Genomic DNA, 55,367 nt, shown 5'->3' with positions numbered 1-55,367 from the left:
CTGCACACTTACCCTAAACCGCTGATCTGCTGGGGGCATGGCTATGTGCTCGGCGGCGGCATGGGGCTGCTGCAAGGAGCGGGCATCCGGATTGTCACGCCGAGCAGCCGCCTGGCGATGCCGGAGATCAGTATCGGTTTGTACCCGGATGTCGGGGCCAGTTGGTTTCTGTCACGTCTGCCCGGCAAGCTCGGACTGTTTCTCGGCCTGACCGGCGCCCATATAAACGGTCGCGATGCGATCGATCTCGACCTGGCCGACCGTTTCCTGCTCGATGAACAGCAGGAAAAGCTGATGGAAGGCCTGCTGCAGTTGAACTGGCAGGAACAGACGCCGATGCAGCTCAACAGCCTGCTCAAGGCCTTGCAGCAGGAAGCGCTCGCGCAAATGCCCGAAGCCCAGTGGCTACCACGACGCCAGCAGATCGATGAGCTGCTGGATGTCAGTGACGTGCGCTGCGCCTGGAAGGCCATCAGCCAGCTGCGTGACAGCACGGATCTGCTGCTCAGCCGTGCGGCGAAAACCATGAGCGAAGGCTCGCCCCTGACCGCTCATCTGGTGTGGGAACAGATCGCCCGCGCCCGGCACATGTCGCTGGCTCAAGTCTTTCAGATGGAATACACCATGAGCCTCAACTGTTGCCGTCATCCTGAGTTCAGCGAAGGCGTGCGCGCACGGTTGATCGACAAGGATCAAAAACCGCATTGGCATTGGCCAGACATCAATAATCTGCCGGATGCGGTGGTAGAAGCGCACTTCCACAAGGCCTGGGAAGGCCGGCACCCGCTGGCCGATCTGTAGGAATACTGAAATCCGGGCATAAAAAAGCGGCGCTTCATGCGCCGCTTTTTTTACGAGTGTTTAACGGTGGCCGCCTCGGCCATCGTGATCACCGCGACCGTAGTGGTCGCCCCTTCCGCCACGGTTGTCGCGTCCACCATGGCCGCGGCGATAGTCGTTGTTTCCACCGCGGTTACGGCCGTCCCAGCCGCCACGGTTATGGCCATCCCAGCCGCGATTCTGATGAGCCCGGTAATCGGCTCGTGGCGACGACTGGTAATAGCGTGGTGCCGGTTGATAAACCCGCGGCTGATGGTAATACCGCGGTGCCGGTTGATAAACCCGCGGCTGATGGTAATACCGCGGTGCCGGTTGATAAACCCGCGGCTGATGGTAATACCGCGGTGTTGGCTGGTAATACCGCGCTGGCGGGGCGTAGTACCGGCGTGGTTGCGTGTAGTAACCGCCGCCACCTGAGTAGTAAGGCCCGCCACCGGAATAATAGGCTGGCGAGGTGTAGACCTCGGAACGGTAGTAACTGGCTCCTCCATCGGAATAGGGCACGCATGCACCAAGTGACAATCCCAATACAGCAATCAGAAGAATTCGCAGATACATAGCGGCCTCCTGGACCGCGAGTGAGCCACACCAGCGACGCTGGCAGGCGACAGTCAATTATTCGGTGACTGTCGAAAGATCAGACATCGTTTTCCAAATCTGGTGCGTTCATGAAACAGATTGAAACAAGTCGCCGATGAAAGGTTTTTCATCAATTCATCTGCTGATTAGTGGTGGCCACCGCGATATCGACCACCGTAATGACGTGGCCCGTGCCCGCCCCAATAGAAGTAGCGATAGCCACCATAAAAACGCGGGCTGTGGTAATAACGCGGTCCGTAATAGTAGGGATAGGGTGAGTAGCCGGGGTAGTAATAAGGCACGGAGTACACATCGTAACCACCGGAGTAGTAATAGCAGCCGGACAGCCCCAGACCGAGAACCATACCGAACAACAGTCGACGAAACATGGCGGCCTCCTGAAAGACCCACAACCGGAACAGGCCGGCTGACACCTGTTTTGACTGGCAATGCTGCGCCGAGTGCCGAGCCGCCTGGACCTTCAGATCAGCGGCCGACCTGATCCATTGCGGTGCACCCCTGCACCATCACAAGGCAACACCACCACCTCTTCCCAGCGCGCCAACTGCGTAATCGCCCACGCTAGAGCGCTCAAGCCGACTTGGCACGGCTCTCGCTTTAGCAAAGACGTGCAGGAGTCATCACAGGTTCGCGGCACCACAATTTGCAATGGCTGACTAGGGTTCCGGCTCGCTAAGGCGAGTGGCTGGTCCGAGAGTTGGCGACCTCCAGTTGAGGTTACACGGCGGGATAAAAGCCCGGGAGACAAGCCACCGTTCACGGTGCCGCGTTGACTCCTGCCCGCCCTTGATCAACTGGAGAACCACCATGCTCAAGCTTCGTTTACCCGCCCTGCTCGCCACTGCATTCGCAGCCTTCGTGAGCGTCTCGTCCCAGGCCGCACAGAAAGATCACTTCAGCGTCTGCTGGACCATCTACGCCGGTTGGATGCCCTGGGAATACGCGAGCAGCCAAGGCATCGTCGACAAATGGGCGAAGAAGTACGGCATCACGATCGATGTGGTGCAGCTCAATGACTACGTCGAATCCATCAACCAATACACCGCTGGCCAGTTTGATGGCTGCACCATGACCAACATGGATGCGCTGACCATTCCGGCGGCTGGCGGCGTCGACAGCACCGCGCTGATCGTCAGCGATTTCTCCAACGGCAACGACGGCATCGTGCTCAAGGGCGACGGCAAGAAAGTCACCGACCTCAAAGGCATGAACGTCAATCTGGTGGAGCTTTCTGTCTCCCACTACCTGCTGGCCCGGGCGCTGGATTCGGTCGATCTCACCGAGAAAGACCTGAAAGTGGTCAACACCTCCGACGCCGACATCTCGGCTGCCTTCAACACCGATCAGGTCAACGCTGTCACCACCTGGAACCCGATGCTTTCGGACATCAAGGCCAAGCCTGCGGTGACCGAAGTGTTCAACTCCAGTCAGATCCCCGGCGAAATCATGGACATGATGGTGGTCAACTCATCGACCCTCAAAGACAACCCGGCGCTGGGCAAAGCGCTGACCGGCGCCTGGTTTGAGGTGGTCGAGTTGATGAACGCGAAAAACGCCGCCAGCAAAGCCGCCCTCGAACACATGGCCAAAGCCTCGGGCACCGATCTGGCCGGTTTTCAGTCGCAACTGGACACCACCAAATTGTTCGCCACCCCCAAAGAAGCCCTGGCGTTCTCCATCAGCAAGCAACTGCCGGAAACCATGCGCAAAGTCGCCGAGTTCTCCTTCCAGCACGGCTTGCTGGGTGAAGGCGCCAAGGACACCAGCGCGGTCGGCATGGCGTTCGCCAACGGCGTGACCAGCGGCGACAAGACCAACCTCAAGCTGCGCTTCGACCCGACCTACGTGCAGATGGCCGCCGACGCCAAGCTGTAATCAGGAGGACCTGGCCATGCGCCTGATCAATCGCCACCCGGATCGTCCGAGTCGCCTGCTGTTGGTGATCCTGCCGTTCGCCCTGGTGCTGTTCGCCTACTTCATGGGCTCGGCCGAGCGGCTGATGGACAACCCCAATGACAAGCTGCTGCCGAGCGCCGTGCAGATGACTGACGCGGTGAAACGCCTGGCGTTCACCGCCGACAGCCGCACCGGTGAATACCTGTTGTGGCAAGACACCGCGTCCAGCCTTCGACGCCTGGCCATCGGCCTCGGCATCAGCGCGTTGGCCGGGCTGTGCCTGGGCATCGCCGCCGGTACGCTGCCGCTGTTTGGCGCGCCGTTGTCGCCGTTACTGACGGTGCTGTCGATGGTGCCGCCGCTGGCGATTCTGCCGATTCTGTTCATCGTGTTCGGCTTGGGGGAATTGTCGAAAGTGATGCTGATCGTCATCGGCATCACTCCGTGCCTGGCTCGCGATCTGGAGCAACGCGCCCGGGAAATTCCCGTCGAGTTGCTGATCAAGGCCCAGACCCTCGGCGCTTCGACCTGGACGCTGATGCTGCGCGTGGTGCTGCCGCAACTGTTGCCACGCTTGTTGATTTCGCTTCGGCTGATGCTCGGCTCGGCGTGGTTGTTCCTGATCGCCGCCGAAGCCATTGCGTCCACCGACGGACTCGGTTACCGGATTTTCCTGGTGCGCCGCTACCTGGCGATGGACGTGATTCTGCCGTACGTGGTCTGGATCACCCTGCTTGCCTGGTTGATGGATTGGGGCCTGAAACGCCTGACCCAACGAGCGTTCCCTTGGTATGAGGGGGCCCGCGCATGAGCTTCATCACCGTAAAAAACGTCTGGCAGCAATACGCCGATCAGGTGGTGCTCGAAGGGCTGAACCTGAACGTCAACGAGGGTGAGTTCTGCACCTTGGTCGGTGCGTCGGGTTGCGGCAAGTCGACCTTCCTGCGGCTATTGCTCGGCCAGGAACGTGCCAGTCGCGGCGAGATTCTGCTCGACGGACAAGCCCTGGCCGGTGAACCGGATGCCAGCCGTGGCGTGGTGTTCCAGCGCTACTCGGTGTTCCCGCATTTAACGGTGCTGGACAACGTCGCCCTCGGCCTCGAACTGCCACGTTCGCCTCTGCTCGGACGCTTGTTCGGCAGCGCTAAAAAAGACGCACGCGAACAAGCCTCAGTGCTGCTGCACAAAGTTGGCCTCGGCCACTCGCTGGACAAGTACCCGGCGCAACTCTCCGGCGGCATGCAACAACGACTGGCGATTGCCCAGGCGCTGATCATGAAACCGCGCGTGTTGCTGCTCGACGAACCGTTCGGCGCCCTCGATCCGGGCATCCGCAAAGACATGCACGGCCTGCTGCTGGAGCTGTGGCGCGAGACGCAACTGACGGTGTTCATGGTCACCCACGACCTGTCCGAAGGCTTCAGCCTCGGCACTCGCCTGCTGGTGTTCGACAAGGTCCGCGTTGATCCGCACGCCCCTGGTGCCTATGGCGCGCGTATCACTTACGACATCCCTTTGAACAGCGACCGCCGCGCCAACCGTGCCGCCGTCGACGCCTTGCCGGCTGAGCTGGCAGGCACGCTTCGTACCGCTTAGAGGATTTTTGAAATGACTGATTCGACCCAACTGTTCCCGCCCTTCGCCGAAGAAATGCTTCCCGGCGGCGGCCATCGTTCCTTCGTTCTGAAACGCGGCCAGTTGCTGCGCCTGACCGACCTGCGCGGTGGCGCCAACGTCAGCCTGACGCTGCTCAACGCCAACGAGAAAACCGAACGCCTGAACCTGCCCGACAGCCTCAAATGCCAACACACGGCCAAGCTCACCACCGGCCATTGCCTGTATTCGGACATGGGTCGCGTGCTGGCCGCCATCACTGCTGACACCTGCGGCTGGAGCGACAGCCTTGGCGGCGTGCTGTGCGCAGAAGAAGTCGCGGAAAAATACGGCGCCGGCCGCTATCAGGAACTGCGCAACGGCTTCTTCCGCAACGGCACCGACAACCTGCTGGTGGAGTTGGGCAAGTGGGGGCTGGGCCTGTCCGATTTGCTGATGACGCTCAATTTGTTTAGCCGGGTGAACGTCGATGAGGCCGGGCATTTCCACTTCGTCGAAGGCAATTCCAAGGCCGGCGACTACATCGAGTTGTATGCGCCGATGGACACGCTGGTGGTGCTCACCGCGCTGCAACATCCGATGGACCCTTCGCCTGAATACGCACCGAAACCATTGAAGTTGAGCTGGATGAACGCCGATGCCAGCGTCGCCGAACACTGCCGCACCTCGCGCCCGGAAAACGAGCGCGGCTTCATCAACACCGACCGTTTGTTCGCCTGAGGATCGCTGCCATGTCACTTGCATTCGCTACTGCTCAACAGTTGCCCGAAACCGCGATCTACCGCGCCACCATCCCGGCCGGTGAACCGTGGCTGATGGAGGTCAAGGCCGGCCAGACCTTGCGCATCCTCGACCTGGAAGGCAATCAGGCCGTCGACACCTTGTTCTTCAGCGTCGCCAATCCCAAGGAACGCTACGACGTACAACGCACGTTGCGCCGGCAGAACAGCGTCTACCTGAGCACCGGCAGCGTGCTCTATTCCAACCTCGGCAAGCCGATGCTGACCATCGTTGCCGACACCTGCGGTCGCCACGACACCCTCGGCGGCGCTTGCGCGCAAGAGAGCAACACCGTGCGTTACGCGTTGGAGAAACGCTACATGCACAGCTGCCGCGATAACTACCTGCGCGCCTGCGTCCACGATGGGCGACTGGGCAAGGGCGACATCGGGCCGAACATCAACTTCTTCATGAACGTGCCGGTCACGGCGGATGGCGGGCTGACGTTTGAGGACGGGATTTCGGCGCCGGGCAAATACGTTGATTTGCGGGCCGAGATGGACGTGATCGTGCTGATCTCCAATTGCCCGCAACTGAACAACCCGTGCAACGCCTACAACCCCACCCCTGCGGAGCTGCTGGTATGGAACTGAAATTTGTGCGATTGCGTAAATGGTTGTTTGCCCTGTGCCAGGCCCGTTCAGGCCAGTGCCTAAAAAAGTAAAACCACCCTAAATCCAATGTAGGAGTGAGCCTGCTCGCGATGGCGTCAGCAAAGTCACCTTTGATGTCGACTGACCCACCGCTATCGCGAGCAGGCTCACTCCTACAGGGGAACAGCGGCGTTTGAGAAATCTGATTTTTCATCCGGGACGGCCCGGATGCATCAAGAAAAACTGCGGGACGGCCCGCATCCCAGGTCGAGGCTGATGCGTTATCGCCTCCGGGGGTTATGCCATGTTCGAAAAAGTCCTGATTGCCAACCGTGGCGCCATTGCCTGTCGCATCCTGCGCACCCTGCGTGAGTTACAGGTCCAGGGCGTTGCCGTGTATTCCGAAGCTGATGCCGCCAGCCTGCACATCCTGCAAGCCGATGAAGCCCACAGCCTCGGTGAAGGCGCAGCCGCCGGCACCTATCTGGCCGTAGAAAAAATCCTCGCCATCGCCAAAGCCACCGGCGCTACCGCAATTCATCCCGGCTACGGTTTTCTCTCGGAAAACGCCGCGTTCGCCGAAGCGTGCGAAGCCGCCAACATCGCCTTCATCGGCCCGACGCCAGAGCAGCTGCGAGTGTTTGGCCTCAAGCACACCGCCCGCGCCTTGGCCAAGCGATACGGCGTGCCGATGCTCGAAGGCACCGAGTTGCTCGACAGCCTCGACGCGGCGCTGAGTGCCGGCGAACAGGTCGGCTACCCGGTGATGCTCAAAAGCACCGCCGGCGGTGGCGGTATCGGCATGCGCGTGTGCCGCAGCGCTGCCGAATTGAGCGAGTTTTTTGAGGCCGTCAAACGCCTCGGCCAGAACAACTTCAGCGACGCCGGGGTGTTCATCGAGAAGTACATTCAGCGCGCCCGTCATCTGGAAGTGCAGGTGTTCGGCGACGGCCTGGGCGAAGTGATTGCCCTCGGCGTGCGCGACTGCTCGGTGCAGCGCCGCAATCAGAAAGTCCTCGAAGAAACCCCGGCGCCGAACCTGCCCGAGGGCATGGCTGAGGCGCTGTGTGCGGCGGCGATCAAACTGGCGAAAGCGGTGAATTACCGAAGCGCCGGCACCGTTGAATTCGTCTTCGACAGCGAGGCTCAGCGTTTTTACTTTCTCGAAGTGAACACCCGTTTGCAGGTGGAGCACGGCGTCACCGAGCAAGTCTGGGGCGTGGATCTGGTGCGCTGGATGGTCGAACTGGCGGCCGGGGATTTGCCGCCGTTGAGCGAGTTGAGCCGAGACTTGAAAGCCTGCGGCCACGCGATTCAGGCACGGCTTTACGCCGAAGATCCGGGCCGGGATTTTCAGCCGAGCCCAGGGTTGCTGACCGCTGTGAACTTCCCTGCCGCCGATGGCAAACAGCTACGTATCGACACGTGGGTCGAGGCCGGTTGCGAGATTCCACCGTACTTCGATCCGATGATCGCCAAGGTCATCAGCTGGGCGCCGACCCGCGAAAAAGCCGCTGCCGATTTGCATCAAGCGTTGGGCGACAGCCTGCTCTACGGAGTGGAAACCAACCGCGATTATTTGCGGCAGATTTTGCTCGATATGCCCTTCGCCAGTGGCCAGCCGTGGACGCGTTGCCTGGAAGGTTTGGTCTATCAAGCCAACACGTTTGAAGTGCTCAGCGCCGGGACTCAGACCAGCGTTCAGGACTCTCCGGGTCGCCTTGGGTATTGGGCCGTGGGTGTGCCGCCGTCAGGGCCGATGGACAGTCGCGCGTTGCGTTTGGGCAACCTTTTGCTGGGTAACGATGAAGGTGCCGCGGCGCTGGAAATCACCATGAGCGGGCCGTTGCTGCGCTTCAATTGCGACGCGGTGGTGGCGGTGATCGGGGCAGTTATTCCATTGACGCTGAACGGTGAACCCGTGCCGATGAACACCGCACTGCTGGTTCCGACGGGGGCGACGTTGAGCCTCGGCACAATTGCTGGAGCAGGCGCCCGCAGCTATTTGTGCCTGCGTGGTGGCCTGCAAGTGCCAGATTATCTGGGCAGCAAAAGCACCTTCACCCTCGGCCAGTTTGGTGGGCATGGCGGGCGTGCATTGCGGGCGGGCGACGTGTTGCATCTCCCTGCTTTGAACGACCGCAGCACCGGTCAACAACTGGCTGAAGAACAGGTCACCGAGTTGCCCGATCTGCGGCAGATCCGGGTGATCTACGGCCCTCATGGCGCACCGGAATACTTCACCGAAAACTACATTGGCACCTTCTTCGCCACCCAGTGGGAAGTACATTTCAACTCAAGCCGAACCGGTGTGCGGTTGATCGGGCCAAAGCCTGAATGGGTGCGTGCCGATGGTGGCGAGGCGGGTCTGCATCCGTCGAATATCCATGACAATCCGTATGCCATTGGGGCGGTGGATTTTACCGGTGACATGCCGGTAATCCTCGGTCCCGACGGCCCTAGTCTCGGCGGGTTTGTCTGCCCGGTGACGGTGATCGAGGCGGATCTTTGGCAGCTGGGCCAGCTCAAGGCTGGGGACAAAGTTCAGTTCCTCCCGGTCGATCTCAAGACCGCCCGCAACCTCGCCCTGAAATGGAATCCCTCCTGTAGGAGTGAGCCTGCTCGCGATGACGGCATCACATCCGATATCTCTGTGGCTGAAACACCGCAATCGCGAGCAGGCTCACTCCTACAGGGACTTGTGTCGCCGGTGGTATTGGAATTGGGTCAGGACGATACGCGGCTGGTGGCGAGATTGTCTGGGGACACTCATCTGCTGCTGGAAATCGGCGCGCCCGAACTTGACCTGGTCCTGCGCTTCCGCGCCCACGCCTTGATGCAGGCCCTGGAAAGCCAAAACCTGCACGGCGTCATCGACCTGACACCCGGCATCCGCTCGCTCCAAGTGCACTACCAACCCGAACAACTGCCGCTGGCCGATCTGCTCGGCATCGTCGCTGGCGAATGGGACGCCGTGTGCGCCGCCAAGGACCTGCAAGTGCCCTCGCGCATCGTCCACCTGCCGTTGTCCTGGGACGACCCGGCCTGCCAGTTGGCGATCGAAAAATACATGACCACCGTGCGCAAGGACGCCCCGTGGTGCCCGAGCAATCTGGAATTCATCCGCCGCATCAACGACCTGCCAAACCTCGACGAAGTGCAGCGCACGGTGTTCGACGCCAGCTACCTGGTGATGGGCCTGGGCGACGTCTACCTCGGTGCACCGGTCGCCACGCCGCTCGATCCGCGTCATCGCCTGGTGACCACCAAGTACAACCCAGCCCGCACCTGGACCGCGGAAAACTCGGTGGGTATCGGCGGTGCTTACATGTGCGTGTACGGCATGGAAGGCCCTGGCGGTTATCAGTTCGTCGGCCGCACTTTGCAGATGTGGAATCGCTATCGCGAGGTCGCCGCATTCGATGGCAAACCGTGGCTGCTGCGCTTCTTCGATCAGATCCGGTTCTACCCGGTCAGTGCCGATGAACTGCTGCGCATTCGACGGGATTTCCCCCTCGGGCGCTTCGATCTGCACATCGAGCACAGTCAGCTGAATCTGGCGGACTACCAAGCCTTCCTGACGAAGGAAGCCGAGAGCATTGCCGCGTTTCGCGATCAGCAAAAAGGTGCGTTCAATGCCGAACGCGAACGCTGGATCGCCAGTGGCCAGGCGCATTTCGACAGCGAAGAACTTGTCCCGGAAGTGACCGAGGACGCACCGCTGGCCAGCGGTCAACAGAGCGTCGACAGCCACATCGCCGGCAACCTTTGGCAGGTTCAGGTTGAAACCGGTAGCCGGGTTGCCGCGGGTGATGTGCTGGTGATTCTGGAGTCGATGAAGATGGAAATCCCATTGCTCGCCCCCATGGCCGGGGTGGTCCGCGAGATTCGCGTGCAACCGGGTTCGGCGGTGCGCGCCGGGCAGCGTGTCGTGGTGCTGGAACTTGAGTGAACCCATTTTGAAAAGGATTAACGCCATGAACATCAATCTGCAACTCGACGCCCTGCGCGGCGCTTATCGCGTCGGCAACATCACGCCCCGTCAATTGCTGCTGGGCTTGCGCGATAAAGCCGCGGCGCTGAACCCGGATTATCACCTGTTCATCCATTTGCTCAGTGTTGAAGAACTGGAACCGTACCTCGCCGCACTCGACGGTCGCGATATCGAAAGCCTGCCGCTATACGGCGTGCCGTTTGCGATCAAGGACAACATCGACCTGGCGGGCATTCCGACGACCGCGGCGTGCCCTGCATTTGCCTACGTGCCGGAGCGTTCGGCGACCATCGTCGAGCAGTTGCTGGCGCTGGGGGCGATTCCGTTGGGCAAGACCAATCTTGATCAATTCGCCACCGGGCTTAACGGCAGTCGCTCGCCGTATGGTGCGTGCCCGAACAGCGTGTTGCCGGAGTATCCGTCGGGCGGTTCCAGCGCCGGGTCTTCACTGGCGGTGGCGCTCGGCGTGGCGAGTTTTTCCCTGGGCACGGACACGGCGGGTTCCGGGCGCGTGCCGGCGGCGCTGAACAATCTGGTGGGGTTGAAAGGCACCAAAGGGCTGATCTCCACGGCCGGTGTGGTTCCGGCCTGTCGCACCCTCGATTGCGTGACCACGTTCACCGCGACTGCCCGGGAAGCCAGTCAGTTGCTCGCGCTCACTGCGCACCTTGATCCCCGCGATGAATACAGCCGCCGTAATCCGTTGTGGAATGACGGCTCCGCGTTTGGTGCGCCTCGCCCCTTCCGCTTCGGCGTGCCGCGTGCTCAGGATCTGCAGTTCTTCGGCTGCCCTGAAAGCCCGCTGTTGTTTGGTGATGCCATCGATCAGCTCAAGGCTTTGGGCGGTGAAGCGGTTGAGCTGGATTTGTCGCCGTTCCTTGAAGCGGCGCGATTGCTTTATGAAGGGCCGTGGGTGGCCGAGCGCTACAGCGTCGCCGGCGAATTGATGGAGCAAAATCCAGAAGCGGTGCTGCCGGTGATTCGCGCTGTGCTGGCCAAGGCGCCGGCGGTAAGCGGCGTGCAAACCTTCCGCGCCCAGTACCGCCTGCAAGCGCTGAAAGCCCTGTGCGACCAAGCGCTGGACGGCCTCGACTGCGTGCTCACACCCACCATCGGCCGCCCCTTCACGCTGGCGGAACTGGACGCCGAACCGGTGCTGCGCAATTCAGAACTGGGCTACTACACCAACTTCATGAACCTGCTCGATTACGCCGCCGTCGCCGTGCCCAGCGGTTTCATGGGCAATGGCTTGCCTTGGGGCGTGACGTTGTTCGGACGGGCGTTTACTGATCAGTATTTATTGGGTGTGGCGGATGCCTTGCAGCGTCAGCAAGGTTCGGCAACACCCGCTCCGTCGGCTGTCGCACGCAATGATCGTGCGCGGTTGCTGGTGTGTGGGGCGCACCTGGATGGGTTGGCGCTGAATTGGCAGCTCAAGCAGCGCGGGGCTCGACTGGTCGAGACGACGTTCAGCTCGCCGGACTATCAACTGTATGCCCTGGCCGGTGGTCCGCCGTTTCGCCCCGGGATGGTTCGCGTGAAGGACGGGGGGGTGGCGATTGCGGTGGAGGTTTGGGAATTGCCGAGTTGTGAGCTGGGTTCGTTTTTGACCGGGATACCGGCACCGCTGGGATTGGGCAAGGTGCAATTGGCGGATGGGCGTTGGGAGAGTGGGTTTATTTGTGAGGCGTATGGGTTGGAGGGGGCGGTGGATATCAGTCATTTGGGTGGATGGCGTGCGTATCTGGAGACTCGTGTCTGATCTGGAATCCGCCCCTCACCCTAACCCTCCCGAAACGTCGGACCGCCCTGAGGGAGAGGGGACTGACCGAGGTGTTTGTTTGAGCTACAGCGACTTGAAATATCGAGCCGAACTCTGGTTCTGAACAACATACAAATCTGCCCCCTTTCCCCCGTGGGAAGAGGGCTGGGGTGGGTAAAAACCGGGTACATCCTTTACGCTTGAGACCGGGGACATGGTTTACAGGTATTAATCATGGTCAGGAGGTACTGACCACCCTGAAAACCGATGACACCTTGCACACGCTGCTCTCGAGAGCGGATCATGCGATGTACCGGGCCAAGCAAGCCGGCCGTAACCGCACCTGCGTGGAAATGCCTCACTCCAGTTATGAATAACCCTACATGAATAAGCCAGATTTCTGCCCGGCCTGCGGCGCCTCCAACGACTGCACTCTGGCCGACCCGCGAACTGCCGATCGGGCCTGCTGGTGCTACGGCGTCAGCATCGACCCGGCGGTGCTCGAAGCACTGCCGCCCGAACTGCGCGACACATCCTGTTTGTGCCCACGCTGCGCGCAAGTCGAGGCGCAGTTGTAAGCACCCGCACGACCGATCACGTAAGATACGCGCCCCTTTCCTACCGATCCCTTGTCATGCGCATTGACCGTTTCCTCAGCAACCTGCCGCGCTTCAACCGTAAGCAGGTGCGTCTGTTGCTGGTGGAAAAGCGCGTCAGGGTCGACGGAAAAATCGTCAGCGACCCTCACGCCGACGTACTGGAATTCAGCCGCGTGGAAGTCGACGATGAGTTGCTGCAAGTCGGCAAGCCTGCACGCTACTTCATGCTGCATAAACCGTCTGGCTGCGTCAGTGCCACCCGCGATCCGCAACACCCGACCGTGCTCGACCTGATCCATGAGCCGGACAAGGAGGACCTGCACATCGCCGGGCGCCTGGACTTCAACACCACCGGCCTGATGCTGATCACCAATGATGGCAGCTGGTCGCGACGCCTGACCCAGCCGCAAACCAAACTGCCCAAGGTCTACTACGTAGAAACCGAGCAAGAGATTGGCCCGGAATACGCATTGAAATTCACCGAAGGCCTGTACTTCGCCTTCGAAGACCTCACCACCCAACCCGCCGAGCTGGCCGTACTCGGACCAACGTCCGCACGACTGAGCATCGTCGAGGGCCGTTATCATCAGGTGAAGCGGATGTTCGGCCATTTCGACAACAAGGTGCTGCGCCTGCACCGCGAAAGCATGGGCCCGCTGATGCTCGACAGCGCCCTGAAACCGGGCGAGTACCGCGCATTACGCACCGAAGAGATTCAATTGATCTAAGCAGGCGACCGCTCAGCAGAAGTTGTCGAACAATTTGCCAAAGATACTTGCGCGATGACGTGACCCCTGCTTGAATCAGGACGTCGGCCGAAATGTGACCGACGAGTCACAACATACTTCTAAGAAACTTTTTGCCGGTAGAGAACCCTCAGGTTCCGCCTTCCCCCGGCAGACTGCCCGCCAATAACAATACCCGTCGACCGGACTGCAATGGATCGACATGGGCCTCTCAAATTCCAGGCGCATGCCTACCTGTCACAAAGCTCGTGCAATCTGATTTGCACGCATACCCGCTTGCCAGGAGTCTTATGACATGAGGCCAGAAATCGCTGTGCTGGATATACAGGGTCAGTATCGGGTTTACACGGAGTTCTATCGCGCAGACGCCGCTGAGAAGACCATTATTTTGGTCAACGGCTCGATGGCCACGACTGCGTCGTTTGCACAAACCGTGAAAAACCTTCATCCGCAGTTCAATGTGGTCTGCTACGACCAGCCTTACGCGGGCAAGTCGAAAGCCCACAACCGGCACGAGAAATTGCTGACCAAGGAAGTCGAAGGGCAGATTCTCCTGGAGCTGATCGACCACTTCGCCGCCGAACACGTGCTGTCGTTTTCCTGGGGTGGCGCCGCGACCCTGGTCGCCCTGGCCCACCAGCCACGGCGCATCGAAAAAGCCGTGGTCAGCTCGTTCTCTCCGGAGATCAACGCGCACATGCTCGACTACCTCGAGCGCGGCATCGATTACCTTGGCAGCCGGGACGGTGACCGGGTCGGCAACCTGGTGAACAGCACCATCGGCAAACACCTGCCGACACTGTTCAAGCGCTTCAACTATCGGCACGTCAGCTCTTTGGCCGAGCATGAATACGGGCAGATGCACTTCCACATCAGCGATCTGCTGCAGAGTGATCGCCAATGCTTTTTCAAAGCAGCGGAGAAAATCAACGTGCCGGTGCTGTTCATGAACGGCGAATGGGACGAGTACACCGCTGCCGACGGCGCTCAACTGTTCGCCAACCATGTGCAACACGCTACTTTCACCACCCTGCAGGCCACCGGCCACTTTCTCGACATGGAACACAAAGCCGCTTGCCGAGACAGCCGTAACGCATTGCTGGGCTTTCTGAAACCTTCGCAACACGAAAGTCGACCGCGTTATCACTACGTCCAGGACCAACATGCATTGGCCATCTGAAACAGCGTCATCGCGAGCAAGCTTCGCCCTGTAGGAGCAAGGCTTGCCCGCGATAGACCATCATGCGGTCTCTGTTTTTGTTTCAGTTGCGCTAAAGCCGTCCCACGCAAAGAAAAACTTCATTTCCACGCCCACATCTGGTACAAAGTCAGCCGCTCTGAGCGGGTGTCGTATAATGGCATTACTCCAGCTTCCCAAGCTGATAACGAGGGTTCGATTCCCTTCACCCGCTCCATCGAATTTTGATCTCACGTCAGGAGGGTTTTGACGGGAGATGCAGGAACACAAAAACCGGTCCGTTGTGGCCGGTTTTTTTGTGCCCGGAATTTGAGGTGCCGGGGAAGCTGCCGGGAGCATCAGACCGCATGCATCCCCTCCCCATGCCCGAATGATATGCAGTGCTATACTTTTTTATGGTTTGAATGAAGCGTACAGCGTTCCCCACGGGTACTGATACCGACTGCAAATCTCGACTGGCAGCTGCACGACAAAGGAGGTCTACGGCAAGCACGAGATGGGAGGTGTGGCATGAATCGACACTATTACATCAGCAACAATCTCGACGATCTTGAAGCCGTTGAAAATGAGCTGGAAGCCAGCGGTATCAATTCCGAACAAATTCATGTGCTCAGTCAACACGTTGCCGATGTTGAACAACATCACCTCCACGAGATTAACTCGTTAATGGAACAGGACGTTGTCCACTCTGGCGAAATTGGTGCAGTGGTCGGTGTGCCCCTCGCGGCGCTGGTTCTTGGCGGCGCCTATTGGCTGGGATGGACCGAATCCGCCGCAGGCTGGATGCCTTTTATCTTTCTTGCCATTGTTGTATTTGGCTTTTGCATCTGGGAAGGCGGTTTTTTTGGTATTCAAGTGCCGAATACTCACTTCCGCAGTTTTAAACAGGTGGTAGCAGAGGGAAAACATATTTTCTTCGTAGATGTCGAGCCGGATCAGGAGTCGATATTGGACGAGGTTATCGAACATCACCCAACGCTGGAGATTGCCGGCACGGGAACGGCCGCCCCCCACTGGACAGTAGCCTGGCAGCACAAATGGCATCAGTTCAAGCGGGTGATATCGGGTTAGCCCTGGAGACTCAAGGCCACCGAAAGCCGCTTATTGACCGAAGGAAATGACGCGGCTGAGGAAAACATAGTCCGCCTCGGTGGCCATCAGTCCGACGAGTACCAGCAAACACAACGGTGGCATGAGTATGGCGTAGACCAAGGCCAGCCGTTCCCAGGCCATGTGCATGAAGATGGAGACAATTAAACCGGCCTTCAACAACATGAACGTGAGAATCAGGGACCACCGAAGGTAGCCATGGAAGTGGAAATAGTCGACAAGGTACGACAGCGTGCTGAGGACGAATAACAGCCCCCAGATTTTAAGGTACAAGCTGATTGGATGTTGCTGACCCTGAGCATGTGCCATCACCGGTGCTCCTCTACCATAAATAGAAGAAAGCAAAAATAAACACCCACACCAAATCCACGAAGTGCCAGTAAAGCCCGGCTATCTCTACGTTCTGATAGTTTCCGGAGCGCTCATAGTCTCCCCGCATTACTTTCAGCGCCACGATGGTGAGGTAGATGACGCCGATTGACACATGCAGTCCGTGGAAACCGGTAATCATGAAAAAGCTGGCACCAAACTGCGCTGCCCCCATAGGGTTCCCCCAAGGACGCACCCCTTCTGCGATGAGCTTGCTCCATTCGAATGCCTGCATGCCGACGAAGGCCACACCCAAGGCAGCGGTGGCCAGCATCAGGGCAGAGGTTTTCGCACGATCACGGCGATAGGCGAAATTGACTGCCATGGCCATGGTGCCGCTGCTACTGATCAGCACAAAGGTCATGATGGCGATCAAAATAAGTGGGATCGCCTGACCGCCGATCGTCAGTGCGAATACTTCACTGGGGTTCGGCCAGGCGGTGGTGATGGTCATGCGTACCGACATGTAGCCGGTCAAAAAGCAGGTAAATACAAAAGTATCGCTGAGCAGGAATATCCACATCATCGACTTGCCCCAGGGGACCTGCTTGAAAGCCTCCTTATCCGAGGACCAGTCGCTGGCGATGCCCTGCCATCCTGCTGCAGGCGGCAAGCTTGGGGGGGTGGATGAACTGGACTCGCCTGGGGCGAGTGGGTGCGATGCCATGGCTTTTCACCTCAGGCCGCAGAATCTGGCGATCGCTTCATAGGTTTCCGGTGTGCTGGTCAGCAGAGCGAATAGCACGAACCAAAGACCTAGTAAGTAATGCCAATAGATGGCACACAGCTCTACGCTGGCGCTAAGTTGCGGCAACGGCACGCGCTGCAGGAATTTAGCAACGATTATGCCCCAGGCTATCAGCCCGCCCAGCAGGTGGAGCGCATGCAGGCCGGTCAACAGGTAGAAGAAGCTGTTGGCCGGGTTGCTGGCGAGAAAGTAGCCCCAGGCGACAAACTGCTGCCAGACCCAGAGCTGCCCCGCCAGAAAAGCAATGGTGAATACGCCCGCCAATGCAAAACCAATCACAGTTGCACTCAGTCGCGCCTTTCGGGCCGCCATACGCGACCCCTGCAGTGCGACGCAGCTGAATACCAGAAAAGCCGAATTCAGCCATAGCTGCCAGAGATTGGCTAACGGCGCCAAGGGCTCTGTCAGGGGTAGCCAGTCGGTCATTTGTGAACGGGCGATAAAGGCGAGCAAGAAGAGAAAGAATAACGAACTCACCACGACCAGAAATAAGCGCAGGCCTGTTCTTGCGATTTGGTTTCGATCGGCACCTTCGCCGGTCTGAATACCCTCCGGATCGCGATTCCAGCTGCCGCCGGGGTCAGCGCCGTCGGCGTTTCTCAATAGCAATCGGCTCATGTTTTTACGTCCGCTATCTTGGTGCCGGCACTCAGTTGCCGCATCTGCTCCAACTCCTCGGCGGAGACCGTTTGCGGAACGAAATCCTGTTCTATCCCCGGCACGCTGTAGTCATAGGCCCAGCGATGCACGACCGGCAGCTTCGCTCCCCAGTTACCGTGTATCGGCGGGGTGTTCGGCGTTTGCCATTCCAGACTGGCCGCGCCCCAGGGATTACTGCCTGCGGGTTTGCCTTTAAACGCACTCCAGACCAGGTTAAACAGAAACAGCAACTGGGAAACGCCGACGGCCAATGCGACCACCGTAATAAAGGCATTCAAATCTTGCGCCGACTGCGGGATGAACGCGTAGTTTTCATAGGCGTAGTAACGGCGCGGCATACCCTGGAATCCCAGGTAGTGCATGGGGAAGAAGATGGCGTAGGTGCCCAGAAAGGTAATCCAGAAATGCAGCTTGCCCAGAGTGTCGTTCAACATGCGCCCGGTGACTTTCGGGAACCAATGATAAATGCCGCCGAACACCACCAGTACCGGTGCGACACCCATCACCATATGAAAATGGGCGACGACGAAATAGGTGTCCGAGAGCGGAATATCCACGATCACATTGCCGAGAAACAACCCGGTCAGACCGCCGACCAGGAAGGTGACGATAAAGGCCAGGGCAAACAGCATCGGCACGGTCAGATGGATGTCGCCGCGCCACAGGGTCAGCACCCAGTTGTAGACTTTCAGGGCAGTCGGCACCGCGATGATCAAAGTGGTGACGGCGAAGAAAAAGCCAAAGTACGGGTTCATTCCGCTGACATACATATGGTGCGCCCAGACCACAAAGCTGAGTACGCCAATCGCAATAATGGCCCACACCATCATTCGGTAGCCGAAGATATTTTTACGCGCATGGGTGCTGATCAAGTCGGAGACCAGACCGAACGCCGGGAGAGCAACGATGTAAACCTCCGGGTGGCCGAAGAACCAGAACAGGTGCTGGAATAATATTGGGCTGCCACCCTGGTGATCGATCTGCTGCCCCAGCGAGATCATCGCCGGCATAAAGAAGCTGGTGCCCAACAGCTTGTCAAACAGCATCATGACCGCACTGACAAATAACGCCGGGAAAGCCAACAAGGCCATGATCGAGGCCATGAAGATTCCCCATACGGAAAGTGGCATGCGAAACAATGTCATGCCGTGCGTGCGCGCCTGCAATACCGTGGTGACGTAGTTCAACCCGCCCATGGTGGCTGCGACAATAAAAATCGCCAATGAAACGAGCATCAGGACGATGCCCCACTCAACCCCCGGTGTCCCCTGAGAAATGGACTGTGGCGGATAGAGCGTCCAGCCCGCACCGGTGGGGCCGCCCGGTACAAAGAAACTGGCGAGCAACACCACTACCGCCAGCAGGTAGAACCAGTAACTCAGCATGTTGACGTAAGGGAACACCATGTCGCGGGCGCCTACCATCAGCGGGATCAGGTAGTTACCGAAGCCACCCAGAAACAAGGCCGTCAGCAAGTAAATGACCATGATCATGCCGTGCATGGTCATCGCCTGATAGTACGCACTGGCGTCCATGAACTCCAAAGTGCCGGGGAAGCCAAGCTGGATGCGCATCAGGCCGGACAACACTACGGCGATAACGCCCACGAACAGAGCCGTCACGGAATATTGAATGGCTATGATCTTGTGGTCCTGACTCCAGATGTATTTGGTCAGGAAGCTTTTAGGTTCGTGTAGTGCTTCTGTTTCGGCTTGCTCCGCATAGGCCATCACGTCATCCTCCGGTTCGAAGTTTCGGTGCATTCCTGGCTGCTTTACGGCTACTTCCCTGGCTCCGCCTTGCTCGCCTCAGCGTCGGCATTCGCTTTGGATTTGATAAAAGCGATCAGTGCGTTCAGCTCCTGATCACTCGGGGTAAAGGCCGGCATGACAGGTGCGTAGCCTTTGACGATTTTGGCGCCGGGATTAAGAATCGAATCCTTTATATAGCCCTCATCGGCCTTTATCGTCGAACCGTCGGCAAAGGTTACGGTCTCGCCATACAGGCCCTGCCAGCTGGGGCCGACGCCCTTGCTGCCATCGACACTGTGGCAGGCCAGACAACCGAGCGACTCGGCCAGCCGCTGCCCTTGCGTCGCCAGGTCGTCACCTCTGTCCAGTTTTTCGCTGGCAGAAGGTTCTTGCTGCCCGGCACCGAGTGATTTGATCAGGGCGACGACAGCACCCAGTTCATCTTCAGTGAGAGTATAGGCCACCATGACTGGCGGGTAGCCCTGTACCAGCCGGGCCTTCGGATCGAGGATCGACTCTTTCAGGTAGGCCTCATCGACCAGCGCACTGGTGCCATCGGCAAACTGTTCCGTGCGGCCGTACAACCCCTTCCATCCCGGGCCGAGACGGCTACTGCCATCCTCGCTATGGCAGGCACCGCAGCCGTATTGTTCGACCAGCAGTCGACCTTTTTCCAGCACGCTGTCCTGACTGGGTTTGGCAGCTGTCGTTAGTGTCTGCGCAAAAGTCGGTTGGCTGTTCCGCCATTGAACGAAGGCGGCCTGCTCTTCCACGATCATGTAACCGCGCATATTGTAATGACCTACGCCACAATACTCGGCACACAGAACTTCATACTTTCCGATTACTGTGGGTGTAAACCAAAAGTACGACACCATCCCAGGCACCATGTCCATCTTGCTGCGAATCTGCGGTATATAGAAATTATGCAATACATCTTTGGAACGCAATAAGACCTTCACAGGTTGATCGAGTGGAAGGTGAACTTCATTGCTTTTTATAAGCACATCGTCCTGCCCAACAGGATCTTTGGGATCAAGGCCGAGAGGATTGACCGCATCAACAAACTTAATATCCGATTTGCCCAGCTTCCCGTCCTGGCCGGGAAAACGAAAGGCCCACTGCCACTGTTGGGCGACCACTTCAAGTTCATAAGCATTTTTCGGCACCCGGACGAAATCGTTGTAAACCACCAGGCCTGGCGCCAACATCGCGGCAATACCTACCGAGGTCACGACAATCAACCATGTTTCCAGTTTTTTATTTTCTGGCTGATAGTGCGCCCTGGAGCCTTCCTTGTGACGATATCGCATCACGGCCACTGCCATGAATACGGTGATGGCCATGAAAAATATCCCGCTGATGATCAGGGTGATGAACAGGGTAGTGTCTATTGAACCCCAGTTGGACGCTGGCGGTGCCGCATGCCAAGGCGCCAGTATATGAAACAGCACAGATGCAATAACGATTAGTACAAGAATAATTGCCATTGCCATTTTGCTTTCATCCTATTCCTGTTACTCATCGGTATGCCTAGGCATCGCCACAGAACAACATCGTCAAATCAATACTGATCTGACGCCAAAAACAGGCTGGACAAATACCGCATATCTTCGTGGCAAAGTCCGCAGGAAGTATAGTTCATGGCCGGAACAAGCGCTTTTCCAGAAAAGCCTTATTGCCTGGATATTCCAACTTCAGCGTCAACTTGAGCACTTGAAACCTATTCGCTATATATAACTGTAACTATTAAGCAACACATCTCGCCTGAACGACACGTCGAGCAAGCGAGGTCCGGTTGCCAGCTATAATCAGGTCTGATTACGGAAGGCAAAGATCGGCTAAAAACGCTCGCAAAGATCCTCGCCTATGCATAGCGGTCAGACAAGTGACGGCCAAGAGCGATAGCGTCCAACCGTCCGCAACGGAGATTTCGTCATGAGTGCCTTGACGATCGAAGGCTGGTGCAAAATCAACGGACAACAAAAGTCGACCCCGGTGGGTGAAATCCATTTTTACGTCGATGGCCCCCTCCATAAGAGTCTGGAGGACGCTGAAGAACGCCTGCAGAAGACCCATGAGCGTGAAGCCATGGTCGATGTCGACATGGACACACTGGAGTTGAAATTGCCAGAGGGATACGACCCTTTGTCCGACTGCCAGATGCGCGTCTATATACACAACGAGCGTGGTCAGTTCCATCTGGTCGGGCATCGCGCGAGTGATGGAAGCTTGATCTATAGCAACGCGGTGTTGATTGATCAGTTGATTGATTAGCTACGACGGGATTCTCGGCCATCAGTACGCGAAAGGGACAGACGAAAAGAGCGGGATCTGTCCCTTTTTCATTAATGCATCAACGCGTCGCAACGATAAACAACCGTGGGAACGGCAGCAGCACTGAACCATCGGCCAACGGCGGATAGGCCAGCTCGATCGCCGCCTGATACTGCTTGAGATACTGCGCCCGCTCCGCCTCATCCAGCGGATCAAGAAACGGCCGCAATCCGCTGCCCTTGAACCACTCGACCACACCAGACGCGCCGCCAGCAAGCGGATGATGGTAAGTCGTGCGCCACACATCGACACGGGAACAGTGGGCTCGCAGCATCGAGTAGTAACCACTGGCATCTGCCATCTCCGTCCGCTGCCCGGCGGCGCCCGCCAGTTTGCCAGCCCATGGACCATCGGCTGCAACTTCGCGCATCAAGCGATGCGAAGGTTCGTTGAGATTGTCCGGCATCTGGATCGCCAGGCTGCCACCGGGCGCCAGTTTGCTCGCCAGTGCAGGCAGCAACTTCGCGTGATCAGGTAGCCACTGCAACACCGCGTTGGCGAAAATCACATCGAACGGGCCGTTTTCGTTCCAGGTATCAATATCAGCCGTATCGAATTGCACCTGCGGCAAGCGCTTGCGGGCGGCCTCGATCATATCGGTCGAACTGTCCAAGCCACGCACGGCGGCATTGGCGAAGCGCTCAACCAGCAACTCGGTCGAATTGCCGGGGCCGCAACCGATGTCGATTGCCGAGCGCGCGTCCACAGCCGGGATCGCGGCCAGCAGGTCACGGGCGGGACGTGTGCGTTCATCTTCAAAAGCGAGGTATTGTTTGGCGGACCAACTCATTGCGTTCTCCTGTCGGTGCGTTGCTGTAGCAAGAAGCGGAAAACCGGTTCGCTACGATACCTCGACCGGTGCGCTCTGCCCTATCCGACTATGGCGAAAGCGGTCAGTTGACCCGCCAATACCCACGGGACCGAACGTATACAGAGGTAATGAGCATTTTTTATCGCAAAATCTTCTGAAGTCATAACCAGACAGACCGTTCGTCGAACTAGAAGCCAAGCAATTTTGACAGCCTAAAATTCACATCTATAGTCCTATCGCGGCCCGTCGGAAGGAACCCGAACCCGTTAGTTTGCATGCAAGGAGCAAGGCCGGCTCATGCCCGTGACAGGTGGGTTCCGCCCGTAGTGTGTTCGCAACGGCCGTAAGGCAAGCAAGCGTTGTTGTGCCTGAAAAGTAACTGGGCATTCACTATGAACAAGGAGCTTTACTATGTCTCGAGTCACGGATGTACTTGTTTCAATCGACACTGAAACCATTCTGAAAAACTACCCGAACATCAGCAAAAACCCTGCCTCGCCGACGTTGATCGACGTCAATCATGTGTACATGGTGACCAACCAGAACAACGTGGTCAGCGGCCAGGCCGGTGGCGAACTTAATTTGAAAGCCCAGGTAGGCGACTTGATTCGCTGGCGTGAAACCAGTCTGTCGCAGAGCTTCGAGACCGCAGTAATTTTCTACAAGTTCATTGGCAATGTCGGCAACGAGTTGATCTCCACACCCACGCCCCGCAAGGCTACAGCGTGCGTTGCCGTTCCCAACACCAGCAACCCGTCGGTGCCGAGCTGCCAGAAAGTCGATAACCATTACTGGTCTTCGGAAACACTTTCGTGCGGTAGCGTGACCTATCACTTCCATTTCCTGATCGTTGATCGCGACTGCAAGATCGTAGGCTGCTGCTCGTGGGATCCGTTCATTACCATTCGTAACTGACGATGACCAGGCCCCTTGGCGACGAGGGGCCTACCGAGTTCGTTGCCGCTTCGGCCGGGACGGGATGTCTTGCTTGAAACGATGCGGCCGCCGTCTTGAATCAACATCATGAAAGGAATCCATGATGACTTCCGAACCGATTGCCTCCCCCTCGACGAGTATCGCGCCAGCCAATAACGTGCTGCTGATCGTCGATGCCGAATCGCTACTTTTACGTTATCCGCAACCCAGTCTTGAGCCGCTAAACCCGACCGAAATTGAGGAAGGTTTCATCTTTGCCATAAGCGCCACCAAAACAACACAAATTGCAATAAGTGACAGCTCTATGACGCTTACCGCCAGTAACGGCGAGAACTTCCATTTCCGTGGCAAGACCGTCAGCTTGCTCGCCGAACACAGCGTGGTGTTCTACGAGATGTCTGTAGGTGATGCCGGGGTACTTTCACCACCTGAACTGGTCGTCCACGCAAACCTGACAGTCCCCGCACCCGATCCCGAAAACCCGACCCAACCGGGCAGCCACCCGGCCGATGATCATTACTGGCATTGCACGCAATTGGCGGCCGGGGTGGCGGCGTGCGAACTGAAATTCATGTTGATCAATAAAAGCTGCGAGGCATTGGGGTACTTCAGTTGGGCGGTGGACGTGAAGTTGGCGGAGTGAACAGAAATCCACAAAAAACCGGCCTCCAAGGCCGGTTTCTTCTGCCAATCGATCATCGTAGTTAGTCGTAATATCCAACAGTCTTCTTCAAGTGATCCGAGTATTCGTAGATATCGTCTATCGAGTTGATTGCGTGCCGGGTTTCATTTTTCTCTTCGTCAAAAATCCCGATGTATTTTTGTGAACGATTGAAGTGCAGACGACAGATCGGTTTGCGGTTGTTGTCGTCGAGCAGAATGCCGAAGTAACTCTGGGTGTCGCGCTGAACAATCCGCTTCGCATCGACAACAGACCGAACGACGGCACGGACGATGTGATACCCCTCCAGTTCTTCCAGCGTTGTCAGAACCTTGTCCTCAGACTCGTCCCGCACATCCGGCTGCTCGGCACCACCGGAAGAAACCGGCAAAGAAGCCAACGCTGGTTGAATAGCACCGCTCATGGCCGACTTGAGCCTGTCGTTGATTTGGTCGTTGAGAAACTGCACCACGGCCTTTCTCGTTAGCTCATGGAACTGCTCACGGACCTTCTGAGTAATCACCCCGTCGTATACACGCGACGCGAACACCTTCACAAAGTCGTCATCAGGCTTGCTGACCTGCGAAGCAATGACCTTTTTGATTTGGCTGACGTACTTCAGCTCACCTGCGGCGCTAATGATCGAATCCACGTCGAAGGCTGACTTGGTGAGCTTGACCAGTTCGGGGACGGAATACTCGTCGATATCCAAAAGGTCGAGTTCAAGAAACGGCTTCTCATCCATCTTGTTGGGCGCGTCCAGATCGGTGAAAAACTTGTAGACCTGACCGTTGGTAAGGATAGAGATTCGGGCGCTAGTGACGTGGAAGTAGCGAAACAACTGAGAGGCGTGATTGATGTGCAACGGCTCGCCTATTTTTTTGCACTCGATGAGGATTTGAACCTCTCCTCCCTTCATGATTGCGTAATCAATTTTTTCTCCCTTTTTCGTTCCGATATCGCAAACGAATTCGGGAGTCACTTCCGTCGGATCGAAGACATCGTAGCCCAGCACCGTGCTGATAAATGGCATGACAAACGCGTTCTTGGTCGCTTCTTCCGTCTTAATGGCAGCGCCTTGCAAACGAACTTTAGCGGCTAAGCTTGCTAACTTTTCGAAGAATTCCATGAGTGGCCTCTTATCTGGTTCGATCCATGTGTTTGCATGCTGGCAAATTGATTGCCTTTGATACTAGACACAAACCGCCACAAAGAAAGAATCCAACCGAGAATTGGAACCCAGAATTTAATCAGAATTTTCATCATGCCCGTGCTGTCTGAAAATCAGGCGCATCCCTATAAGGATCACGGCAATGAAATTCGCAAAAATCGCTCAGAAACTTGCCCTGTGGGCCGGCAGTCCCAAGACGTTCATAGGGGCGATCATTCTGATTTTTCTGTGGGGTCTGAGTGGGCCGATTTTTCACTTCGACGACACCTGGCAGCTGATCATTAATACGTCGACCACCATCATCACGTTCCTGATGGTGTTCCTGATCCAGAACACCCAGAACCGCGATACGGACATTTTGCACTTGAAGGTCGATGAGTTGCTGCGAGTGACGAAGGAGGCGCAGAACGCGATGCTGGGACTCGAGGCGCTGGACCTCAAGCAGTTGGAAGCGCTGAGAAAGCAGTATCGGCAACTTGGCGAGGGCGAAACGATTTCCCTGGACGGCACCGTTGTCCAGGAAAAAGGTAAGCAGGATTTGGATGAATGCTGATCGGGACATCGCGGGTGGCCCGAGGTCACCCGCGTATTTCGTGGGTTAGCGACTGGCTTGTAGCGCCTTGGCCATTTCCAGGTGGTTCTGCAGTTTGGGCAACGTTTCTTCGGCGAAGGCTTTGATTTCAGGCACGTCGGTGGTCTGCGCTGCCTGTTGAAGCTGTTCGATGGCTTCCTGGGTGGTTTTCACCTGACTGGCCGCGTAGGCCTGGTCGAAGCTCGCGCCGTCCTGCACTTGCGGCATCAAGGCTTTGGCTTTATCGGCTACCTCTTCGCGCGGAGCCACCGGCAAATCCAGTTGCTTGGCGATTTTCGCCAGGTGCTGGTTGGCGGTGGTGCGGTCGTTGATGACGACGATGGTGTAGTCCTTGACCTGTTGGGATTCGGTTTTCTGGTGCGCCAGGCGGCTGGCTTCGATGTCGGCCATGCCTTTGGCCGATGCATCGTTGATGAATTCGGCGGCGGACTGGGCAAAGGCACTGCTGGCGCACAGGCCCAGTAACATGGCAAAACTGGCATTGCGTAATCGGGTGGCCATCCGGCTCATGGTCGCGCCCTCCTCGTAAAAAATTCAAACGGGAGCTTACGCTCCCGCCTCTCGATCAAAACTACCTTCACCGCTACTTCGACTTCTGACCACCTTTGCGGCCCATATCGGGTTTCGCAGAGTCTTTATCGACGGTCGTGGTGGTAGTTTTCCCACCTTTGCGACCGGATTCAGACGCCTTCGTTCGATCATTGGCGAAGTTTCCCGAGTTCGAGTTTCTTGAATTAGGCATAATTCTCTACCTCTTGATGATGATCGCAGCGAGCAGGAGCCCGCATAGAATCAGAATTTCGATCACCGCAAAGGTTTAGAAAAGTTGAAATCGCCGCGACGAACGGTGGCAGGTTTTTCAGGCTCCGAGCCGCTGGTGATGTTGGCGCTTGGCGGCGTACATGGCCTCATCGGCATGCCGGAACAACTGCTTTTCTTCAGTGCCGTGGTCGGGGTATCGCGCAACGCCGATGCTCGTCTGGATGGTCAGGCTGTGGCCGTCCACCCGCAGGGGTTGAGCCAGAACCTGTCGGATTTTTCCCGCCACGCTGTCGGCGTCTTCCGAGGCGTGGATGCTGTGCAACAACACCACAAACTCGTCGCCGCCGATGCGCGCCACCGTGTCGGTTTCGCGCACGCAGCCCTTGAGCCGGTTGGCGACCGCTTGCAACAGCATGTCGCCGACCGCATGGCCGTGGGTGTCGTTGACTTCCTTGAAACGGTCGAGGTCGACGTACAGCAATGCCATACGCCCGGAGTCCGCCCGCGCTAGCGTCAGTGAATCTTTAAGCCGGTCACGCAGCAACTCTCGGTTGGGCAGTTGAGTCAGTTGGTCGTACTGGGCCATGCGCTGCAGCCTGGCATGCAATTGCTTGCGCTCTATCGCGGTGGCGACCTGGGCACAAACGTATTGCAGCAGCTCCTTGTCCTGTTCGGTGTAGCGCTCACCACCGGGCACGCTCTTGACAATCAACGCACCGATGGTGCCGTTTTGTGAACTCAACGGCACGCCCAGCCAGCAAGGTGAATGTTGGGCCGCGACCAGCGCCTCAAACCCTTCCGGCAAATTGTCCTGGTCCGGGGTCAGCAGAATCGGCTGGCCGCTGCGAATCACCTCGGCGCAGAGACGTCCGGTGATCGTTCCGGGCTGCTCGGGTTGCAGCTCCAGGTCGTCCACGTGATAAGGGAAATTCAGCTGCGCGCAGTGTTCGTCATACAGCGCCACGGAGAAATTCAGCGCCGGCAGCCATTCACCGATGATCAAATGGATGCGTTTGAACAGCGCCAGTAAATCTTCCGCCGCGTGGGCCGCTTCGGAGATCGCATACAACGCCGCTTGCCGGGATTCGGCCTGCTTGCGCTCGGTGATGTCGCGCGCCACGGCGATGCGCAGTTGGTCGACCTCCGACCAGCGCGCCGACCAGAGGATGTGCGCCACGCGGCCATCCTTGCGCAGGTAGCGGTTTTCGAAATTGAGCTTGGGCTCGCCGCCCATGATCTCCTTTGCGGCATCGAGGGTGCGCTGACGATCGGCGGGATGCACCAGGTCGATCATCGGCTGGCCGATCAGCTCGTCGGGGGTATACCCGAAAATACGCTCGCAGGCCGCGCTGACAAATACGAAGCGACCTTGTTTGTCGACCGCACAGACGGCGTCCAGCAAGAGATCGATGAAGCTCGCCAACGGCGCGGAATTTCTGGTTGCCATAGTGCGGTGAGCGTGTCCGGACAATGCAGCAAAAAAGAACCCTCCCTGCCCCCTCAGTACGTCTGACGCTTCCTTGCAATCAGCCTCACGCCTTGTTCGTCACCAACCCCGGCAATGCATGCACCAAGGCGTTGATGGCGAAACCGATAAACATCACCCCACACAACCGGGTGATCAACAGCTCATGGCGCTGGTACAGGCTGCGCACCTGCCGCGCGCCGACAATGCCAATGAGGATAGCGTAGGCCATGAGGCCGCCAACGAAGCTCAGGACAATCAGCCACGGCAGCATCGACCAGTGCAGCAATTCGGCACGGCTGGACAGCAGCGCTGTAAAAGTCGCCACCGCCACCGGGTAAGCCTTCGGATTGGTCAGGCCAAACAGAATGCCGTGCCAGAACGGCTGCCGCGCCGGGCCCTGAGGTGCTTCGTCACTGCTGCGACGCGCGCGAACCGCGCGCAAACCGAGCCAGAACAGGTACAGCCCGCTGAGCACGCCCAGCACATCGAATGCGGTACTGCCGATTTCCCGCGCACCGACAATCGCGATCAGCGCAGTGCTGCACCAGACCACATCCCCCAGCAAATGCCCGCAGAGAAACCCCGCCCCAGCTCTCCGACCACGCGCCGCACCGATGCCGAACACCGCCAACACACCCGGCCCCGGCGTGATGCCGTAGATAAAGCCAGAGGCGAGAACAGCCATTAGCAGCGACGGGGTCATTGGAAGTCCTGTTGAGCCGGGTTGAATGCACGCAAGTCTATCTCAGGTCCCCGGGACTCGACTTACAGATCGTCGAAGAACTTCATTCCGGCATAAGGCCGCTGCCGACAGGCCGTCAGTCGTGACGCCAGGTCGCCAACATGGGCTTCGAGCTTGTGCCCGTCCGGGTCGAGGAAATAGAAGGATGCGCCTTCGCTGCGGTTGTCGCGCCATTCCTGCACGTCGGCGGATCGCAGCCGTTCGACGAAGAGCGGGAAGTCTATTGCGTTAATGCTAAAGGCGAAATGGGTGTAATCGGCGGCGGATTCGGAGTTGCGCAGTGGATCGAGGGAAAGGCACAACCACAGACCCGGTAGCGAGAGATAGGCGCCGGTGTCCCACGTGGCTTCAAGTTTAAGTTGCAGCAGATCGTGGTAGAACGCCACGCTGCGGTTCAAGTCGGTGACGGCGAGGGTCAGGTGGTTGAGGCCAGTGAGCAATTTTTTTACCTCAATCGTTAATTAATGAGCCAGTGGTTTGGTCGCCACGCACTATCCCCTCCCCAATTCGCCCATTCAACCAGTTCAACGCCTGATCCCCGCCCCGCCGTTTATGCCAAACCAACACAAACGTAAACGACGGAATATGAAACGGCGGCGGGACCACGATCAACGACTGCTCATCAATATTGAGCAACCCTCGGGAAGCGACGGTGAGGATCAGGTCGGTGCCACTGATGAACTCCGGGGCGACGCTCCAGTGCGGCAGGCTGATCGCCACGCGACGGCGTTCACGCAGGGCTGTCAGGGCCCGTTCGATTTCCGGGGTGCCGCTGCCGCGCATTTCCAGCAGGACGTGGGGTCGGGCGAGGTAGGTCGGCAGGTCGAGCACGCCATCGGCGGGCAGGCTGTTGCGGTCGACCAGACAGGCGTAGTGCTCTTCAAACAGCGGCGTGCTGCGCAACTCGTTCGGCAACTCTGGAAAGACGCCTGCCGCCACGTCGATGTCGCCGTTGAGCACAGCATCGAGCATGCCTTCGCGGCTGGCATGGCTGATTTGCAGATCGATGCCCGGCGCTTCCCGGCGCAAGGTGCGTATCAAACTCGGTAGGACGATTGCCGCGCCATAGTCGGACATCGCCAGTCGAAACGTGCGTTTGGCGGTGGCCGGATCGAAGGTATTCGGCGCCAGCAGCGATTGCACTTGAGCCAGGGCTTCGGCCAAAGGTGCCATCAACTCCAGGGCTCGCGGGGTCGGCACGAGGCTGACACCCGCCCGGACCAGCAAAGGATCGCCGAGCAGATGACGCAACCGCGCCAATGCATGACTGACGGCTGGCTGGCTCAGGTGCAGGCGCTCGGCGGCACGGGTCACGTGTTGCTCGCTGAGCAAGGCGTCGAGGATCACCAGCAAATTGAGGTCGACGCGCCGAAGATCATTCATCTGATGCATGTTCTGGATAGCTATTTGGAATTTAAATCTGCGCGACGAATACTCTAGAGTCCAGCAAAACCTGTTGGAGAATTTTCATGAGTACGTTGCATTGGTCCGGGCTGTTGCTGCTAGCCGTGATAGCCGGGGCGGTGGTGCCTTTTCAAAGCGCGATCAACGCCAACCTCGGGCGCGGTTTGGGCCATCCGTTGTGGGCGACCCTCGCATCATTGTTGGTGAGTATTGTGGTGTTGTTGCCGGTTATGTTGGCGCTGCGTTTGCCGTTGCCGTCGCTGGCGTTCATCAGCAAGGCGCCGCTGTGGATGTGGACCGGCGGCGCGTTTGGAGTGTGCTTTATTTCGTTGGCGCTGATGTTGCTGCCCAAACTCGGGGCATCGGGGTTTATTGCTTTGGCGCTGGCGGGACAGGTGGTGGCGTCGCTAGTGCTGGATCACTTCGGGTGGTTTGGGTTGGTGGAACGGGAGATGACGTTGCCGCGGGTGTTTGGGGCGGTGTTGTTAATGGCTGGAGTGGTGTTGATTCAGTTCGGTACTTCGCCTGCAAAGGCGATCATTGCGACGCCTTGATGATCAAAAAATCGCAGGCTGCGCCAGCGCCTACAGGGATGCGTGGTCCATGTAGGGGCTGGGGTAGCCTGCAAAACGTTTAAAACTTGTCGAGCGTGCGCAGCTTCTGCGGCAACCCCCACAGCAGCAGCGCGACTGCGATCAGCGCAGCGACGCCGATGACGTACAGTGCCGGCGTGGTGCTGCCCGTCAGGTCTTTGATCCGTCCCACCATCACCGGGCTGACAATGCCGCCGAACTGGCCGAGAGTGTTGATGACCGCGATTCCGCCAGCAGCCCCTGCGCCAGCACCGGCCAGCAGTTTTGGCGGCAGGGTCCAGAAGCTCGGGATGGACGCGATGATCCCGGCACCGAGCAAGCCCAGCGCGACAATCAGGAAGGTCGTGTGGTTAGCGAAGATCCCCGCACAAAAGAACCCCACCGCGCCCACCGCGACCAGACCTGCGACAAACTTGCGCCGTTCACCGGTCGAGTCGGACAACCGCCCGATCACCACCATGCTGATCGCACCGCAGATGTAAGGGATGGCGGTCAGCAAACCAATCATCACCGGGCTTTCGGTGCCAGCGCTGCGAATCAGTTGCGGAGCCCAGAAGTTCAAGCCGTAGGACGCCACCTGAATCAGGAAGTAGATCAGCCCGAGAGTCAGGAAACCCGGAATCCGCAGTGCAGCGAGCAACGAGCCGCCACTCTTGTGTGGTTCATGGTGCGCGATACGGCTGGCCAGCAGCGTTTTCTCCGACGGCGTCAGCCAATGGGCGTCTTCGATGCGGTCCTTGAGCAATGTCAGCACCAGCAAGCCGAGGCCAATGCAAGGCACGCCGCCCAGCAGAAACAGCCAGTGCCAGCCGCGCATATCCATAAAGCCGTCAAAGTGTTGCAACACCAGCCCGGAGAACGGTGCGCCGACCAGACCGGCAAACGCCGACGCCAGAAACAACATCGACGTGATGCGCCCGCGATAGTGCTGCGGAAACCACAGCGTCAGGTAATACAACACACCCGGCGCAAAACCCGCCTCCATCGCGCCAATCAAAAAGCGCAGGGCGTAGAACTGCCATTCGCTATTGACGAAGACCATGGCCGCGGTGGCGAGGCCCCAGGACATCATGATCCGGGCGATCCAGCGCCGGGCGCCGACTTTGTACAACATCATATTGCTCGGCACTTCGAAGATCACGTAACCGACCACGAACAACCCGGCGCCGAGGCCGTAAGCGGTGTCGCTCAGGCTCAGGTCGGCCTGCAACTGGAACTTGGCGAAGCTGATGTTGATGCGGTCGAAAAACGCGAACAGGTAGCAGACCATGATCAACGGCATCAGGCGCCAGGCGACTTTGCTGACCAGGGCTTTTTCTTCGTCGTGGCTTACGGACGGGCTCGCGCCCGCCTCCAGTACATTAAGGCTCATGATGGTTCTCCAGGCGGACTGCCCGTGGGTGTCCGATTGTTTTTGTTGTCTGGTTGAGAGGATCGGGGGTGAATGCTTTTACTGTGGGAGCGAGCCTGCTCGCGAAGGCGGTGTGTCAGTCACCGACAATGCTGAATGTCAGACCGCTTTCGCGAGCAGGCTCGCTCCCACAGGGGATTCAGTCTGGTCAGGAAGGACTTGGATGGAGATCGCAACTGCGTCCGGCCTTGGCCAGCTGACCGGGCACTTCGTGGCCCAGCAGCGCGGGTAATCCTCGCGACAATTGCAGCAACAGTGGCAGATCGATGCCGGTGTGAATGCCGATTTCATCGCACAGGTTGACCAAATCTTCGGTGCAAATATTGCCCGAGGCGCCCGGTGCAAACGGGCAACCACCGAGCCCGCCGAGTGCCGCGTCAAAGCGTCGGGCACCGGCCTCATAAGCGGCCAGCACGTTGCACAGACCGAGCCCGCGAGTGTTGTGGAAATGCAGGGTCAGATCAGCCGGCGAAACTCGCTGCAAGACCCGCCGCACCAGTCGATCAACCTGCCGCGGATTGGCCATGCCGGTGGTGTCGGCCAAGGTAATGCCCTGGATCCCGAGCTCCTGATAAGCCTCGACGATTTGCAGCACACGATCCTCATCGATCTTGCCTTCAAACGGACAGCCGAAAGTGGTGGCGATGCTGGCATTGAGTCGCACCGTTGTCCCGCGAACGAATTGCATGATCTCGCCGAACGCGGCCAATGAGGTTTCGCAACGCATGCGTATGTTGGCCAGGTTGTGGGTCTGGCTGGCGGACATCACCAGGTTCAACTCATCGGCCCCCGTCGCCAGCGCCCGTTGCGCGCCTTTCAGGTTGGGGATCAACGCGACGTAAATTACCCCCGGTAGCCGGGTGATACCCTTGAACACCCGCTCACCGTCGCGCAGGGCCGGAATCGCCTTGGGGGAAACGAACGAGCCTGCTTCGATGCGGCTGAAACCGGCCAGCGACAGCTGATCGATCAAGGCAATCTTGTCGACGGTTTCGACCCAGGTCGGCTCGATCTGCAAGCCGTCGCGGGGGGAGACTTCCTGAACAATCAGGGTCTCGGAAAAATCAGTGATCATTGCACCACCCCGGCAGCTTTCAGCCGTTCGATGTCCGAACCTGTAAGGCCAAGTCCCGCGAGGATGCCGTCGGTGTGCTGGCCCAACGTTGGTCCGGACCAGTTCACGCCACCGGGCGTCTCGGACATTTTTGGCACAATGCCGGGCATCTTCACCGTGGCACCGCCGGGCAGGTCGGCGTTGAGCAGCATGTCCCGCGCCTGATAGTGCGGATCGGCGACGATGTCGGCGACTGAATAGATGCGCCCGGCCGGGACTTCGGCAGCCTCCAGTGCCGACAACACCTCGTCGATCGGCAGGCTGCTGGTCCAGTGAGTGATTGCCGCATCGAGCACGTTGCTCTTGGCGGCACGCCCGTCGTTATGGGCAAACTCCGGCGCATCGGCCAGATCACGGCGACCGATGACGTCCATCAAGCGCTTGTAGATCGGGTCGCTGTTGCCGGCGATCACCACGTAGGCGCCATCGGCGGTCAGGTAAGTGTTGGAAGGCGCGATGCCCGGCAAGGCCCCGCCACTGCGCTCACGCACATGGCCGAGCATGTCGTATTCCGGCACCAGGCTTTCCATGACGTTGAACACACTTTCAGCCAACGACACATCGACCACTTGCCCACCGCCCTGCCCGGTCTTGACCCGCAGCAGCGACATCAAGGCACCGATCACCGCGTGCAGCGAAGCCAGGGAATCGCCGAGGCTGACGCCCACTCGGGCCGGGGGCGAACCCGGGGTGCCGGTGGTGTAGCGAATCCCGCCCATGGCCTCGCCGATCGCACCGAACCCTGGGCGGTCGCGGTACGGGCCGGTCTGGCCATAACCGGAAATACGCACCAGCGTCAGGTCAGGGTTGAGGGCGTGCAACACGTCCCAGCCCAGACCGAGTTTCTCCAGGGCGCCGGGGCGCAGGTTTTCGATCAGCACGTCGGCGCTGGTCGCCAGTTGCTTGACCAGTTCAATGCCTTCGGGAGATTTCAGATTCAGTGCCAGGGACTTCTTGTTTCGCGATTGCAGGTACCACCACAGCGACGTGCCTTCGTGCAGCTTGCGCCATTTGCGCAGTGGGTCGCCCTGACCCATGGCTTCGATCTTGATCACTTCGGCGCCGAACTCGGCGAGCATGCGTGCAGCGAACGGCGCGGCGATCAGCGTGCCGATCTCGATCACTTTGATTGCACTCAAGGGGGCAGTCATCGCGGGGTACCTCATGTTGTTCTTGGAATATGAGCCAAGGCTAGAGGACCACGGGTGAAGGAATCCAACCTTCAGTTGGCAACGAACGTTCGCGAAACGCGAACGCCCGGCAGAAGGATTGTCGCGACCTCAAGTCCGCTATCGCGAGCAGGCTCGCTCCCACAAGGGTTTTGTGTACGCAGCAGATCAACTGTGGGAGTGAGCCTGCTCGCGATGAGGCCGATCCTGCCAATACATCTCTCAGACCTGCCCACGCAACTGCTCGAACAACATCCGGCTTACCGGCGACAGCGCCGATTCATCGCGAACGACCAGAACCAAAGCGCGATCCGACCAGTCATCCGTCAACGGCACCGCGTGCAAGCCCAGCGCCCGGCCAAACAGTTCATAGGCCTTTTGCGGCAGGATGCCGATGCCCATGTTGGCCTGGACCATCCGGCACATGGCGTCGAAACCCGGTACATGAATCCGTAACCGCAACACTTTGCCGGCCTGGCGCGCGGCTGCGTGGGTACGCATATTGATCGAACTGGCGGAGTGCAGACCGACCTAATCGCTGTCCAGCGTATCGGCGAAAGCCAGGCTGGAACGACTCGCCAGCGGATGATCGGGCAGCATCAACACCATCAGTTTGTCCTGTCGATAAAGCACGCTGTGCAGACCTTTGACGTCGCTGTCACTGGAGCAGATCCCAAGGTCCGCCACGCCATCCAGCACACCCTGAATCACGCCGATGCTGGGGCGTTCTTCGAGGTCAGTCTTGACCTGAGGATGACGCTTGGAAAAGTCCCGCAAGTCTTCGGGCAGAAACTGAATGATCGCCGACAGGTTGGCGAGCATCCGCACATAGCCGCGAATACCGTGGCTGTGCTCGCCCAATTCGAGCCCCATTTTCTCAACGTTGAACAGCATTTGCCGGGCATGGTGCAACAAGGTTTCACCGGCCGGCGTCAGGGTCATGCCCTTGGCCTGGCGCACGAACAGACTGATGCCCAGCGCTTCTTCCAACTCCATCAGCCGCTTGCTGGCTGCCGACACGGCGATGGCTTCACGCGCGGCGGCACGGGTCAGCGTGCCCTCCTCATGAACGGCGACAAACAGTTGGAGAGTGATCAGGTCGAGGCGGCGGATCAGGCTTTTTTGCAGCATGGAGGGCTCGATGACTTCTGTTCGACAGAGTCGGCAGGATAGCCCGGTTTCTACGCGACTCGGCAAAGCAAATTGCCCACAACATCACGAGGCATAGCCCTACACATAAATCTCTTGTAACACTCAGCCGTACCGGAAACAGCCGATTCAAAGCCTTCGCCGCGCTCTGTAAAGTCTGGAAACACACACGAACTGCAACAAACCCATGGATCGTTTCACTCAAGGAAAGTCATTTTCATATGGACCAGACAGCACACGCGGCAAACCTCTACACCAACTACCGCAAAGTCATCGCGTTGGCCGATCACGATTGGGAGAGCGCTGAATCCGGGAAAATTTCGGGACTCAACGTCGAAATCAAAAGTGCCAACCGGATGCTCGATCAGCACGGGCGTGCGTTTCATCATTTCTGCACGACGTCGTACCTGGGCCTGGATCATCATCCCGACATTCTCGATGGCGCCATTAATACCCTGTGGGAAACCGGCACCCTGCGCGTCGCCAATTCAAAGAACCGCTGCAAGCTGGCGATTCTGGAGCAATACGAAACCGAACTGTCCGAGTTGTTCGGCGCCAGCTGCCTGAGCACCTTGTCGTGCAGTGCGGCGAGTGCCGGGATTCTGCCGTTGCTGGCCAGCGGTGTGTTCACGGAAAACCGTCCCCCCGTGATGGTCTTCGACCGGTTGGCGCACTATTCGATGAGTCACCTCAAAGCCGCCTGCGCCGATGAAACCACGGTCGTGACCTGCCCTCATAACGACATGAATTTTCTCGAGAAACAGTGTCAGCAACACCGCACCATCGCGTATGTCGCCGACGGCGCCTACAGCATGGGCGGGGTCGCCGACCTGGACAGTCTTTTGTATCTGAAGGACCGCTATGGGTTGTTTCTCTACCTGGACGATTCCCACGCGCTGTCCGCTGTCGGAACATTCGGCGCTGGCCTCGTGCGCCCCAGGATGCATGCCCTGGAGGATGACTGCCTGATCGTCGCCTCGCTGGCCAAGTCGTTTGGCGCCAGCGGTGGTCTGATGATGCTGGGCAATGAACGGCAGAAGAGGCTCATTGCCCGTTACGGCGGCCCCAGCAATTGGTCGCAAAGCCTGAACAGTGCAGCCATTGGCGCGGGTATAGCGTCCATCCAGCTTCATCGCACGCCGGAATTTGCCGCATTGCAGGAAAAACTTCAGGTTAATATCCGGCTCTTCGACAGCCTCATACGCACCGATCAACACAACAGCAACATGGCCATTCGACTGGTCAACTGCGGCGAAGCATCGCTGGCCAACAGCATCGCCATGGAACTGGCCAATCACGGCTTCTTCACCTCGGCGGTGTTTTTCCCGGTGGTCGCACAAGGCAAGGCGGCCATCAGAATCACTCTGCGCGCCGACATGGAACCGACGCTGATCCGGCACTTTTGTGAACTCATTACCGAGCTTTTACGCACTCAAGGCCGGGACATCGGCTGTTGAACTGAAATCAGGGAAGTTTCAATGAAGAGCAGCACCACCCTCCTCGTCACCTGCTGCACGGTGTTCCTCGCCCAGTTGGGCATGAGCATTTACCTGCCGGCGCTGCCGGACATGGCCCGGGATCTGTCCGCCGACGCCTCGCAGGTGTCCTGGGGGCTGGCGGTGTATCTGATCGGCATGGCGTTGCCGATGTTGTTCTGGGGCAGCCTGGGCCAGCGCATCGGTCGCAAACCGGTGCTGCTCGCCGCGCTGGGCATCTACGGGTTGGGCAATCTGGCCCTGCCCCTGAGCCAGACGCTTGAATCGTTCCTGGTGTTTCGACTGGTTCAGGGCATTGGCGCCAGCGGCATTTCGGTCATGGCCAGGGTGCTGATCCGCGACAGTTTCCGCGGCGACCAACTGGCCAAGGCGTTGTCCTGGATTTCGATTTCCTTTGTGGTGGCGCTGGGGATCGGCCAATACCTGGGGTCGCTCATCCAGGTGGCGCTGGGCTGGCCAGCGATTTTCTACCTGTTGGGGGGTGTGAGTCTGATGATGGGGCTGGTCGTGGCCCGGGTCAGGTTCCCGGTGCTGGCCGAGGAGAATGCCCCGTCATCCGCCTGGCCGAGTTACTGGCGCATTTTGCGTCATCGCACTTTTCTGTTGCCGGCCCTCACCGGCGGCCTTGGGTATGGGGTGATTGTCGCGTTCAACACCGCAGCGCCGCTGATTCTGCAAGGACCGTTCAACTGGTCGGCCGTGGAATACGGATTGTTAGGTTGGCCGATCAGCGCGGCGTATTTTCTGGGGGCTTTGGCGGTCAATGGCTTTGTACTTCGCATCGGTCAACGCGGGTTGATGATGGCGGGCGCAGGGCTGGTGCTGGCTGGCAGCGCGGTGATGTTGCTGGGGAGTCTGGCGGGCATTTCAGTTGCGCTGCTGTTCTGGTTGCCCTATTGCGTTGCGGTGTTCGGCCAGTCTTTGACTTATCCGGTCAGCCTGTCCCTGGCCAATGACGGTTCGCCGGTCGGCGGTGCATATGCGATGGCGTTGAGCGGTTTTATTCATCAACTGATGGCCGCCGTTATCGGCGGGATCGCCAGTTTGATCGCGAGCCCGCAAGCATGGCCGTTGTCACTGCTGTGCGCCTTGCTGGCGTTGGGCGCGATGCTCTGCGTGATGGTCGCGCCCGGTCGTAAAACGTCCTAAAACGCGCTGCGAAAAATCTCCTCGATCTGGCGCTGATCCGCCACGCGAGGATTGGTCACGCCACAAGCGTCTTTCAAGGCATTGGTGGCGAGGATCGGGATGTCGTTGAGCTTGGCACCGAGCTCACGCAAACCAGCGGGAATTTCCACGTCTTTGGACAGGCTGCGGATTGCCACGATGGCCGCCTGGGCGCCCGCTTCCGGGGTGAAGCCACGAACATCGGCGCCCATCGCAAGGGCAACATCGGTGAGGCGATCGGCGCAAACCAGCGCGTTAAAGCTTTGTACGTGGGGCAGCAGGACCGCGTTGCACACACCATGCGGCAAATCGTAGAACCCGCCCAACTGGTGAGCCATGGCGTGGACATAACCCAAGGATGCGTTATTGAACGCCATGCCGGCGAGGAACTGCGCGTAGGCCATGTTCTCCCGCGCGGCCATATCACTGCCGTCGCGGACGGCCAGGCGCAGGTTGTTGCTGATCAACGTAATCGCCTTCAGTGCGCAGGCATCGGTGATCGGGTTGGCCGCCGTGGAAACGTAGGCTTCGATGGCGTGGGTCAACGCGTCCATGCCGGTGGCAGCGGTCAGGCCTTTGGGCATGGCGACCATCAGCGCCGGGTCGTTGACCGACAACAGCGGCGTGACGTTGCGATCGACAATGGCCATTTTCACGTGACGGGATTCGTCGGTGATGATGCAGAAACGGGTCATCTCGCTGGCGGTGCCGGCGGTGGTATTGATGGCGATCAGCGGCAGTTGTGGCTGGGTGGATTGATCGACGCCTTCGTAATCGCCAATCTGCCCGCCGTTGGTCGCGCATAACGCGATGCCTTTGGCGCAGTCATGGGGCGAACCGCCGCCCAGGGACACCACGAAATCACAGCGGGTTTCTTTCAGCAGGCCCAGCCCGCTCTCGACGTTGGCGATGCTCGGGTTAGGCTTGGCACCATCGAAAATCACCGAATCGATGTCCTGCTTTGCCAGCTTCTCGGCAATCATCTTCGCTACGCCCGCCTTGGCCAGCCCGGCGTCGGTGACGATCAGCGCCTTGCGAAAACCGTACTTGCGAATGGCGTCCATGGCTTCGTCGAGGCAACCGATGCCCATGATGTTCACGGCGGGGATGAAAAACGTGCTGCTCATGAGCGAGTCTCCTGGCTGAGGCCGAATCGGCAGCGCCGATCCAGCGGGTACCCACAGGATCGACCTATCGGTCATGAAGCAACTTGATCTGGCTCAAGTCTTGGTCGTGATAAAGTCGCCGCCCATCAGACCTTTTGCTTTTGAGACTTTGACCGCAATGACCGATTTCCAGGATGTTGATGCCCAACTTGAAGACTGGAACGCCTTGCGCGCCACCGCCTCGTTCAGCGGCCTGCTGGTGGGCAACGGCGCCAGTCGCGCCGTGTGGGACGACTTCGGCTACGACTCGCTGTTCGAAAACGCCCGTACCGTCGAAGAAAAACCCTTGAGCCAGTCCGAGCTGAGCGTGTTCGACGCCCTGCAGACACGCAGCTTCGAGCAGGTGCTCAGCGCACTGAAAACCACCAGCCGGGTCAACAAGGCCCTGGCCGTGAGCTCCGCCGCACCGCGTAATCGTTACTACGCGATCAAGGAAGCGCTGATCAACACCGTGCATGCCGTGCACATCCCTTGGCGGCTGGTGGTGCCTTCAACGCTGGCGGCGATCAATCAGGAACTGGGCCGCTACCGGACCGTGTTCACCACCAACTACGACCTGCTCAGCTACTGGGCGACTCAGCACCAGCCTGATGCGATCAGCGACCTGTTTCAGGGTGCAGAATCAAGCTTTGATCTGAGCGCCACGGCGACCGATAAAACTCGGCTGCTCTACCTGCATGGCGGGTTGCATCTGGTGCGCAATCAGGACGGCACGGCGCGCAAACTGATGTCGACCGAGGGCACTCTGCTCGGCAGTTTCGCGATCAACAACACGATCAAGACCCTCGACGACGTGCCGCTGTTCGTCAATGAAGGTCCGGCGCAGGACAAGCTCAAAACCATTCGCAGCTCGGACTATCTGTCGTTCTGCTATGACCAGTTACTTGGCCATGGCGACGGCTTGTGCCTGTTTGGCCATGCCTTGGGTGAGCAGGACAGCCACATCATCCACGCCTTGCGCCAGGCGAAACCGCAAAGGGTGGCGATCTCGATTTATCCGCGCAGCAAGGCGTTCATTCAGCACCAGAAGCGGCATTACGCGAAGTTGTTTGAGGGGACCGGAAGTGAGTTGCGGTTTTTTGATTCGAAGACGCATGCGTTGGGCAGCCCGAAGCTCACGGTGCCGGTCGAGGTTTAGCAGGGAAGCGGCCGACGCCATCGTCGGAACGCCGCCCGGAGCAGGCTCGCTCCCACAGGGGGAATGCATCCCAATGTAGGAGCGAGCCTGCTCCGGGCGGCGTTCCGACGATGGCGTCAGTCAAGTCGACTCATTCCTCGGCGCTATGTACGACCACCAGCAACTGCGCCTGAACCTCGCCCACTGACCGTATCCGGTGCGGTTTCTGCGCATTGAAGTGCAGCGCGTCCCCTCGATTGAGCAGCACCCGCTCGTTCATGAAGTCCACTTCCACCTGCCCCTCGTGAACGAACAGAAACTCCTCGCCCAAATGTTCCTTGAAGGTCTTGTCGGCGAATTCGGACGGCGGGTAAATCATGAACGGCAGCAGGCTGCGTTCGCTGACCTGATGGGCCAGCACCGCGTAACCCGGGCTTTCATCGTTGGCCGCCAGTGACTGGCGCTCATCGCTGCGCACCAGGCTGTAACTGTCGAGGCTGACGTTGCCTTCGGAGAACAACTCCTCGACCTTCACGTTCAGTGCCTTGGCCAGTTTCAGCGCGGCAGCAATCGACGGAGTGTTGAGCCCGCGTTCGACTTTCGACAGATAGCTCTTGGTCATGCCGGACTTTTCGGCCAAGGCCTCCAGCGTCACGCCGAGTTTTTTTCTCAGTAATTTCAAACGGATAGACATGTGTAGCGATTTATCCATCAAGGAGCCGACAATGTGTTGTTGCTAATGACACCTTGTGTCATATAGTCTCTTTTGTGTCATTTGCATTCACCCATGACCTTGCGAGCAACGAGTGAACGGCAAATCCGACGTCCATTGAACTACCCAAAGGACACCGATATGGCCAAGACCTTAGCACTACCCAAAGAGCAACTGGTCAAGCAAGCGCTGACCCAGATGCAAAATACCCTGGCGGATAATACGTGGACCGAACGGCAAAAGCTGGCCCTGACCTGCCGGATTCTGTTCGAAAACGGCCACGACTCTGGCCTGGCCGGACAGATTACCGCCCGCGGCCCGCAACCGGGTACCTACTACACTCAGCAACTGGGCCTGGGGTTCGACGAAATCACCGCGGGCAATCTGCTGCTGGTCAACGAAGACCTGGACGTGCTTGAAGGCTACGGCATGCCCAACCCGGCCAACCGTTTCCACAGCTGGGTGTACCGCGCACGACCAGACGTGAACTGCATCATTCACACGCACCCGACCCACGTTGCCGCGTTGTCGATGCTCGAAGTGCCGCTGCAGATTTCCCACATGGACCTCTGCCCGCTCTACGACGATTGCGCGTTTCTCGAAGGCTGGCCGGGCGTGCCGGTGGGCAACGAGGAAGGTGAACTGATTGCCGCCGCCCTGGGCGACAAACGGGCGATCCTGCTGTCGCACCATGGCCAATTGTCCACCGGCGCGACCATCGAAGAAGCCTGTGTCATTGCGCAACTGATTGAACGCGCCGCGAAGCTGCAATTGCTGGCCATGAGCGCCGGGACCATCAAGCCGATCCTGCCAGAGCTGGGCCGCGAAGCCCATGACTGGATCGCCAGGCCGAAACGTCACGCCGCCGCGTTCAACTACTACGCTCGGCAGAACCTGCGTCAACACGCCGATTGCCTGAACTGAAACCACTCATTTTCAAGAGGAGCGTCGCCATGTCGACCCCAACCATTCACGGCATCATCGGCTACACCATCACCCCGTTCACCGCCAACGGCGAAGGCGTTGATCTCGACGCGCTCGGGCGTTCCATCGATCGTTTGATCGACGGCGGCGTCCACTCCATCGCACCGCTGGGCAGCACCGGCGAAGGCGCTTACCTGAGCGACGCGGAGTGGGATCAGGTCAGCGAATTCAGCATCAAGCACGTGGCCAAACGCGTGCCGACCATTGTCAGCGTGTCGGACCTGACCACCGCCAAAGCGGTGCGCCGCGCACGTTTCGCCGAAACCCACGGCGCCGACGTGGTGATGGTGCTGCCGACGTCCTACTGGAAACTCAGCGAAGCGGAAATCCTCGCCCACTACCGCGCCATCGGCGAGAACATCGGCGTACCGATCATGCTCTACAACAACCCGGCCACCAGCGGCACCGACATGTCAGTGGATTTGATCCTGCGGATTTTCAATGCCGTGGATAACGTGACGATGGTCAAGGAAAGCACCGGCGACATCCAGCGCATGCACCAGTTGCAACGACTGGGCGAAGGTCAGGTGCCGTTCTACAACGGCTGTAATCCATTGGCGCTGGAAGCCTTTGCGGCAGGCGCGAAAGGCTGGTGCACAGCGGCACCGAACCTGATCCCGCAGCTCAATCTTGATTTGTATGAAGCGGTACTGGCCAACGACCTGGGCAAGGCACGCGAACTGTTCTATCGCCAGTTGCCGCTGCTGGATTTCATTCTGAAGGGTGGCTTGCCAGCGACCATCAAGGCCGGCTTGCGCGCCACCGGACTGGAAGTGGGCGATCCGCGGTTGCCGGTGTTTCCACTCGGCGAGGCGGGTTGCAGTCAGTTGCAAGACCTGTTGCAAGCATTGCGTTAACGCATTCGCGCCCCTCTGTAGGAGCACAGCTTGCTGGCGATGGCGCACTCCAGATCGCCATCGCAGGCAAGCCGTGCTCCTACAGAGGGCTTCGATCTTTTGACTTTTCAGAGCACCGGCAGGGTCTTGTCCTTGATCACCGTGGTCGGCCCGTTGACTTTCACGCTGGCGATGCCTTTCTCCAGCGCAGCAGCGGAGGTGTAAGCCTCGCTGCTACCGATGATCTCGTGGTTACCAGCCTTGAGGTTGAAGTAAGGATGGCCATCCTTGGTGGCTTTCTTCTCGTAGCGTTCATCTTTTGGGCTGTTGCTCTGAACCGACACGATGCCTTTGTCAGCGGCAGCGCGGGTGGTGTACAGCTCGCTGGTCAGAATGGTTTCCGCGTTGGCGGCCTTCAGGACGAACTTGAACTGACCATTGCTGCTTTTGCTCACTTCATACCATCCAGACATGCACTTTCTCCTTGGCAATTGAGAGGTTTCGCGCTTCAGAGTAAAGACCAGGCTGGGACATCTGTCGCCTGTCCGGCCTCATCGCGAGCAGGCTCGCTCCCACAATGGATCGATGTACACAATTCCCCTGTGGGAGCGAGCCTGCTCGCGATGAGGCCGGTAAGGTCAGCGCAAAATCACCTACTTCACCACCGCGCGCACCACCGATAACTCCGGCGCCTGCACCCGGCGCTGACTCAGATAGCGCGTACAACTGACCCGCAAAAACGAGGCGAAATTCACCACCTCGCCGCGGTAGTCCATCACCTCTTCATACAGCTTGGCGATCAACTGGTTGGTGGTCATGCCGTCGGCCTCGGCGATTTCGCTGAGGATGTCCCAGAACTGATTTTCCAGCCGCAGGGTGGTGACCACCCCGCAGATGCGCAGCGAGCGGGAGCGCGATTCGTAGAGAATCGGATCGGCTTTGACGTAGAGCTCGCACATGCAAAGGTCCCTCGTTACAGCGTGATTTTGGTACCCAGCAACCCGAGGAAACCGGCGAGCCAGCTCGGGTGCGCCGGCCAGGCTGGCGCAGTGGCCAGATTGCCTTGGACGTGGCCTTCCGTCACCGGGATATCGATGAACGTACCGCCCGCCAGGCGCACTTCCGGGGCACAGGCGGGGTAAGCGCTGCACTCGCGACCTTCGAGAATCCCCGCGGCCGCCAACAATTGAGCACCGTGACACACGGCGGCAATCGGTTTGCCAGCCTTGTCGAACGCTCGCACCAGTTCCAGGACTTTTTCGTTCAGGCGCAGGTACTCCGGCGCACGACCGCCCGGCACCAGCAGCGCGTCATAGTCCTCGGACTTGACCTTGGCGAAATCGAAGTTCAGGGCAAACAGGTGACCGGGTTTTTCGCTGTAGGTCTGGTCGCCTTCGAAGTCATGGATCGCCGTGCGCACAGTCTGTCCGGCGGTTTTGTCCGGGCAAACGGCGTGCACCGTGTGGCCGACCATCAGCAGCGCCTGAAACGGCACCATCACTTCGTAGTCTTCGACGTAATCGCCGACCAGCATCAGAATTTTTTTAGCCGCCATGGGGAGGACTCCTCTGGGAAATACGTGGGCCTGCAGGAGTATTCAAAGTAGTCCTTAATCAGCAGGTCGGGTAATAACCAGCTACTACCTGATAGACCGCGTCATCGTTCATCGCGGGCAAGTCGGATCGCCGCACCGCTTGCTCCTACAGGTGAGAACGACACCGGACATGTAGGAGCAAGCGGTGCGGCGATCCGACTTGCCCGCGATGGCGTCCTCAAACTGTACGGATAACTCTGCGCCTAGCTGTAACAGAGCGATCCCCGCGGTTTATGGCTAGATGAAGGCTCCCACAGGATCAGAGGAGGCCGTCGGCTCGGAGCAAGGTTTCAAGGCAATGTTCGCTGATGTGGTAGAAATCCTTCAGCGCCTGAATCTTCACCAACAGCTGGGTCGGGTCAACCGGCTCGGCACGTTTGACCGCCAGGATCATCTTGTTCTTGTTGGTGTGGTCCAGTGAGATGAACTCGAACACCTTGGTTTCATAACCACAGGCTTCGAGGAACAACGCACGCAAACTGTCGGTGACCATTTCCGCCTGCTGGCCCAAATGCAGACCGTATTGCAGCATCGGCTTGAGCAGCACCGGGCTCTGGATCTGCAGGCGGATCTGCTTGTGGCAGCACGGCGAGCACATGATGATCGAGGCGCCGGAACGAATACCGGTGTGAATCGCATAGTCGGTGGCGATGTCGCAGGCATGCAGCGCGATCATCACATCCAGCTCGCTCGGCGCCACGCTGCGCACATCACCGCACTTGAACACCAGCCCCGGATGCTCGAGCTTTGCGGCCGCGGCGTTGCACAAATCCACCATCTCTTCGCGCAACTCGACGCCGGTCACCACGCCTTCGGCTTTCAAGGTGTTGCGCAGATAGTCGTGGATCGCGAACGTCAGGTAACCCTTGCCCGAACCGAAGTCTGCCACCTGAACCGGCTTGTCCAGCGCCAGCGGTGAGGTAGTCAGCGCGTGGCTGAAGACTTCGATGAACTTGTTGATCTGCTTCCACTTGCGCGACATCGCCGGGATCAGCTCGTGCTTGCTGTTCGTCACACCAAGGTCGGCGAGGAACGGCCGGCTCAGGTCGAGGAAGCGATTCTTCTCGCGGTTGTGCTCAGCGGATGGCACTTCACGCAATTGCTGAGGTTTGCTCTTGAACAGCGAAGACTTGCCCTTTTTGCTGTATTCCAGCTGCGCTTCATCCGTCAGCGACAGCAGATGCGCATTTTTGAACGATGCCGGCAAGAGCGCGGCGATGGTCGCTACGCCCTCGGCAAGCGGCAAATTCTTGGTGATGTCGCGCGTCTTGTAGCGGTAGACGAAGGACAGACAGGGCTGATCCTTGACCGTCAGCTGCTTGATGATCAGCCGCTGCAAGTCCACTTCAGTGCCGACGTACTTGGCCAGCACCAGTTTGATGAAGGCGTTCTGGTCAAGGCTGGACTGCAGCAGGTCGATGAACTGGGCGTGATGATCCGGCGCGAGGCTGGCGGGAGTGGCGGTGACAGACATGGGAAAAACGGCCTCGGGCGGTGCGGATCGGGAATGGCGGGTATTTTAGGGGGGATGGGGGTTGGGGACACGCAGTTATTTACCGAACGGCGCGAATCGTGAGGCAAGTCGAGTTCCCTGTGGCGAGGGGACTTGTCCCCGTTGGGTCGCGAAGCGGCCCCATTCGATTCATCGGTTAGACCGAGTTCTCAGGTTTTACGACTGCTGCGCAGCCGAACGGGGACAAGTCCCCTCGCCACAAAAGCCCTCTCGCCCACAGAAGGTGTATCAATTCCAGAAGGTTGAATCAGCCTAAAACCACCAACCGATTCGGCAACTCATTCCTCACATGCGTCACCGGCACATGCACCTTAAGCAACTCGCCGCACGCCTCCACACACGTCACAAACCCCTGCAACGTCTGCCCCTGCTTCACCTGCTGAGTGAACGCCGCAACAATTGCATCCCAGTTCGTGTTGTCCAGTCGCTTGGAAATCCCTTCATCCACCAGAATTTCCACATAGCGTTCAGCCTCGCAGACGAAAATCAGCATCCCGGTGCTGCCCACCGTGTGGTGGAGGTTTTGCTCCAGAAACTGCCGGCGCGCCAGGTTCGAGGCACGCCAATGACGCACCGAGCGCGGGATCAGGTACGTGGTGATTTTCGGAATACGGAATACCAGGCACAGCACGATGAATGTGATCCATTGCACCAGCAACAAGCTGTGCAGGGTCAGCCAGCCGGTCAGGTAATGCACGATACCCGGCACGACCAGCGCCAGCAGGCTGGCCCAGAGCAGCGGGATGTACGCGTAGTCGTCGGCGCGGGCCGCGAGCACGGTCACCAGTTCGGCGTCGGTGTCGCGCTCGACCCGGGCAATCGCCTCGGCAACTTTGCGTTGTTCGTGTTCAGTCAGTAATGCCATGTTTAAGAATGCCCACTCGCTATTGTTGTGTGATCACCAGCCGCCCGATGAACCGCCGCCCCCGAAACTGCCCCCGCCGCCGCTGAAGCCCCCGCCTCCACCGCCGCCGCCAAAACCTCCACCGCCGAAACCGCCGCTCGAACCGCCTCGACCACCGCCGCCGCTGGGCAGGATCCCGAGCATCTGGCAGACAAACATCGTCAGGATGAACAGCATCACCAGAAACACGAAGATCCCCGGATGCCGTGAGACGAAGTCGCTTTCCTGATTGCCGCCGGAGTCATACACCGTGGACGGTTCATCCAGCGGATTGCCGCCCAGCACCACGAGCATTGCCGCGACCCCGTCGCTGATGCCCTTGCTGAAGTTGCCGGTCTTGAACGCCGGGGTGATCACCTGATTGATGATCACCGAGCTCTGCGCATCGGTCAGCCGATCTTCCAGGCCATAACCGACTTCAATCCGCAGCTTGCGATCGTCACGCGCAACGATCAGCAGTGCGCCAGTGTTCTTGTCCTTCTGGCCGATGCCCCAGTAGCGCCCCAGTTGATAACCGAAGTCCGCAATGTCGGTGCCCTGCAAATCCGGCAACGTGACCACCACCAGCTGCTCGCCGGTGGATTTTTCATGGGCCTGAAGCTGTTGCGTCAGTTGCTCACGCACCGCGGGCTCGATCATCTGGGCGTTATCGACCACCCGCCCGGTCAGCTCCGGAAACTTCAACGCAGCCTGGGCCGTCAGGGCAAACACCCAGAGCAACAGCATCAGGCCAACTTTCAACACACGCATTGGCAACCTCATCCGTGGTGGAGCTTTAAAACCGTCCCGGCGCTTACTGGAACTTCACTTGAGGCGCTTTTTCCGCATCGGGGCTGGTGGCCTCGAACGTTTCGCGGATCGGCAAATCGCTGTACATCACGGTGTGCCACAGGCGACCGGGGAAGGTACGCAGTTCCGTGTTGTATTTCTGCACGGCGAGGATGAAGTCCCGACGCGCCACGGCAATGCGGTTCTCGGTGCCTTCAAGCTGCGATTGCAACGCCAGGAAGTTCTGGTTGGCCTTGAGGTCCGGGTAACGCTCGGACACCACCATCAAACGGCTCAAGGCGCCGGTCAACTGATCCTGGGCCTGCTGGAACTGCTTGAGCTTTTCTGGATTGTCCAGCGTGCTGGCGTCCACCTGAATCGACGTGGCCTTGGCCCGGGCTTCAATCACCGCGGTCAGGGTTTCCTGCTCATGCTGTGCGTAGCCCTTGACGGTTTCCACCAGGTTAGGAATCAGGTCGGCGCGGCGCTGGTACTGGTTCTGCACCTGGCCCCAGGCAGCCTTGGCCTGTTCGTCGAGGGTCGGGATCGTGTTGATCCCGCAGCCGGCCAGCAGTGTGGTCAGCAACATCAAGGCTGCAACCTGCAGGCTCGACCGATAGTGGTGTCGTACATTCATCTGGTTGATGCTCCCTTGCACATACCGTTGAAAAACAACCTTCGAACTTTGAACCCGGCTCTTGGGGCATAATCTGCCGCCGCCACTGGATTGCATCGAGCCAATGGGCTAAAAGATGCCCCAGCGCGAAAACACGCAGAAGTGTGCTGCATTTACCTGAACAACAATAGTCGCTCCCTAAATTTTGGCTGACCGGCGTCGTATTCACTGCCGTTTAGGCTTTAGAGAAAACCATTCATGAAGAAGCTGTGTTTGCTGGGCCTGTTCGTCAGCCTGGCCAGTCATAACGTATTGGCCGCCACGACCCCCGCACCAATGGAAAACAAGGATGCGTTCATCAGCAACCTGATGAAGCAGATGACCCTTGATGAAAAAATCGGCCAGTTGCGCCTGATCAGCATCGGCCCGGAAATGCCACGGGAGATGATCCGCAAGGAAATCGCCGCCGGCAACATCGGTGGCACGTTCAATTCGATCACCCGCCCGGAAAACCGTCCGATGCAGGACGCGGCCATGCGCAGCCGGCTGAAGATCCCGATGTTCTTCGCCTATGACGTGATCCACGGCCACCGCACCATTTTCCCGATTCCGATAGCCCTGGCCTCAAGCTGGGACATGGACGCCATCGGCGTGTCCGGGCGCATCGCCGCCAAGGAAGCCGCGGCAGACAGCCTCGACATCACCTTCGCGCCGATGGTCGACATCTCCCGCGACCCGCGTTGGGGCCGGACGTCCGAAGGCTTCGGTGAAGACACGTACCTGGTGTCGCGCATCGCCGGCGTGATGGTCAAAGCCTTCCAGGGCACCGGCGCGAACGCGGCCGACAGCATCATGGCCAGCGTCAAGCACTTCGCCCTGTACGGCGCGGTCGAGGGCGGACGCGACTACAACGTCGTCGACATGAGCCCGGTCAAGATGTTCCAGGACTACCTGCCACCGTACCGTGCGGCTATCGACGCCGGTGCTGGCGGGGTAATGGTCGCGCTGAACTCGATCAACGGCGTACCGGCCACCGCCAACACTTGGCTGATGAACGACCTGTTGCGCAAGCAATGGGGCTTCAAAGGCCTGGCCGTCAGCGACCACGGGGCGATTTTCGAGCTGATCAAACACGGCGTCGCCCGTGACGGTCGCGAAGCCGCGAAGCTGGCGATCAAGGCCGGCATCGACATGAGCATGAACGACACCCTCTACGGCAAAGAGCTGCCGGGGCTGTTGAAGGCCGGAGAGATCCAGCAAAGCGACATCGACAACGCCGTGCGTGAAGTGCTTGCCGCCAAGTACGACATGGGCCTGTTCAAGGACCCGTACCTGCGCATCGGCAAGGCTGAAGATGATCCGGCCGACACGTATGCCGAAAGCCGCCTGCACCGCGCCGAGGCCCGTGATGTCGCGCGCCGCAGCATGGTGTTGCTGAAGAACCAGGGCGAAACCCTGCCGTTGAAGAAAACCGCGAAAATCGCCCTGGTCGGCCCGCTGGCCAAGGCGCCGATCGACATGATGGGCAGCTGGGCCGCCGCTGGCCGTCCGACGCAATCGGTGACCCTGTTCGACGGCATGACCACTGCACTGGGCGCGCAATCGACGCTGATCTACGCCCGTGGCGCCAACATCACCAGCGACAAGAAGGTCCTGGATTACCTGAACTTCCTCAACTTCGACGCACCTGAAGTGGTGGACGATCCGCGTTCGGCCCAAGTGCTGATCGATGAAGCGGTGAAAGCCGCCAAGGATGCCGATGTGGTGGTGGCAGCGGTGGGCGAGTCCCGCGGCATGTCCCACGAATCGTCGAGTCGCACCGACCTGAACATCCCGGCCAACCAGCGCGATTTGATCAAGGCGCTGAAGGCCACCGGCAAACCGTTGGTGCTGGTGTTGATGAACGGCCGTCCGCTGTCGATTCTCGAAGAGAAGGAACAGGCTGACGCGATTCTGGAAACCTGGTTCAGCGGCACCGAAGGCGGCAATGCCATCGCCGACGTGCTGTTCGGCGACTACAACCCGTCGGGCAAATTGCCAATCACCTTCCCGCGTTCGGTAGGCCAGATTCCGACCTACTACAACCACCTGAGCATTGGCCGGCCGTTCACGCCGGGCAAACCGGGCAACTACACCTCGCAGTATTTCGATGACACTACAGGGCCGCTGTTCCCGTTTGGCTTCGGCCTGAGCTACACCGATTTCAGCCTGAGCAACATGGCGCTGTCGTCTTCCACGCTGAACAAAACCGGCAAGCTCGACGCCAGCGTCATGGTGAAAAACACCGGCAAGCGTGACGGCGAAACCGTGGTGCAGTTGTACATCCAGGACGTGACCGGCTCAATGATCCGTCCGATCAAGGAACTGAAGAACTTCCAGAAAGTCATGCTCAAGGCCGGCGAACAGAAAGTCGTGCGCTTCACCATCACCGAGGATGACCTGAAGTTCTACAACACCCAGCTCAAGTTCGCTGCCGAGCCGGGCAAGTTCAATGTGGAGATCGGCCTGGATTCACAGGACGTGACGCAACAGAGCTTCGAACTGCTGTAACCGCCCAAACACCGCAAAAACCTGTGGGAGCGAGCCTGCTCGCGAAAGCATTTTGTCATTCAACATTGATGTTGTATGACACTCCGCCTTCGCGAGCAGGCTCGCTCCCACAGTGGTTTTGGGGTGTTGCGCAAATTGGCTCAGCCCCGTCGATCCAGAAGATTCACCACCAACCGATCTACCCATCCCCAAACCCGTTGCTTTACCCGCCGCCACAGCGGCCGGCGTTGCCATGCTTCCAGGCTGACTTCCTGGCTCTGCGCAAAGTCCCTCTCGAAACTCGCCGCCACCGCCCGCGTCAGTCCAGGGTCCAGCGCTTCAAGGTTGGCTTCCAGGTTGAAGCGCAGATTCCAGTGATCGAAATTGCACGAGCCGATGCTCACCCAGTCGTCGATCAGGACCATTTTCAAGTGCAGGAAACACGGCTGGTATTCGAAGATCGTCACCCCGGCCTTGAGCAATCGCGGGTAGTAGCGATGCCCGGCATAGCGCACCGACGGGTGATCGGTGCGTGGCCCGGTCAGCAGCAGGCGCACATCGACACCTCGGGCGGCAGCCCGGCGCAGTGATCGGCGGACTTTCCAGGTCGGCAGGAAATACGGCGTCGCCAGCCAGATCCGCTGCTGGCCGCTGTTCAACGCGCGAGTCAACGATTGCAGGATGTCCCGGTGCTGGCGGGCGTCGGCATAGGCGACCCGGCCCATGCCCTCGCCCATGGACGGCACCCGTGGCAGACGCGGCAAGCCGAAATGCGAAGCGGGTTTCCAGGCGCGCCGATGCCGGTTGGCGATCCATTGGCGGTCGAACAGCAACTGCCAGTCGATGACCAGGGGACCGCTGATTTCCACCATGACTTCGTGCCATTCGCTGGTGTCTTCGCCCGGCGTCCAGAATTCGTCGGTCACCCCGGTGCCGCCCACCACGGCCATGCTCTGATCGACCAGCAACAGCTTGCGGTGATCGCGGTAGAAGTTGCCCAACCAGCGCCGCCAGCTAAGACGATTGTAAAAACGCAGCTCCACGCCCGCCGCTATCAAACGCTGACGCAAGTTCAGGGTGAACGCGAGGCTGCCGTAATCATCGAACAGGCAGCGCACGCGCACGCCACGTTCGGCAGCCTGGACCAACGCCTGAACCATCGCCTCGGCACAGGCACCCGCCTCCACCAGGTACAGCTCCAGTTCGACCTGCTCTTCGGCGCGGGCAATCGCTACCAACATTCGTGGAAAAAACTGCGGACCGTCGATCAACAGTTCAAAACGGTTGCCTTCACGCCAGGGGAAAATCGCGCCGGCCATGTCAGCGCGCCGTGAAAATCAATACCGCACCCACCGGCACCGACAAACTGATGGCCGACAAACCGGCGACCTTGCGCAAATTTTCCAGGCCGGGGGCCAGGTCAAAATCCGCCGCGTTGATCACTAACGGCTCGAGTGTCACCACCTGGAAGCGCCGGTCATCGAGACGAGTCGCCAGCAGTTCGGCATTGTATTCGTGTTGTTTGCCATGGAGGTTGACGGTCAGCGGCAGGCGCAATTCAAGTTGCGCACCGGGTGCGAGGTCGTTGATCGGCCGCAGATCGATCTGCGCGGTGATCAGCGCTTCGGGGAAGGTCGGGATTTCAAACAGGTCCTTGCGCATGCGTTCATCGCGCAACGGAATGCCACTGTTGACCGATTCCAGCTCGACTTCCACCTCGGCCAGGCCTTTGGGATCGACCTTACCGTGCAGCACCAGAAAGCGTTGCACTTCTGAAATGTTGACGTTTTTGGTGCTGACGAACGACAAGCGCGAGGACTCGCCATCCAGATACCAATTGGCATGCGCCGACAGGGCGGCACCGGCCAGCAGCAGGAAGGCGAGGGTTTTGCAGAGGAAGCGGTTGAACATAGAGACTCGTGGGGCAGATAAACCTGCACGAACCTTAACCGCCCGTGAGCCAATTGCAAACTTGTGTAGCAGCATTGTGGCGAGGGGATTTATCCCCGTTGCGCTGCGAAGCAGTGCAAAAACCTGCAGGCGAGTTTTTGTCTGATTCACCAAGGGCGCTGAGTTTGCGACTGCTTCGCAGCCGAACGGGGCGGTGCGACGTTTCGATAAATCCCCTCGCCACAAACACCATCGCCGTAGTTAAGGTGATAGGCGGCAGCCTTGACGCTCGCCGACCCAGTTGGCGCTGTTGCTGCGGCCCATGCCACTGACGGTGACACGCTTGCTGGCGGCGTCATCGGTAAAGCCACTGCTCGGCAGCCACTGCTTCACATAGCCATGGCAGTACTCGACGTCGTTATTCATCACGTAACGGCACGAACAATATTCCTTGGCGGTGTAGGCGCTGATGATGTCCGGGAACGCCCACAGCGCCACGCGTTCCTGCCAGATCCAGCCGAGCAAGGCGATCAGCAGGATCAACAACAGCGTGCTGAACGGTCGGCGACGAACAAGGCTATGGCTGTTCATGGCCGCACCTTCGCGGCAAATGCCTTGAGCGCAAGCTTGAGCAAATCGTTGTGCCGGTAGCTGCCGTCGCGGTCATCGCCGTAACGCACGATCACCAGGTTTTCGCTGGGAATCACGTACATCGCCTGCCCCCAATGACCCAGCGCGGCGAAGGTGTCGACGGGTGCATCGGGCCAGGGTTTTACCGCGCCATCCGCTGCTCGATTGAGCCACCAATGGCCGCCGGGCACGGCGTCGTCTTGATTGGCTTGATAGCGGGCGAACGGTTCGCGGTTGAAGGTGACCCAGTCCCTGGGCAGCAATTGCCGCTCGCCCCAACGACCGTCGCGGGCCATCAGCAGACCAACTCGGGCCAGATCCCTGGCGGTGAGGTAGGCATAGGACGAAGCGACGAAGGTCCCCGTGGCATCGCTTTCCCAAACGGCGTGGCGAATCCCCAAAGGCTCGAACAAAGCAGTCCATGGATAGTCCGGATAACGGCTCGGGCCGACGATGGTTTTCAGTGCGGCGGACAACAGATTGCTGTCGCCACTGGAGTAACGGAATGCCTCACCGGGTTTGGCGTATTCAGCGTGATCGGCGGTGAACGCGGCGATGTCCGGGTGACCGCGGGTGTAGAGCATCGCGACCACCGAGGATTTCAACGGCGCGTATTCATAGTCTTCCTGCCAGTCCAGGCCCGAGGCCCAGTACAGCAGGTCAACCATGGTCATCGTCGGGTGTTTTTCCAGCGGTGGATAAAATGTCTGCACCGGGTCCTGGAGTTTGAACAGACCTTCGCCATAGGCCACGCCGAGGACCGTGGCCATCAGGCTTTTGCTGATGGACCAGGTCAGGTGCGGGGTGTCGGCGGTGGTCGGGCCGGCGTAGCGTTCGTAGATCAGTTGGCCGTCGCGGATCACCAACAAGGCATCGGTGCGGATGCCTTTTCGAGCGTTGTCATCGCGAGGTGGGAAGGCGTAAGTCTCCAGCGCTTCAAGCGCCGGCCCGGTGACGGTCGGGCCGGTCGGCCATTGCTCGGCAGGCCAGTATTCGGCGTGGGCCGTGAGGCTGAGCAACAGCATAAGAACCAGGAACAAGCCTTTGGACATGGTTGGGGCTCGGAAAGATTGGCCTGCTGAGCCTAGTTGAGCTTGATGACAGTTTTGAAATTTGCGGCACCCATGAGGCCGCCATCGCGGGCAAGCCTTGCTCCTACGAGGACCGTGCAATACCTGTAGGAGCAAGGCTTGCCCGCGATGAGGCCCGTCAGATCGCCGCCAACGCCTTGGCCAACCGCTTCCCCCGCGCACCCGCCGCCAAATCCATCACGCCCTGATCGCGTTGCCACATCGCCGCCCAATGCGGCGGACCATCGGCCAGTGCCTGAGCCACCTCAGCCTTGAGCCCATCGAACTGCGCAAACAAGCCACCGAGCAACACATGCCCGGACGGATTATTCGGCGCCTGCCGGCTGACTTCCGCACACCCGGCCAGCAGCGCCAGCAACCGCAGTTGCAAGGCTTGCGGCCAGTGGCTGTCCTGACCGACGCCGTACAGCCAGGCGGTCATGGCGCTCAGCACGTAGATGTCTTCAAGGGTGCGAAACGGTTTGATGTAAGCATCCCAACCATCCCCCGCCAACAGTTCGCACTGAGCGTTATCGAGAAACAGCCGGCCATGGCTGATGTCTGGCATCAGCGGGATTGCCGGTAACTTTTCCAGACGCACGCCCGGTTCATCGGGATAGACCACCGCCAGACTCAGGCGCGGTTTTTCGTCGGGAGCTTCACTGCGGGCCGCGATCAGCAGCCAATCGGCGGCATCGCCTGCGGTGACAAAATCCTTGCGCCCGCTCAGACGCAAATCGTGCAGGCGGGTCTGCATGTCCGCCACCCGCAGGCTGCGCTGTTCGGTCGCGCACA

Annotated in this window: 55 protein-coding genes, 1 tRNA gene, 1 pseudogene and 1 riboswitch (2 of these 58 cut by a window edge); of the genes and pseudogenes, 24 read left to right on the top strand and 33 right to left on the bottom strand. The window is 59.0% G+C overall.

All coding sequences use genetic code 11. The features are described 5' to 3' along the window. A protein-coding gene (locus ACYZUA_RS09520; protein WP_461962886.1) for an enoyl-CoA hydratase/isomerase family protein crosses the window boundary here: on the top strand, positions 1-801 show its 3' portion. 303 nt of this gene lie to the left of the window's left edge; only the last 801 of its 1,104 coding nucleotides appear in the window; its start codon lies beyond the left edge, outside the window; its stop codon occupies positions 799-801. 60 nt (positions 802-861) lie between these two features. Here ACYZUA_RS09520 and ACYZUA_RS09515 read toward each other — a convergent pair whose 3' ends face one another. Both ACYZUA_RS09515 and ACYZUA_RS09510 read right to left on the bottom strand, forming a co-directional pair. Next, the gene (locus ACYZUA_RS09515) at positions 862-1,398 is read right to left on the bottom strand and encodes a hypothetical protein (protein WP_461962885.1); all 537 of its coding nucleotides are present in this window, start codon (positions 1,396-1,398) and stop codon (positions 862-864) included. Between the two features lie 167 nt (positions 1,399-1,565). Continuing rightward, entirely contained in the window at positions 1,566-1,808 is a 243-nt protein-coding gene (locus ACYZUA_RS09510) for a hypothetical protein (protein ID WP_461962884.1), read from the bottom strand. Positions 1,809-2,085: 277 nt separating this feature from the next. Continuing rightward, positions 2,086-2,186: riboswitch (guanidine-I (ykkC/yxkD leader) on the top strand. Between the two features lie 61 nt (positions 2,187-2,247). Here ACYZUA_RS09510 and ACYZUA_RS09505 point away from each other — a divergent pair. The 12 genes from ACYZUA_RS09505 to ACYZUA_RS09450 all read left to right on the top strand — a co-directional run bounded on the left by ACYZUA_RS09505 (position 2,248) and on the right by ACYZUA_RS09450 (position 15,693). After that, complete coding sequence (locus ACYZUA_RS09505) at positions 2,248-3,315, top strand: putative urea ABC transporter substrate-binding protein (protein ID WP_461962882.1); 1,068 nt, start codon at positions 2,248-2,250, stop codon at positions 3,313-3,315. Positions 3,316-3,331: 16 nt separating this feature from the next. Further along, on the top strand, positions 3,332-4,147 hold the full coding sequence (locus ACYZUA_RS09500) for an ABC transporter permease (RefSeq protein WP_461962880.1): 816 nt from the start codon (positions 3,332-3,334) through the stop codon (positions 4,145-4,147). Then, the gene (locus ACYZUA_RS09495) at positions 4,144-4,932 is read left to right on the top strand and encodes an ABC transporter ATP-binding protein (RefSeq protein WP_461962878.1); all 789 of its coding nucleotides are present in this window, start codon (positions 4,144-4,146) and stop codon (positions 4,930-4,932) included. Before ACYZUA_RS09500 ends, ACYZUA_RS09495 begins: the two co-directional genes overlap by 4 nt. A 12-nt stretch (positions 4,933-4,944) precedes the next feature. Continuing rightward, positions 4,945-5,670 (top strand): urea amidolyase associated protein UAAP1, encoded by a 726-nt coding sequence (locus ACYZUA_RS09490; protein ID WP_076030051.1) that lies wholly within the window; start codon positions 4,945-4,947, stop codon positions 5,668-5,670. 11 nt (positions 5,671-5,681) lie between these two features. Then, positions 5,682-6,323 (top strand): urea amidolyase associated protein UAAP2, encoded by a 642-nt coding sequence (locus ACYZUA_RS09485; RefSeq protein WP_461962876.1) that lies wholly within the window; start codon positions 5,682-5,684, stop codon positions 6,321-6,323. A 304-nt stretch (positions 6,324-6,627) separates the two neighbouring features. Continuing rightward, positions 6,628-10,275, top strand: a complete 3,648-nt coding sequence (gene uca / locus ACYZUA_RS09480; protein WP_461962875.1) for an urea carboxylase — start codon at positions 6,628-6,630, stop codon at positions 10,273-10,275. Positions 10,276-10,300: 25 nt separating this feature from the next. Next, entirely contained in the window at positions 10,301-12,079 is a 1,779-nt protein-coding gene (atzF, locus tag ACYZUA_RS09475; protein WP_461962874.1) for an allophanate hydrolase, read from the top strand. Between the two features lie 383 nt (positions 12,080-12,462). Further along, positions 12,463-12,657 carry a cysteine-rich CWC family protein gene (locus ACYZUA_RS09470; RefSeq protein WP_461962873.1) on the top strand — a complete coding sequence of 65 codons (195 nt, stop codon included), beginning with the start codon at positions 12,463-12,465 and terminating at the stop codon, positions 12,655-12,657. 56 nt (positions 12,658-12,713) lie between these two features. After that, positions 12,714-13,406: a pseudouridine synthase gene (locus tag ACYZUA_RS09465; protein ID WP_461962872.1), complete on the top strand. Its 693-nt coding sequence runs from the start codon at positions 12,714-12,716 to the stop codon at positions 13,404-13,406. A gap of 313 nt (positions 13,407-13,719) precedes the next feature. Beyond that, positions 13,720-14,604: an alpha/beta fold hydrolase gene (locus ACYZUA_RS09460; protein WP_461962871.1), complete on the top strand. Its 885-nt coding sequence runs from the start codon at positions 13,720-13,722 to the stop codon at positions 14,602-14,604. Between the two features lie 161 nt (positions 14,605-14,765). Then, a tRNA-Gly gene (locus ACYZUA_RS09455) sits at positions 14,766-14,839 on the top strand. Positions 14,840-15,132: 293 nt separating this feature from the next. Further along, the gene (locus ACYZUA_RS09450; RefSeq protein ID WP_461962870.1) at positions 15,133-15,693 is read left to right on the top strand and encodes a magnesium transporter; all 561 of its coding nucleotides are present in this window, start codon (positions 15,133-15,135) and stop codon (positions 15,691-15,693) included. 30 nt (positions 15,694-15,723) lie between these two features. On the opposite strand, the gene ACYZUA_RS09445 is transcribed toward ACYZUA_RS09450, so the two are convergent. From ACYZUA_RS09445 to ACYZUA_RS09425, 5 genes are read right to left on the bottom strand one after another with little or no spacing between them, the layout of a single operon-like run. Continuing rightward, a complete protein-coding gene (locus ACYZUA_RS09445) occupies positions 15,724-16,041 on the bottom strand; it encodes a cytochrome C oxidase subunit IV family protein (RefSeq protein WP_461962869.1) in 318 nt (105 codons plus the stop codon). A 13-nt stretch (positions 16,042-16,054) separates the two neighbouring features. Then, entirely contained in the window at positions 16,055-16,768 is a 714-nt protein-coding gene (locus tag ACYZUA_RS09440; protein WP_461962868.1) for a heme-copper oxidase subunit III family protein, read from the bottom strand. 6 nt (positions 16,769-16,774) lie between these two features. After that, positions 16,775-17,467: a cytochrome c oxidase subunit 3 gene (locus tag ACYZUA_RS09435; RefSeq protein ID WP_461962867.1), complete on the bottom strand. Its 693-nt coding sequence runs from the start codon at positions 17,465-17,467 to the stop codon at positions 16,775-16,777. Next, on the bottom strand, positions 17,464-19,239 hold the full coding sequence (gene ctaD, locus ACYZUA_RS09430; protein WP_461963928.1) for a cytochrome c oxidase subunit I: 1,776 nt from the start codon (positions 19,237-19,239) through the stop codon (positions 17,464-17,466). Before ctaD ends, ACYZUA_RS09435 begins: the two co-directional genes overlap by 4 nt. 50 nt (positions 19,240-19,289) lie before the next feature. After that, on the bottom strand, positions 19,290-20,756 hold the full coding sequence (locus ACYZUA_RS09425) for a cytochrome c oxidase subunit II (protein WP_461962866.1): 1,467 nt from the start codon (positions 20,754-20,756) through the stop codon (positions 19,290-19,292). Between the two features lie 442 nt (positions 20,757-21,198). Here ACYZUA_RS09425 and ACYZUA_RS09420 point away from each other — a divergent pair, with 442 nt between their 5' ends. Continuing rightward, complete coding sequence (locus tag ACYZUA_RS09420) at positions 21,199-21,537, top strand: hypothetical protein (RefSeq protein ID WP_461962865.1); 339 nt, start codon at positions 21,199-21,201, stop codon at positions 21,535-21,537. Between the two features lie 79 nt (positions 21,538-21,616). Here ACYZUA_RS09420 and tam read toward each other — a convergent pair whose 3' ends face one another. Next, entirely contained in the window at positions 21,617-22,387 is a 771-nt protein-coding gene (gene tam, locus ACYZUA_RS09415) for a trans-aconitate 2-methyltransferase (RefSeq protein ID WP_461962864.1), read from the bottom strand. Between the two features lie 432 nt (positions 22,388-22,819). Here tam and ACYZUA_RS09410 point away from each other — a divergent pair, with 432 nt between their 5' ends. Both ACYZUA_RS09410 and ACYZUA_RS09405 read left to right on the top strand, forming a co-directional pair. Next, a complete protein-coding gene (locus ACYZUA_RS09410) occupies positions 22,820-23,323 on the top strand; it encodes an inclusion body family protein (RefSeq protein WP_046046162.1) in 504 nt (167 codons plus the stop codon). Positions 23,324-23,447: 124 nt separating this feature from the next. Then, a complete protein-coding gene (locus tag ACYZUA_RS09405) occupies positions 23,448-23,987 on the top strand; it encodes an AidA/PixA family protein (RefSeq protein ID WP_461963926.1) in 540 nt (179 codons plus the stop codon). Positions 23,988-24,048: 61 nt separating this feature from the next. Here the strand turns inward: ACYZUA_RS09405 and ACYZUA_RS09400 are convergent, their stop codons facing one another. Beyond that, complete coding sequence (locus ACYZUA_RS09400) at positions 24,049-25,134, bottom strand: type I restriction endonuclease (RefSeq protein ID WP_461962863.1); 1,086 nt, start codon at positions 25,132-25,134, stop codon at positions 24,049-24,051. A gap of 184 nt (positions 25,135-25,318) precedes the next feature. Here ACYZUA_RS09400 and ACYZUA_RS09395 point away from each other — a divergent pair, with 184 nt between their 5' ends. Beyond that, positions 25,319-25,729, top strand: a complete 411-nt coding sequence (locus tag ACYZUA_RS09395; protein ID WP_461962862.1) for a low affinity iron permease family protein — start codon at positions 25,319-25,321, stop codon at positions 25,727-25,729. A 45-nt stretch (positions 25,730-25,774) separates the two neighbouring features. Here the strand turns inward: ACYZUA_RS09395 and ACYZUA_RS09390 are convergent, their stop codons facing one another. The 6 genes from ACYZUA_RS09390 to ACYZUA_RS09365 form a co-directional block, all read right to left on the bottom strand. Then, entirely contained in the window at positions 25,775-26,278 is a 504-nt protein-coding gene (locus ACYZUA_RS09390; protein WP_461962861.1) for a DUF4142 domain-containing protein, read from the bottom strand. A gap of 73 nt (positions 26,279-26,351) precedes the next feature. Beyond that, positions 26,352-26,510 (bottom strand): stress protein, encoded by a 159-nt coding sequence (locus tag ACYZUA_RS09385; protein WP_461962860.1) that lies wholly within the window; start codon positions 26,508-26,510, stop codon positions 26,352-26,354. A 117-nt stretch (positions 26,511-26,627) separates the two neighbouring features. Continuing rightward, a complete protein-coding gene (locus ACYZUA_RS09380; protein WP_461962859.1) occupies positions 26,628-27,977 on the bottom strand; it encodes a sensor domain-containing protein in 1,350 nt (449 codons plus the stop codon). A gap of 85 nt (positions 27,978-28,062) precedes the next feature. Further along, entirely contained in the window at positions 28,063-28,701 is a 639-nt protein-coding gene (locus ACYZUA_RS09375; RefSeq protein WP_461962858.1) for a LysE family translocator, read from the bottom strand. A 62-nt stretch (positions 28,702-28,763) separates the two neighbouring features. Beyond that, positions 28,764-29,180: a fosfomycin resistance glutathione transferase gene (gene fos, locus ACYZUA_RS09370; RefSeq protein ID WP_461962857.1), complete on the bottom strand. Its 417-nt coding sequence runs from the start codon at positions 29,178-29,180 to the stop codon at positions 28,764-28,766. 10 nt (positions 29,181-29,190) lie between these two features. After that, positions 29,191-30,132, bottom strand: coding sequence for a LysR substrate-binding domain-containing protein (locus ACYZUA_RS09365; protein ID WP_461962856.1), 942 nt, complete (start codon positions 30,130-30,132; stop codon positions 29,191-29,193). A gap of 77 nt (positions 30,133-30,209) precedes the next feature. On the opposite strand from ACYZUA_RS09365, the gene ACYZUA_RS09360 reads away from it, so the two are divergent. Then, on the top strand, positions 30,210-30,698 hold the full coding sequence (locus ACYZUA_RS09360; protein ID WP_461962855.1) for a DMT family transporter: 489 nt from the start codon (positions 30,210-30,212) through the stop codon (positions 30,696-30,698). Positions 30,699-30,777: 79 nt separating this feature from the next. Here ACYZUA_RS09360 and ACYZUA_RS09355 read toward each other — a convergent pair whose 3' ends face one another. The 4 genes and pseudogenes from ACYZUA_RS09355 to ACYZUA_RS09340 all read right to left on the bottom strand — a co-directional run bounded on the left by ACYZUA_RS09355 (position 30,778) and on the right by ACYZUA_RS09340 (position 35,562). Further along, a complete protein-coding gene (locus tag ACYZUA_RS09355) occupies positions 30,778-32,109 on the bottom strand; it encodes an MFS transporter (protein ID WP_461962853.1) in 1,332 nt (443 codons plus the stop codon). A gap of 187 nt (positions 32,110-32,296) precedes the next feature. Further along, a complete protein-coding gene (locus ACYZUA_RS09350; RefSeq protein WP_461962852.1) occupies positions 32,297-33,223 on the bottom strand; it encodes a hydroxymethylglutaryl-CoA lyase in 927 nt (308 codons plus the stop codon). Beyond that, complete coding sequence (locus tag ACYZUA_RS09345; RefSeq protein ID WP_461962851.1) at positions 33,220-34,413, bottom strand: CaiB/BaiF CoA transferase family protein; 1,194 nt, start codon at positions 34,411-34,413, stop codon at positions 33,220-33,222. The genes ACYZUA_RS09350 and ACYZUA_RS09345 overlap by 4 nt, the downstream gene beginning before the upstream one ends. A 240-nt stretch (positions 34,414-34,653) precedes the next feature. Further along, a pseudogene (locus ACYZUA_RS09340) lies at positions 34,654-35,562 on the bottom strand (LysR family transcriptional regulator). 239 nt (positions 35,563-35,801) lie between these two features. Between ACYZUA_RS09340 and ACYZUA_RS09335 the strand changes: the two are divergent. Together ACYZUA_RS09335 and ACYZUA_RS09330 are read left to right on the top strand one after the other, a co-directional pair. Beyond that, on the top strand, positions 35,802-37,037 hold the full coding sequence (locus ACYZUA_RS09335; RefSeq protein ID WP_461962850.1) for an aminotransferase class I/II-fold pyridoxal phosphate-dependent enzyme: 1,236 nt from the start codon (positions 35,802-35,804) through the stop codon (positions 37,035-37,037). Between the two features lie 21 nt (positions 37,038-37,058). Next, the gene (locus ACYZUA_RS09330) at positions 37,059-38,225 is read left to right on the top strand and encodes a multidrug effflux MFS transporter (protein WP_461962849.1); all 1,167 of its coding nucleotides are present in this window, start codon (positions 37,059-37,061) and stop codon (positions 38,223-38,225) included. Here ACYZUA_RS09330 and yiaY read toward each other — a convergent pair. Continuing rightward, complete coding sequence (gene yiaY, locus ACYZUA_RS09325) at positions 38,222-39,370, bottom strand: L-threonine dehydrogenase (protein WP_461962848.1); 1,149 nt, start codon at positions 39,368-39,370, stop codon at positions 38,222-38,224. The two genes, ACYZUA_RS09330 and yiaY, sit on opposite strands and share 4 nt — an antisense overlap. Before the next feature lie 157 nt (positions 39,371-39,527). Between yiaY and ACYZUA_RS09320 the strand changes: the two genes are divergently transcribed. Then, positions 39,528-40,547: a DUF4917 family protein gene (locus ACYZUA_RS09320; RefSeq protein ID WP_461962847.1), complete on the top strand. Its 1,020-nt coding sequence runs from the start codon at positions 39,528-39,530 to the stop codon at positions 40,545-40,547. 130 nt (positions 40,548-40,677) lie between these two features. Here the strand turns inward: ACYZUA_RS09320 and ACYZUA_RS09315 are convergent, their stop codons facing one another. Continuing rightward, positions 40,678-41,220, bottom strand: a complete 543-nt coding sequence (locus ACYZUA_RS09315; RefSeq protein WP_461962846.1) for a helix-turn-helix domain-containing protein — start codon at positions 41,218-41,220, stop codon at positions 40,678-40,680. A gap of 159 nt (positions 41,221-41,379) precedes the next feature. On the opposite strand from ACYZUA_RS09315, the gene ACYZUA_RS09310 reads away from it, so the two are divergent. Then, complete coding sequence (locus ACYZUA_RS09310) at positions 41,380-42,162, top strand: aldolase (RefSeq protein ID WP_461962845.1); 783 nt, start codon at positions 41,380-41,382, stop codon at positions 42,160-42,162. 29 nt (positions 42,163-42,191) lie between these two features. After that, on the top strand, positions 42,192-43,079 hold the full coding sequence (locus tag ACYZUA_RS09305; RefSeq protein WP_461962844.1) for a dihydrodipicolinate synthase family protein: 888 nt from the start codon (positions 42,192-42,194) through the stop codon (positions 43,077-43,079). Positions 43,080-43,186: 107 nt separating this feature from the next. Here the strand turns inward: ACYZUA_RS09305 and ACYZUA_RS09300 are convergent, their stop codons facing one another. From ACYZUA_RS09300 to ACYZUA_RS09270, 7 genes are all read right to left on the bottom strand, one after another. Beyond that, positions 43,187-43,531 (bottom strand): YegP family protein, encoded by a 345-nt coding sequence (locus ACYZUA_RS09300; protein WP_461962843.1) that lies wholly within the window; start codon positions 43,529-43,531, stop codon positions 43,187-43,189. Between the two features lie 180 nt (positions 43,532-43,711). Further along, positions 43,712-44,017, bottom strand: coding sequence for a ribbon-helix-helix domain-containing protein (locus ACYZUA_RS09295; protein WP_046046181.1), 306 nt, complete (start codon positions 44,015-44,017; stop codon positions 43,712-43,714). 14 nt (positions 44,018-44,031) lie between these two features. After that, positions 44,032-44,613, bottom strand: coding sequence for a DJ-1/PfpI family protein (locus ACYZUA_RS09290; protein ID WP_008152949.1), 582 nt, complete (start codon positions 44,611-44,613; stop codon positions 44,032-44,034). 298 nt (positions 44,614-44,911) lie between these two features. Continuing rightward, entirely contained in the window at positions 44,912-46,126 is a 1,215-nt protein-coding gene (locus ACYZUA_RS09285; protein ID WP_461962842.1) for a class I SAM-dependent methyltransferase, read from the bottom strand. Positions 46,127-46,412: 286 nt separating this feature from the next. Beyond that, positions 46,413-47,030, bottom strand: coding sequence for a TPM domain-containing protein (locus tag ACYZUA_RS09280; protein WP_461962841.1), 618 nt, complete (start codon positions 47,028-47,030; stop codon positions 46,413-46,415). A gap of 33 nt (positions 47,031-47,063) precedes the next feature. Beyond that, complete coding sequence (locus tag ACYZUA_RS09275) at positions 47,064-47,819, bottom strand: TPM domain-containing protein (protein WP_461962840.1); 756 nt, start codon at positions 47,817-47,819, stop codon at positions 47,064-47,066. Positions 47,820-47,862: 43 nt separating this feature from the next. Beyond that, positions 47,863-48,474: a LemA family protein gene (locus ACYZUA_RS09270; RefSeq protein WP_076030017.1), complete on the bottom strand. Its 612-nt coding sequence runs from the start codon at positions 48,472-48,474 to the stop codon at positions 47,863-47,865. A 237-nt stretch (positions 48,475-48,711) separates the two neighbouring features. Between ACYZUA_RS09270 and bglX the strand changes: the two genes are divergently transcribed. Further along, a complete protein-coding gene (gene bglX, locus ACYZUA_RS09265) occupies positions 48,712-51,003 on the top strand; it encodes a beta-glucosidase BglX (RefSeq protein WP_461962838.1) in 2,292 nt (763 codons plus the stop codon). Between the two features lie 140 nt (positions 51,004-51,143). On the opposite strand, the gene ACYZUA_RS09260 is transcribed toward bglX, so the two are convergent. The 5 genes from ACYZUA_RS09260 to ACYZUA_RS09240 all read right to left on the bottom strand — a co-directional run. Beyond that, complete coding sequence (locus tag ACYZUA_RS09260; protein ID WP_461962837.1) at positions 51,144-52,301, bottom strand: phospholipase D-like domain-containing protein; 1,158 nt, start codon at positions 52,299-52,301, stop codon at positions 51,144-51,146. A gap of 1 nt (position 52,302) precedes the next feature. After that, the gene (locus tag ACYZUA_RS09255; RefSeq protein WP_461962836.1) at positions 52,303-52,893 is read right to left on the bottom strand and encodes a YceI family protein; all 591 of its coding nucleotides are present in this window, start codon (positions 52,891-52,893) and stop codon (positions 52,303-52,305) included. Between the two features lie 240 nt (positions 52,894-53,133). After that, positions 53,134-53,463 carry an amidase gene (locus tag ACYZUA_RS09250; protein WP_461962835.1) on the bottom strand — a complete coding sequence of 110 codons (330 nt, stop codon included), beginning with the start codon at positions 53,461-53,463 and terminating at the stop codon, positions 53,134-53,136. Further along, positions 53,460-54,554 carry a serine hydrolase domain-containing protein gene (locus ACYZUA_RS09245; RefSeq protein WP_461962834.1) on the bottom strand — a complete coding sequence of 365 codons (1,095 nt, stop codon included), beginning with the start codon at positions 54,552-54,554 and terminating at the stop codon, positions 53,460-53,462. The genes ACYZUA_RS09250 and ACYZUA_RS09245 overlap by 4 nt, the downstream gene beginning before the upstream one ends. 157 nt (positions 54,555-54,711) lie before the next feature. After that, on the bottom strand, positions 54,712-55,367 hold the 3' portion of the coding sequence (locus ACYZUA_RS09240; protein WP_461962833.1) for an acyl-CoA dehydrogenase middle domain-containing protein. The gene runs 223 nt beyond the window's last position; the window shows 656 of its 879 coding nt (coding positions 224-879); its start codon lies off the right edge, out of view; the stop codon is at positions 54,712-54,714.

The organism is Pseudomonas sp. LS2P72 (assembly GCF_054897865.1).
The sequence above is the reverse complement of the archived record's forward strand: the minus strand, read 5'-3'. Positions and strand labels throughout refer to the sequence as shown.

What these genes read in the sequence shown, in the direction of transcription:
- ACYZUA_RS09515 (WP_461962885.1), bottom strand. Translation starts at nt 1,398, where the DNA reads ATGTATCTGCGAATTCTTCTGATTGCTGTATTGGGATTGTCACTTGGT.
- ACYZUA_RS09510 (WP_461962884.1), bottom strand. Translation starts at nt 1,808, where the DNA reads ATGTTTCGTCGACTGTTGTTCGGTATGGTTCTCGGTCTGGGGCTGTCC.
- ACYZUA_RS09505 (WP_461962882.1), top strand. Translation starts at nt 2,248, where the DNA reads ATGCTCAAGCTTCGTTTACCCGCCCTGCTCGCCACTGCATTCGCAGCC.
- ACYZUA_RS09500 (WP_461962880.1), top strand. Translation starts at nt 3,332, where the DNA reads ATGCGCCTGATCAATCGCCACCCGGATCGTCCGAGTCGCCTGCTGTTG.
- ACYZUA_RS09495 (WP_461962878.1), top strand. Translation starts at nt 4,144, where the DNA reads ATGAGCTTCATCACCGTAAAAAACGTCTGGCAGCAATACGCCGATCAG.
- ACYZUA_RS09490 (WP_076030051.1), top strand. Translation starts at nt 4,945, where the DNA reads ATGACTGATTCGACCCAACTGTTCCCGCCCTTCGCCGAAGAAATGCTT.
- ACYZUA_RS09485 (WP_461962876.1), top strand. Translation starts at nt 5,682, where the DNA reads ATGTCACTTGCATTCGCTACTGCTCAACAGTTGCCCGAAACCGCGATC.
- uca (WP_461962875.1), top strand. Translation starts at nt 6,628, where the DNA reads ATGTTCGAAAAAGTCCTGATTGCCAACCGTGGCGCCATTGCCTGTCGC.
- atzF (WP_461962874.1), top strand. Translation starts at nt 10,301, where the DNA reads ATGAACATCAATCTGCAACTCGACGCCCTGCGCGGCGCTTATCGCGTC.
- ACYZUA_RS09470 (WP_461962873.1), top strand. Translation starts at nt 12,463, where the DNA reads ATGAATAAGCCAGATTTCTGCCCGGCCTGCGGCGCCTCCAACGACTGC.
- ACYZUA_RS09465 (WP_461962872.1), top strand. Translation starts at nt 12,714, where the DNA reads ATGCGCATTGACCGTTTCCTCAGCAACCTGCCGCGCTTCAACCGTAAG.
- ACYZUA_RS09460 (WP_461962871.1), top strand. Translation starts at nt 13,720, where the DNA reads ATGAGGCCAGAAATCGCTGTGCTGGATATACAGGGTCAGTATCGGGTT.
- ACYZUA_RS09450 (WP_461962870.1), top strand. Translation starts at nt 15,133, where the DNA reads ATGAATCGACACTATTACATCAGCAACAATCTCGACGATCTTGAAGCC.
- ACYZUA_RS09445 (WP_461962869.1), bottom strand. Translation starts at nt 16,041, where the DNA reads ATGGCACATGCTCAGGGTCAGCAACATCCAATCAGCTTGTACCTTAAA.
- ACYZUA_RS09440 (WP_461962868.1), bottom strand. Translation starts at nt 16,768, where the DNA reads ATGGCATCGCACCCACTCGCCCCAGGCGAGTCCAGTTCATCCACCCCC.
- ACYZUA_RS09435 (WP_461962867.1), bottom strand. Translation starts at nt 17,467, where the DNA reads ATGAGCCGATTGCTATTGAGAAACGCCGACGGCGCTGACCCCGGCGGC.
- ctaD (WP_461963928.1), bottom strand. Translation starts at nt 19,239, where the DNA reads ATGGCCTATGCGGAGCAAGCCGAAACAGAAGCACTACACGAACCTAAA.
- ACYZUA_RS09425 (WP_461962866.1), bottom strand. Translation starts at nt 20,756, where the DNA reads ATGGCAATGGCAATTATTCTTGTACTAATCGTTATTGCATCTGTGCTG.
- ACYZUA_RS09420 (WP_461962865.1), top strand. Translation starts at nt 21,199, where the DNA reads ATGAGTGCCTTGACGATCGAAGGCTGGTGCAAAATCAACGGACAACAA.
- tam (WP_461962864.1), bottom strand. Translation starts at nt 22,387, where the DNA reads ATGAGTTGGTCCGCCAAACAATACCTCGCTTTTGAAGATGAACGCACA.
- ACYZUA_RS09410 (WP_046046162.1), top strand. Translation starts at nt 22,820, where the DNA reads ATGTCTCGAGTCACGGATGTACTTGTTTCAATCGACACTGAAACCATT.
- ACYZUA_RS09405 (WP_461963926.1), top strand. Translation starts at nt 23,448, where the DNA reads ATGACTTCCGAACCGATTGCCTCCCCCTCGACGAGTATCGCGCCAGCC.
- ACYZUA_RS09400 (WP_461962863.1), bottom strand. Translation starts at nt 25,134, where the DNA reads ATGGAATTCTTCGAAAAGTTAGCAAGCTTAGCCGCTAAAGTTCGTTTG.
- ACYZUA_RS09395 (WP_461962862.1), top strand. Translation starts at nt 25,319, where the DNA reads ATGAAATTCGCAAAAATCGCTCAGAAACTTGCCCTGTGGGCCGGCAGT.
- ACYZUA_RS09390 (WP_461962861.1), bottom strand. Translation starts at nt 26,278, where the DNA reads ATGAGCCGGATGGCCACCCGATTACGCAATGCCAGTTTTGCCATGTTA.
- ACYZUA_RS09385 (WP_461962860.1), bottom strand. Translation starts at nt 26,510, where the DNA reads ATGCCTAATTCAAGAAACTCGAACTCGGGAAACTTCGCCAATGATCGA.
- ACYZUA_RS09380 (WP_461962859.1), bottom strand. Translation starts at nt 27,977, where the DNA reads ATGGCAACCAGAAATTCCGCGCCGTTGGCGAGCTTCATCGATCTCTTG.
- ACYZUA_RS09375 (WP_461962858.1), bottom strand. Translation starts at nt 28,701, where the DNA reads ATGACCCCGTCGCTGCTAATGGCTGTTCTCGCCTCTGGCTTTATCTAC.
- ACYZUA_RS09365 (WP_461962856.1), bottom strand. Translation starts at nt 30,132, where the DNA reads ATGCATCAGATGAATGATCTTCGGCGCGTCGACCTCAATTTGCTGGTG.
- ACYZUA_RS09360 (WP_461962855.1), top strand. Translation starts at nt 30,210, where the DNA reads ATGAGTACGTTGCATTGGTCCGGGCTGTTGCTGCTAGCCGTGATAGCC.
- ACYZUA_RS09355 (WP_461962853.1), bottom strand. Translation starts at nt 32,109, where the DNA reads ATGAGCCTTAATGTACTGGAGGCGGGCGCGAGCCCGTCCGTAAGCCAC.
- ACYZUA_RS09350 (WP_461962852.1), bottom strand. Translation starts at nt 33,223, where the DNA reads ATGATCACTGATTTTTCCGAGACCCTGATTGTTCAGGAAGTCTCCCCC.
- ACYZUA_RS09345 (WP_461962851.1), bottom strand. Translation starts at nt 34,413, where the DNA reads ATGACTGCCCCCTTGAGTGCAATCAAAGTGATCGAGATCGGCACGCTG.
- ACYZUA_RS09335 (WP_461962850.1), top strand. Translation starts at nt 35,802, where the DNA reads ATGGACCAGACAGCACACGCGGCAAACCTCTACACCAACTACCGCAAA.
- ACYZUA_RS09330 (WP_461962849.1), top strand. Translation starts at nt 37,059, where the DNA reads ATGAAGAGCAGCACCACCCTCCTCGTCACCTGCTGCACGGTGTTCCTC.
- yiaY (WP_461962848.1), bottom strand. Translation starts at nt 39,370, where the DNA reads ATGAGCAGCACGTTTTTCATCCCCGCCGTGAACATCATGGGCATCGGT.
- ACYZUA_RS09320 (WP_461962847.1), top strand. Translation starts at nt 39,528, where the DNA reads ATGACCGATTTCCAGGATGTTGATGCCCAACTTGAAGACTGGAACGCC.
- ACYZUA_RS09315 (WP_461962846.1), bottom strand. Translation starts at nt 41,220, where the DNA reads ATGTCTATCCGTTTGAAATTACTGAGAAAAAAACTCGGCGTGACGCTG.
- ACYZUA_RS09310 (WP_461962845.1), top strand. Translation starts at nt 41,380, where the DNA reads ATGGCCAAGACCTTAGCACTACCCAAAGAGCAACTGGTCAAGCAAGCG.
- ACYZUA_RS09305 (WP_461962844.1), top strand. Translation starts at nt 42,192, where the DNA reads ATGTCGACCCCAACCATTCACGGCATCATCGGCTACACCATCACCCCG.
- ACYZUA_RS09300 (WP_461962843.1), bottom strand. Translation starts at nt 43,531, where the DNA reads ATGTCTGGATGGTATGAAGTGAGCAAAAGCAGCAATGGTCAGTTCAAG.
- ACYZUA_RS09295 (WP_046046181.1), bottom strand. Translation starts at nt 44,017, where the DNA reads ATGTGCGAGCTCTACGTCAAAGCCGATCCGATTCTCTACGAATCGCGC.
- ACYZUA_RS09290 (WP_008152949.1), bottom strand. Translation starts at nt 44,613, where the DNA reads ATGGCGGCTAAAAAAATTCTGATGCTGGTCGGCGATTACGTCGAAGAC.
- ACYZUA_RS09285 (WP_461962842.1), bottom strand. Translation starts at nt 46,126, where the DNA reads ATGTCTGTCACCGCCACTCCCGCCAGCCTCGCGCCGGATCATCACGCC.
- ACYZUA_RS09280 (WP_461962841.1), bottom strand. Translation starts at nt 47,030, where the DNA reads ATGGCATTACTGACTGAACACGAACAACGCAAAGTTGCCGAGGCGATT.
- ACYZUA_RS09275 (WP_461962840.1), bottom strand. Translation starts at nt 47,819, where the DNA reads ATGCGTGTGTTGAAAGTTGGCCTGATGCTGTTGCTCTGGGTGTTTGCC.
- ACYZUA_RS09270 (WP_076030017.1), bottom strand. Translation starts at nt 48,474, where the DNA reads ATGAATGTACGACACCACTATCGGTCGAGCCTGCAGGTTGCAGCCTTG.
- bglX (WP_461962838.1), top strand. Translation starts at nt 48,712, where the DNA reads ATGAAGAAGCTGTGTTTGCTGGGCCTGTTCGTCAGCCTGGCCAGTCAT.
- ACYZUA_RS09260 (WP_461962837.1), bottom strand. Translation starts at nt 52,301, where the DNA reads ATGGCCGGCGCGATTTTCCCCTGGCGTGAAGGCAACCGTTTTGAACTG.
- ACYZUA_RS09255 (WP_461962836.1), bottom strand. Translation starts at nt 52,893, where the DNA reads ATGTTCAACCGCTTCCTCTGCAAAACCCTCGCCTTCCTGCTGCTGGCC.
- ACYZUA_RS09250 (WP_461962835.1), bottom strand. Translation starts at nt 53,463, where the DNA reads ATGAACAGCCATAGCCTTGTTCGTCGCCGACCGTTCAGCACGCTGTTG.
- ACYZUA_RS09245 (WP_461962834.1), bottom strand. Translation starts at nt 54,554, where the DNA reads ATGTCCAAAGGCTTGTTCCTGGTTCTTATGCTGTTGCTCAGCCTCACG.